Source organism: Pseudomonas sp. Root71 (assembly GCF_001429045.1).
GTDB lineage: Bacteria > Pseudomonadota > Gammaproteobacteria > Pseudomonadales > Pseudomonadaceae > Aquipseudomonas > Aquipseudomonas monachiensis.
The window spans coordinates 1-56,350 of sequence record NZ_LMHY01000007.1 but is presented as its reverse complement, the minus strand read 5'-3'; the positions used below and the strand labels follow the sequence as shown (position 1 = coordinate 56,350).

Genomic DNA, 56,350 nt, shown 5'->3' with positions numbered 1-56,350 from the left:
TGGACCGCAACAGCTACCTGGGCGACCCGGACTTCGTGAAGAACCCGATTGCCCACCTGCTGGATAAAAACTACGCGACCAAGCTGCGCGACGCGATCAAGCCACAAAAAGCCGCGATATCCAGCGAACTCAAGCCCGGTGTAGCGCCCCATGAAGGCAACAACACCACCCATTACTCCATCGTCGACAAGTGGGGCAACGCGGTGTCGGTGACCTACACCCTCAACGACTGGTTCGGTGCCGGCGTGATGGCGAGCAAGACCGGAGTCATCCTCAACGATGAAATGGACGACTTCACCTCGAAGATCGGCGTACCGAACATGTACGGCCTGGTGCAGGGCGAGGCCAACGCCATCGCGCCCGGCAAGGCGCCGCTGTCGTCCATGAGCCCGACCATCGTCACCAAGGACGGCAAAGTGGTGATGGTGGTCGGCACTCCGGGTGGCAGCCGCATCATTACCGCGACCTTGTTGACCATGCTCAATGTGATCGACTACGGCATGAACATCCAGGAAGCGGTGGATGCGCCGCGTTTCCACCAGCAGTGGCTGCCGGAGGAAACCAACCTGGAAGCCTTCACCACCAGCCCGGACACGGTGAAAATCCTCGAGAGCTGGGGCCACAAGTTCGCCGGTCCACAGGATGCCAACCACTTGGCGGCGATCCTGGTCGGCGCGCCGTCCCTGGGTGGCAAGCCGGTAGGCAAGAACCGTTTCTACGGGGCGAACGACCCACGGCGTAACACCGGGTTGTCGCTGGGTTATTGAGGGTTGTGTCCGGAGGGGGACGGGCTTATGTTCGTCCCCTGATCCATCGACAATTCAAGGAAGGAAATCATGACCACTGCGTTGTTAATCATCGACGTCCAACAGGCTTTGTGTTCCGGTGAATACGAGTGCTTCGAGATTGGACGGGTCATCAACACCATCAACGACCTTTCTGCCCGGGCGCGCAAGGCGGGCGTGCCCGTGGTGCTGATCCAGCACGAAGAAGCGGGCAGCCCGCTGGCGCATGAGGCTGCCGGCTGGCAACTGGCCGACGGGCTGGAAACCACGCCCAAGGACCACCGCGTACGCAAGACCACCGGGGATTCGTTCTACCAGACCAACCTGCAAAAACTGTTGCCGAAGGAGGACTTCGAGCGCCTGGTCATCTGTGGCCTGCAGACCGACTATTGCGTCAACGCCACCGTGCGCCAGGCCCTGAAACTGGGTTACGACGTGGTGCTGGCGGGCGACGCGCATTCCACCGTCGACAACGGCAACCTGACCGCCGAAGACATCATCGCCGAGCACAACAAGGACCTGGCGCACCTCACCGGTTCCGTGGCGCGGATCGATGTGGTCCCGGCCAAGGACATCCACTTCTGAACCCACCCTGTTTCCCTGTGGGAGCGAGCCTGCTCGCGATGATGCCAGCACATTCAACATTGATGCTGGCTGACTTACCGCTATCGCGAGCAAGCTCGCTCCCACAGTAATCCCGGTTGTTCGCAGATGTTGCGTTCACCCACTAACCCCTGTGGGAGCGAGCTTGCTCGCGATGACGTCATTACAGCCAGCATTGATATTGATTGACCCACCGCCATCGCGAGCAAGCTCNGCTCGCGATGACGTCATTACAGCCAGCATTGATATTGATTGACCCACCGCYATCGCGAGCAAGCTCGCTCCCACAGTAATTTCGGTCGCTGGCAGATTTCGYGTACACCCACTAACCCCTGTGGGAGCGAGCTTGCTCGCGATGACGTCATTACAGCCAGCATTGATATTGATTGACCCACCGCTATCGCGAGCAAGCTCGCTCCCACAGTAATTYCGGTCGCTGGCAGAATTTCGCGTACACCCACTAACCCCTGTGGGAGCGAGCTTGCTCGCGATGACGTCATTACAGCCAGCATTGATATTGATTGACCCACCGCCATCGCGAGCAARCTCGCTCCCAAAGGACTTACACCGCTCCGAAAATCTCGATCAGCTCATTCAGAAACGCGCTCACCAGATCCCGCTGCCGCGCCGAATGCCGCACCGCCGCATGAAAGCTGACCTCATAGCGCAACAGGTCCGGGTTCAGCGGGTGTAGCTGCCCCAGCTGTTCATGGCGGGTCGCGTAGTGCTGCGGCAGAAACCCCAGGTGCTGGCCGGACAGGATCAGCAGGGCTGCGCCGTCCATGCTGTCGGTGAGCACGGTCAGGCGTTCGATGGACGTGGGGGCCGGCATTTCCGGCAGGGGATGGCTCGGCCAGACCCAGTCGAACCCGCTGACATCGTCGCGGGTCAGCGCGCCGACTTGCCCGAACAGCGGGTGCGAGGGCGCGCAGTAGGCAATCTGGGTTTCCGGGAACAGCGGGAAATAATCGATGCTGGGCAAGCGATGCCAGAAGTAACCGATGGCCAGGTCGATATGGCCGTTGATGATTTTTTCTTCCAGCAGCGACGATGACAGCTCGGTGAAATGGAAGTACAAGCCCTCGTGCCGTGCCCGCAAACGGGCAATGGCCTGGCCGATTTTCCTGTTCGCCACCGGATCGATTTGCCCCAGCAGGCCGATGTTGATGCTGCCCGAGACTTTGCGGTTGATGTGCTGCACCTCGACCCGAAAGCCTTCGGCCGCCGCCAGCAAGCGCCGGGCCGCGTCGATGAACTGAGTGCCTTTGGGCGTTACCGAAAACCCGCCGCGCCCGCGTTCGCACAAGCGGAAACCAACCCGGGCTTCGAGCGTTGCCAGCTGCGCGCTGATCGTGGGTTGCGTGGTGTTGAGGGCGGTTTGCGCCGCCGAGATGCCGCCCGCTTCGACGACGGTCAGAAATACCCGGATCAGGCGCAGATCCAGCTCCGTTACAGTTCCCAGCATGGGGGGCTCCCGATTCTCGCTTACATAGATGCTGATCTATGTGAACAGTGTGCCTGCGATATTTTATTGCCCGGACTCACGCCCTACATTGCCGTGAAACCAGCGTCATCGTCAGCTTTTTCTGGAGTTTCACCTGAACTGGACGTCGTAGCGAGCGCTGTACCCACAAAAACAACAAACAACAGCATAGGAACAATCGTATGTCAGGTTCCCCAGTGTCTGCGCACGCCACCGAGGCGAGCGGCGGGTTGGCCATCGAAGGCCACTCCATCGACTACATCCCGGAAAACGAACGTCACGCCAAACTCAGCAGTCAGGGGCCTTTCTGGTTCCTGGGCAATTTCCACTTCTTCACCATCTCCATAGGTTTTGTCGGCCCGAGCCTCGGCTTGTCGGCACTGTGGACCATGCTGGCCGGTGCCCTGGGCATTATGTTCGGCACCATTTTCATGGCGTTCCACGGCTCCCAGGGCCCGGAAATGGGCCTGCCGCAGATGATCCAGTCCCGCGCCCAGTTCGGCTATCGCGGGGTGATCCTGGCGTTGATGGCGACGATGTTTGTGTTCGTCGGTTTCAACGTGGTGAACATCTCGCTGATCATGAATGGCCTGGAGCATGTGTTCGGCATTGACCCGACCCTCGTCGCCGTTGCTGTGGTGCTGATCGGCGCATTGTTGTCGATCTACGGCCACGACCTGATGCACAAGGCCTTCAAGTGGGCCTTGCTGGCGACCTTGCCGCTGTATGCACTGGTGACCATCGCCCTGATGTTCGGCGCGGGCCAGGAAGGCGTCACGCCGGCGACCGACCTGGGCTTCAACTGGGTGGCCTTCGCCACGCTGTTCGCCATCGGTGCCAGCTACAACATTTCCTATGCCCCCTACGTGTCTGACTATTCCCGCTACCTGCCGAAAAACACCAGCCGGGCAAAACTGATCGCGGCGGTGTTCATCGGTGCCTCGTTGTCCGGCAGCTGGATGATCGGCCTCGGCGCCTGGCTGGCCCAGGAGCTCAAAGCAGCGGATGCACTGGTGGCGTTGAACCAGGTCGGCTCCTCGATGGTGCCGGGGCTGGGCAATCTGCTGGTGATCGTCTCGGTGGCGGGCTTCCTGCCGATCATCGCCCTCAACACCTACAGCGCCATGCTGACGCTGCTGACCGGTGTCGACTCGATCAGGAAAATCACCCCGACACCCCGCGCCCGCGTGCTGTCGATCAGTGTGATCAGCGTGATTCTGTTGACCTGCGTGCTGTCGATCAAAGGTGACGGCATCGCGCTGTTGAACACCTTCCTGGTGTTGTTGCTGTACTTCCTCGTGCCGTGGACCGCCGTCAACCTGGTGGACTACTTCTTCGTGCGCAAGGGCCGTTATGCGATACCGCATTTCTTCACGCCAAACGGCATCTACGGCGCCTGGCAATTTCGCGGCATCGTCTCGTACCTGATCGGCTTCGCCGCCATGGTGCCGTTCTTCTACATCTACGATGCCGCCGCCGGCAAAGAGGTGTTCGTCGGCCCGCTGGCGCGAGTGCTGGAAGGCGTGGACATCGCCTGGCTGGTAGGCCTGGTGGTTTCGGGGCTGACCTACTACCTGCTCAGCCGCTCGATTGATCTGGCCGCCGAACGCCGGGTGATCGATGCGCTCAGCGAGAGCGACATTGTCGCCATGACCCATTCATCTGCGGAGGCAGGGCGTTGAACAGCGCAAAAAACACCGTGGTCGCCTGCTGCCAACTGGCACCGAAAATCGGCGACCTGGCCTATAACCGCACGCTCACCGAACGCGCGATTCGCCAGGCAGCCTTACAGGGCGCCCAGGTCGTGGTGCTGCCCGAGCTGGTGCAGAGCGGCTATCTGTTTGCCGACCGCTTTGAGGCGCTGTCGCTGGCGGAAACAACAGATGACCCGACCTTGCAACTGTGGCAGGCCCTGGCCCGTGAGCTGAACCTGGTGATCGTCGGCGGTTTTTGCGAGCGCCTGCCCGGCGACGAACTGGCCAACAGCGCGGCGATGATCGACGCCAATGGCCTGCGCGCGGTGTATCGCAAGGCCCATCTGTGGGATGCCGAGAAGGACATCTTCACGGCTGGCGATGCGCCACCGCCGGTGGTCGAAACGCTGCATGGACGGTTGGGCATGCTGATTTGCTACGACCTGGAATTCCCCGAGTGGGTGCGTCTACCGGCGCTGGCCGGGGCCGATCTGCTGTGTGCGCCGGTCAACTGGCCCGACGGTCCGCGGCCGCAGACCGAGCGCCCGGCCGAAGTGCTGCGGGTGCAGGCCAATGCCTCGGTCAACCGCATGTTCATCGCCGCCTGTGATCGCTATGGCCATGAGCGCGGGGTCGGCTGGGTCCAGGGTTCGGTCATCGTCGACGCCGACGGCTACCCGTTGGCCGGGCCCGCGGAGCAGGGCGGCGAGCAGATGTTGCTGGCCACGCTGAACCTTACCGAAGCGCGCAACAAGCGCATCAGCGCGCGCAATGATCTGCACAAGGACCGCCGGCCGCAGCTGTACGGGCTGCACAGCACCTTGTAAGCATTGATGTCATTGCGTGCTGGACGCCCATCACGGGCCATGGCATCGTCGAAACGAAAAGCCATGCAGTGAACGGGATCGCAATGATGGGGGAGGGAAATAAAGTCGACGGTGACGCGACGATGGTCACGCTCAAGGCGTTCAATCATTGCGTATTGCACCTTGGCCGGCTGGCGCGGGAGAGCGGGGCGTCGCGATTCATCGCCGATGGCCTGCAGGCATTCGCTCAACTGGTGCCCTTCGCGTCTGCCTGGTGGGGGGAGATGTCGACGCCAGGCCCTGATGTCCCCCCTCAGAGCTGGATGCACGGCAGCATCAATCTCCCCGAATCCTTTGCCGCCGAATGGCATCCGGTGGCGGCAAACGACCAGTTCTCCCACGCCACGCTCAATCGTCCCGGTGAGGTGGTGCGCGACAACGGTTTCAACGACCCGTGCGAAGCCGTCAACGATTTCGCCCGGCGCTACGATCTCTACCACTTGATGAGCATCACCTATGAGCTGCCCGAAAGCGGCTTGATGTTTTTCGTCTGCCTCTACCGTGGCCAGCATGAACAGGCATTCGAGGAGCATGAAGCCGAGCTGTTTTCGGCGTTCTGCGATCACCTGTTCCAGCTGTGGCGGTTCCAGGTGCAGGACATGATTCGCTTCGATAGCGAAAACGGCGCGAGTGATTTTGGCGTCGCGCGCATGGACGGCAGCCTGTTGTATGTGGGCGCCAGGTTGTGCGCCGCCATTCAACGGGAATTACCCGGCTGGAGCGGTTCAATGCTGCCGGGCGAGGTGATCGCGCAACTGGCGAAGGCGCCCTGCGTGATCCGCCTGGGCCGCTGCGCCCTGACCCTGAGCCCCAACGCCGGACACGTCATCCTGTCCCTTGAAGCACCGTCGGGTGGGGACGGTTTGGCGCCACGGGAGCGCACGGCAGCGATGCTGTTCGCCGCCGGGCACTCCTACAAGGAAATCGCCAAAATGCTCGCCCTGAGCCCCGCGACCGTGCGCACTTATTTGCGCAATTGCTACTTGCAACTGGGTGTGAAAAGCAAGGTGGAACTGGGCTCGGCGCTGCGTTCACCGGGTGCGCTGGCGGAGTCCGTGCGCCGGGATTAATCCCAGTCGTTTCAATTATTTGCCTTACCCCTCCTCATTTGCAGAGGTCCATTCGAACGCTGCGCCCTATAGGGTAGGCCCTGTCTATCAGGGGCCGGCGCAGTCGCTTCGGGCCGCTTCAAAACAATAAGAACAGGGGTGAGGCATTTGAGACTTTCCAGGCTTTTTGTCGCCGTTGCGGCGACGACGGCATTTTCCGGCATGGCGTTGGCGGCGACACCCGCCGACACGGTCATGCGCAATGGCTACGTCTACACCGTCGATGGCCAGAATTCGGTGCAGCAGGCCATTGCCATTTCGGGCGGCAAGATCGTCTATGTCGGCAGCGATGCCGGGGTCGACGCTTACATCGGCAAGCAGACACAACTGATCGACCTGGCCGGGCGCATGCTGATGCCGGGCTTCGTCGATGCGCACATGCACCCGGGAGATGGCGGTCGCGCCATGACCTTGTGCGACCTGAAATACCAGACCATGACCCGCGCGCAGTTTCAGGCGAGCATCCAGTCCTGCCTCGATGCCGACAAGGACAAGGGCCCGGATGTCTGGCTGGAAGTGGGCAGCTGGGATCGCATGGGCATGACCGGGCTCGACGGCGACGCCGACAAATCGACCCTGGACGCGCTCAAGACCAAGCGTCCGATCCAGGTGCGCTCCACCGACTTCCACACCGTGCTGACCAACTCTCGCGGCCTGGAGCTGGCCGGCATCAACAAGAACACCGCCGACCCCGAAGACGGCAAATACCGCCGCGACAGCGCCGGCAACCCGAACGGCATCTGTGAAGACGGCGCCGCCGAATCGCTGGCCGCCGTGGTGCCACCTGCGACCGACGCGGAAAAACTCAATCAGGTTCGCGCAGCCCTCGACGCCATGCGCCAGCAAGGCATCACCAGTTTCATGGATGCGCTGTCCGGCCCGGAAAACGGCAAAGCCTTCACCAGCCTGCAAAAGTCCGGCGAGCTGACCGCCCGGGCCTTGCTGGCGATCAAGCTGGACCCGGCCGCCGCTGCCGCCGACCCGGTGAAAACCATCGCCGAGGCCAAGGCCCTGGCCAGCACCTACGATCAGGGCGAAGTACATGTCGCGCCGGGCGTGAACATGCGCCACGTCAAACTGTTCATGGACGGCATCATCAATGCCCCGGCGGACACCGGCGCCATGTTGACCCCGTACCTGCACAATAGCGGCACCGACAAGGCGCCGAAGTGGACGCCGGGCAAGAACCTGGGCGAACTGTACTTCCCGCCGCAAGTGCTCAATCCGTTGTTGCTGCAAGCGGTCAAGGCCGGTTTCGATCCGCACCTGCATGCCACCGGCGAGCGCGCGGTGCGCGATGCACTGGACAGCGTGGCCTACGTGCGCAAGGAACTGCCAGTTACTGATTTCCGCCCGGCCATCGCACACGCCGAGTCGGTCGACCCTGCCGACTATTCACGCTTCAAGGCACTGGACGTCACGGCCACCATGTCGTTCCAGTGGGCACAGCAGGCACCGTCCACGGTCGACGGCACCAGTGACCACCTTGGCGCCGAGCGATTTGCGCGCATGGAGCCCTCGGGCAGCATCGCCCATGCCGGTGGTCGCGTGGCGTTTGGCAGCGATTGGCCGGTCGATCCCCTCGATGAGTTCCTGGCGCTGAAAGTCGGTGTCACCCGTTCCGGCGACCCGACCAATCCGCACAGCTATGGCCCCAAATATGCAGGGCGACTCAACACCGATCCGGCGCTGTCGCGAGCCGAGGCGCTGCGCAGCATCACCCTCAACTCCGCCGAACAGCTGAAGCTGGACGCGGTGCTGGGTTCGGTTGAAGTCGGCAAGTTCGCTGACCTGATCGTGCTCGACAAGAACTTCATGCAGGTGCCCGAGGAGGAACTGGGCCGCAATGACGTGCTGCTGACGCTGGTCGGCGGCAAGGTCGTGTGGGCCAAGGCGCCGTTCCTGGGGCTTGCGCCACACGTGGTTTCCCAAGCGGTCACTTCCCGATCCGCCCCATAAAAACTAGAGAGCGTTCCAATGCGATTGATTCCAAACCTGTTGGCCGCCGCGCTGGCCTTGTCGTCGGTGCAGGCCATGGCCGCCGCTGACCTGGTGTTGTTCAACGGCAAGGTCTTTACCGCCGAACCCGGCCAGGCACTGGTGCAGGCTGTTGCGGTGCAAGACGGCAAGATTCTGAAAGTGGGCAGCGATGCCGAAATCAATGCCCTGGCCGATGCCAAGACCCAGCGCATCGACCTGGCGGGCAAAGTGTTGATGCCGGGCATGATCGACACCCACAGCCACCCGGTCTCGGGCGCTTTCGACAGCATGAAGGCCAACCTGCTGGACGAGGTCAAACCCTTGCCGGAACTGGAGCAGTGGTTGATCGAAGAGGACAAGGCCGGACGTGCCCGTTCCGGTGATGTGATCAGCGTGGCCGGGGTCAGTTCGGCCTACTGGGAGAAGAGCCGTGAACTGGGCAAGGTGTTCAACCAGGGGCGTTGGGCTGATCAGCCCATCGTCTTCAGCGGCATCGACGGCCACACCGGTTGGGCTAACAATGCGATGCTCAAGCGCCTGAACATCGACGCGGCGCTGGTCAAGAGCCTGCCGGAGAAAGAACGCAGCTTCGTCGGCCATGAAGCGGACTTCACGCCGAACGGCTACTTCGCCGAATCCCGTTGGGATGTGGTGCGCAACGGGATTCCGGCGCCTACTCCGGAGGCGATGCTCAAGGCCGCTCGCGAGGCGGTGAAGATCAACAACCAATTCGGCGTCACTGCCTGGATGGACGCTGCGGCGAACGGCGGCGGCGAAGATTCGCTGTTCGATTTCCATGCCACCGCCGAAAGTGTCGGCGTGCTGCCGCTGTACAAGGAGCTGGCGCAGAACGGCGAACTCAGCGCCCACGTCGCCGCGTTGATGGTCACCAATCCGAAGAGCAAACCTGCCGACCTGGAAGTGATCGCCACGGTGATGAAGCAGTTCGAGGGCGTGCCTAACCTGACGTTCCCCGGCATCAAGGTGTTTGTCGACGGCATTCTTGAATTCCCGGGGCAAACCGCAGCGGTTATCGTGCCGTTCAAGAACAGCCATAAAAATGGTCAGTTGCTGACCGACCCGGCGCACTTTGGCGAGCTGGTGGTGGCGGCGGAAAAACGCGGCTGGATCGTGCACATGCACGCCGTCGGCGACCGGGCGGTGCGTGAAGCGCTCAATGGCGTGGCGTATGCGCGCAAGCTCAGCCCGACGCCTGTACCCCACAGCGTCGCGCACCTGCAACTGGTCAATCCCAAGGAGTTTCCACGCTTCAAGGAACTGGGCGTGATCGCTTCGATGCAACTGCTGTGGGCCACCGGAGAGTCCTACACCGTCGAACTGGTCAAGCCTTACATCAGCGCCTTTGCCTACGGTTACCAGTATCCCGCGCGGTCCCTGCATAACGCCGGCGCGACGATTGCCGGTGGTAGCGACTGGCCGGTGTCGAGCGCCAATCCGTTCAACGCCATTGCCCAGGCCAGCACACGCAAAGGTCCGTTGGGCGTACTCAATGCCAAGGAAAGCATCGACCGCCAGACCATGTTCTATGCCTACACCATCAACGCGGCGAAAACCCTGCGCCTGGAGCAGCAGATCGGTTCGCTGGCACCGGGCAAGCAGGCCGACCTGATCATCCTCGACCGCGACGTGTTCAAGGTCAGCGATGACGACCTGTTCGAAACCAAAGTCCTGAACACGTTCTTCGCCGGCAAGCAGGTCTACGCCCCCGCATCCTGACCTGCGTACACCCAACACCGCAAAAACTGCCAGCCCCTCGTAGAGCGAGGGGCCTGGCATCGCCATGCCTGAAATTCCCCGTACGCCATAACAACAAGAGAACTGTATGAACGCACTTTCAGCATTGACCCTCGCAGCACTCGCACTGGCCCCCCTGACCAGCCAGGCCCTGGCCCTCAACGATGATTTCAGCCTGGAGATGACCCTGGGCGTCGTCAGCGACTACCGCACCCGGGGGATCTCGCAGACCCTGGGCGATCCGGCGGTGCAGGGCGGAGCAACGCTGCTGCACAGCAGCGGCCTGTACATCGGCGCCTGGACCTCCAACGTCGATTTCGGCGGCGGCTTCGACACCCGCCAGGAGCGTGAGTACTACGCCGGTTACTACTGGCAGGCCACGGACGCCATCAGCCTGGACCTGGGCTACATCAAGTACGACTACCCGAAAAATTCCGAATTCAACCTCAGCGAGGCGTATGCCGTTCTCGATCTGTACGGTGTGAAGCTGGGTGCCTATTACTCCAAGGACACGCCGAACTTCTTCGGCGAGGACCAGGACACCCTTTACACCTACGTGGGTTACAAAATCGATTTGCCGGCCGAAGTCGGCCTGGATTTGCGCTTTGGGCGCAACGATGTGAACGACCCCGCGTTCTGGTCCGCCAATGGCGATAGCCGTGAGTCTTACTACGAGTGGGAAGCCAAGCTGACCCGCGACTTCGTCGGCGTCACCTGGGGGCTGAGCTACGTCGACACCGACCTGTCGAAAAGCGAGTGCAGCAGTTGGTACGGCTATGACGACCTCTGTTCGGCGACAGTTGTAGCCAGCGCAACCAAGACCTTTTAAATTCCGTCCCTGACAACAAAAACAGTTCCACAAAGGAAACACCGTCATGAGTGCGCAACGCAGTCCCCTGATCGAGACCCGCTCGATTGATTTCATTCCCGAGGCTGAGCGACACGGCAGTCTCTACAGCCAGTTCACCCTGTGGCTCGGCGCCAACCTGCAAATCACCGCCATCGTCACCGGCGCCCTGGCCGTGGTGCTGGGCGGCGATGTGTTCTGGTCGCTGATCGGCCTGCTGATCGGGCAAGTGCTCGGTGGTGCCGTGGTGGCGCTGCACGCGGCGCAAGGGCCGAAGCTCGGCTTACCGCAGATGATCTCCAGCCGCGTGCAGTTCGGGGTGTATGGCGCGGCGATCCCGATTGTTTTGGTGTGCCTGATGTACCTCGGGTTCAGCGCCACCGGCGCGGTGCTGTCGGGGCAGGCGATCGCGCAATTGATCAGTGTCAGCGACAGCACCGGCATCCTGATCTTCGCGGCGAGCATCGCGTTCCTGACGATCTTCGGCTATCGGGTGATTCACCTGGTCGGGCGAGTGGCCAGCGTGCTGGGCATCATCGCCTTCGCCTACCTGTTCACCCGGTTGATGACCCTCAACGACATCGGCCTGCTGCTCGACAATCGTCATTTCGGCTGGAGCACCTTCCTGCTGGCGGTTTCGCTCTCGGCGTCCTGGCAGATCGCCTTCGGCCCCTACGTGGCGGACTATTCGCGCTACCTGCCGAGCAAGACCTCATCCTGGAAAACCTTCACCGCCGTGGGCCTCGGCACAGTGCTGGGGGCCCAGACTTCGATGGTGCTGGGGGTGTTCGCCGCCGCACTGGCCGGGGCCAGTTTCCGCGGGCACGAAGTGGCGACCATTGTCGGCCTGGGCAGTAGCGGTGTGATCGCGTCCTTGTTGTACCTGAGCATTGTGTTCGGCAAGGTCACGGTGTCCACCCTCAACGCCTACGGCAGTTTCATGTGCATCGCCACCATCATCAGCGGCTTTCGTCGTCGCCTGGAAATCACCGCCCGCCAGCGCATGCTGTTTGTGCTGCTGATCGTCGCGGCGTCCACCGCGCTGGCATTGCTGGGGCAGTACTCGTTCCTCAACTCGTTCAAGTACTTCATCCTGTTTTTGCTGACGTTCTTCACCCCGTGGAGCGCGATCAACCTGGTGGATTACTACTTCATCAACAAGGAGCGTTACGACATCCCGGCGCTGTCCGATCCGAACGGGCGCTACGGTCGCTGGAACGTGCTGGGGATCAGCGTCTATGTGATCGGCGTGTTGATCCAGTTGCCCTTTGTCGACACCCATTTCTACTCCGGGCCAATGGTTGCGCAACTGGGCGGCGTGGATATTTCCTGGATCGTCGGGCTGCTGGTGCCGGGGGTGATCTATTACGCGCTGGCCAAGCCGTCGATGAGTGCGGTGGCGGTTGAGCGGGGTTAATCAGAGAGAACGATGAGCTCTTGTGGCGAGTTGACTAGCGCTTTGGTAGTTTCCAGTGCTCACGCAACTGTTCGTACTGCGCTTCGGGCAGTTGCACCAGCACCGGGGATTTGCCCGGGTCCAGCCAGTCGAACAGTTGCGCGATGTTCGCCGGATCCATGGCTGTACAACCACGGGTCGGTGCACTGGGGCCGCGCCAGATATGGAAGAAAATGCATGAGCCGGCAGCGGGCGTGGCCGGAGTGTTGTGCTGGATGACGATGCCTTGGCGGTACAACTCATCCGAGCGGCGCATCCGTTCGGAGCTGTTCCAGCCTTTATCGACCACTGCTCCGTCGACCAGTTCGTTGTAACGCGTGGACTGGCTGTCATCCACGCATTCGATGGTCGGCGTCAACGCTAGATAAGGCAGGCGGGTGTCGGCCGAAGGCGCGTAGCCGAACGCCGTGCCCAGCTTGAACATCCCAGCCGGCGTCTTGCCATCGCCTTCCTGTTTTACCGGTCCTTCAGGTTGCTCGATATCGAGCAGCCCCTTGCCCCAGCCCATGCCGTTCTTGCCGAGAACGACTGCAAAGGGCGCTTCGAATTTCCGGAAGGTTTGCCCGTGCCGCTCATAGCGCTGGGCAGTGCCCTGGATGTCATCCCAGCTTTTACTGGTGACCACGATCAGTTGGTCGCTGCCGTCGAGTCCCTGAGCCATTGCGGCCAGCGGAAACAGCGCCACCGACAGAGCCTTGAGCAGAATGTTCATGGTGCAAGCGGCGTGATGGGGAAGTCCATGACGTCCGGCTTCGGCGGATTCCCGCTGTACGTGAAGTGCCACCACTCGGCCGAATAACCCACAAAGCCTTCCTTGGCCATGGCACTGGTCAGGCGCTGGCGATTGGCTTTGGCCGTGGCGTTGATCAGCGCCGAGTCGGTGTGCGCCCGCTCATCGAAGCAATCGAAACCGGTGCCCATGTCGAGGGCGCCGTCGTGCCAGCGCTGGCCGTAAGGGGCGGTGCAATCCACCGGCGTGGCCGAAGGCGTCCAGGTGTCGGCGGGCAGGGCCTCGGGGCCGGTCAGGGTCAGGTCGACGGTGTTTCCCCGGGAATGATTGGACACCCGGGCCACATACCCCAGGCGCCAGAAGTCCTGCTTGTCGACCCGGGGGTAGAACTCGGTCTTGAGCGAGTCGCCAGGTTCGCTGGCGAAGCGGCCCATGTCCGCCACCGCGCGGGTCGGGCGATAACAATCGAATACCTTCAAGCCGTAGCCTTCGGCTTTCAGCGAGCTTTGCACTCTGGCTAACGCCTTCGCAGCATCCGCCGACAGCAGGCATTCCGCTGCCTGGTAACCGTCGAGCGGGTGCCCGGTGAAGTTGTGCGCGCTGGCGTAGCGGATGTCCTGCTCGATGCCCGGGTCGACACTGCGCACATACACCATGTGCCCGGGTTTCGATTCGTCGGCCATGCACGACGTGGCAAGGCTCAGGCACAGCAACAACAGACAGGGTGAACGAAACATCGGAAGCGGCTCCATGCATGACCAGTCATTGCATCATGGCTTGAAACCGTCCGTACCTCCATGAAGTTGTTGATCGGCGTGATAGGACGAACGCACCAGCGGCCCGGACGCCACGTTCTTGAAGCCCATGCGCGTGCCTTCCTCGGCGAACCAGGCAAAGGTGTCCGGGTGCACGAAGCGCTGCACCGGCAAGTGACTGCGCGAGGGTTGCAGGTATTGGCCGAGGGTCAGCATGTCGATCTCGTGCTCGCGCATGCGCTGCATGACCTCGATGACTTCTTCGTCGGTCTCGCCCAGACCCAGCATCAGGCCGGATTTGGTCGGCACATGGGGCACCGCTTGCTTGAATTTCTGCAGCAGGTCCAGCGACCACTCGAAGTCCGAACCCGGCCGCGCGGCCTTGTACAGGCGCGGTACGGTTTCCAGGTTGTGGTTGAATACGTCCGGGGGCTCACTGGCGGTGATCGCCAGGGCCACGTCCATGCGTCCGCGATAATCCGGCACCAGGGTTTCCAGTTGAATGCCGGGGGACAGCTTGCGGATTTCCCGCAGGCAATCGACAAAGTGTCGGGCACCACCGTCGCGCAAATCGTCGCGGTCCACCGAGGTGATCACCACGTACTTCAGGCGCAGCTCGGCGATGGCCACGGCCAGGTTCATCGGCTCGTTGACGTCCAGCGGCTTGGGCCGGCCATGGCCGACATCGCAGAACGGGCAGCGACGGGTGCAGATGTCGCCCATGATCATGAAGGTCGCCGTGCCACCGGAAAAACATTCACCGAGGTTCGGGCACGAGGCTTCTTCGCAGACGCTGTGCAGCTTGTGCTTGCGCAACAGCTGCTTGATCCGGTCGACCTCGGGAGAGATCGGCATGCGCACACGAATCCAGTCGGGCTTGCGCGGGAATTCATCCGTGGGAATGATCTTCACCGGAATCCGTGCGACCTTTTGCGCGCCGCGCAGCTTGGTGCCGATTTCCACTTTCGCCGGGCTCTTGCCGGTCGATTCGACAATGGCATTCATGATGCTTTCCTTGTGCAGCAGGGAGCAGAACCTGTGGGAGACCCTGTGGGAGCGAGCTTGCTCGCGATGAGGCCATTACATTCAGCATTGATGTTGAATGAAAGTCCGCCATCGCGAGCAAGCTCGCTCCCACAGAGTTTTTTCCCACAGGGTTTTTGTGTTGTGTGCTCAGTCGCGGTAGACCGGGAAGTCGGCACACAGGGCGGCCGCCTGCCGGGCGACATTGGCCTCGATATCGGCATCGCCAAGGTGATCGAGGATGTCGCAGATCCAGCCGGCCAACGCAATGCTCTGCGCTTCCTTGAAGCCACGGCTGGTGATTGCCGGCGTGCCGATGCGCAAGCCCGAGGTCACGAACGGCGATTGCGGATCGTTGGGCACGGCGTTCTTGTTCACAGTGATGCCGGCACGGCCGAGGGCGGCGTCGGCGTCTTTGCCGGTGAGGCCCTGACGGATCAGGCTGACCAGGAACAAGTGGTTATCCGTGCCGCCAGACACCACGTCATAACCGCGCTCGATAAACACCTGCGCCATCGCCTGGGCGTTACGGATCACTTGCGCCTGATAAGTCTTGAATGCCGGCTCCAACGCTTCCTTGAAGCACACGGCCTTGGCGGCGATCACGTGCATCAGCGGGCCGCCCTGGCCGCCGGGGAATACCGCGGCGTTGAATTTTTTCTCAAGCTCCGCATTGGCCTTGGCCAGAATCAGGCCGCCACGGGGGCCGCGCAGGGTCTTGTGGGTGGTCGTGGTGACCACGTCGGCGTAGGGCAGGGGATTGGGGTACAGACCGGTTGCCACCAGCCCGGCGACGTGGGCCATGTCGACGAAGAAGTACGCACCGACCTTATCGGCGATCTGGCGGAAACGCGGGAAGTCCAGGGTCTTCGAATAGGCCGAGAACCCGGCGATGATCATCTTCGGCTTGTGCTCGACCGCCAGGCGCTCGACTTCGTCGTAATCGATCAGGCCCGTGGTAGTGTCGATGCCGTACTGCACGGCGTTGTACAGCTTGCCGGAAAAACTCACCTTGGCGCCGTGGGTCAGGTGACCGCCGTGGGCCAGGCTCATGCCCAGCACGGTGTCGCCGGCTTGCAGCAATGCCAGATAAACTGCGGCGTTGGCCTGGCTGCCGGAGTGCGGCTGGACGTTGGCATAGTCGGCGCCGAACAGTTGTTTGGCGCGGTCGATGGCCAGTTGCTCGACCACATCGACGTGCTCGCAGCCGCCGTAGTAACGCTTGCCCGGATACCCTTCGGCGTACTTGTTGGTCAGGCCGCTGCCTTGTGCCTCCATCACCCGCTGGCTGGTGTAGTTTTCCGAGGCGATCAGTTCGATATGGTGTTCCTGCCGCGCATCCTCGGCGTTCATCGCCGCCAGCAGTTCGTCGTCATAGCCTTTGATCTGGTCGTGTTTGCTGAACATGGTGTGGTCCTTTTGCGGATTCGGGAAATGCCCGGGAGGGCTTCAAGTGTCGGCGTGTTCTGCGGTCAGTCGTTCATAGGCGTCTTGATCCAGCAGATCGCTCAGCGCCAGGGCATCGACCGGTTTGAAGCGAAAGAACCAGCCTTCGCCCAATGGATCTTCGTTGACCAGTTCCGGGGTGCTCTCCAGCGTCGCGTTAATCTCGACCACTTCGCCGTCCAGCGGCATGCCGATACTGCTGGCGGCTTTCACCGATTCCAGCACCGACACTTCAGCGCCTGCATCGAAGGCGCCCAGTTCAGGCACCTGAACGAACACCACATCCCCTAGCGCCTGCTGGGCAAACGCCGTGATGCCGACGGTGACCAGGCCATTGCTCTCAAGGCGCAACCATTCGTGATCGACGGTAAAACGCAATTGGCTCATATCAACTCCTTATTGTTTTAAGGCTCGTGGCGGGGTGACGAGCGGGTTGCAGGAGTGATAGCAAGGGTGGTGCCAAGGTTAATTAGTTGTTTTAAATCAATGGCTTGAGTTGTTTGTGTAGTGTTTGTGATATCTCACCCGTATTGAATTCAATACAAGCAAGTATGCCCTTGGAGGCAAGCGCCGTGATTGCTGGCGTGGAAGGGATTGTCTTGATTTCGCTACGCTGTATCGATTTGCAGACGAGGAATTCAGCAACAACACTGGTCCCCTGTGGGAGCGAGCTTGCTCCGGGCGGCGTTCCGACGATAGCGGTATGACAGTCACATTGATATCGACTGACACTCCCTCATCGCGAGCAAGCTCGCTCCCACAGGGGAATGTGTTGTCGGTGACAATGTGTTCCGACAGATCACTCAGGGCTTGGCGGGAATCCCGTATTTGCGCAAGCGAATCGCAATCGCGCTATGGGACGTCTGCAACCGCGCCGCCAGCAACCGGCTGGACGGATAGCTGCGATACAGCTGTTCCAGCAGGTTCTTCTCAAAGTCGCCAACCGCTTCTTCCAGGCTGCCGACTTCGCCGTCGTTTTGCCGCTCGACGGCCGTGCGGGCGATGTCCAGGTCGTCGATGTCCACCAGCGGGTTTTCGCAAATCGCCGCCGCGCGAAAGATCACGTTTTGCAGTTGCCGCACGTTGCCCGGCCAGCGGTTGCCGAGCAGGGCGCTGAAGGTGCTCGGCGCCAAACGGCACGCCGGTCGCTGGATCTGCGCGCAGGCCTGCTGCATGAAGTGATTGGCCATCAGCAGGATGTCGTGACCGCGTTCGCGCAGCGGCGGCACTTGCAGGTTGAGCACGTTGAGGCGGTAGAACAGGTCTTCGCGAAAACGCCCTTCGGCGACCATTTTTTCCAGGTCGCGGTGGGTCGCACTGAGCACCCGCACATTGACCCGGACCTCTTTGTCGCCACCGACCCGGCGGAAGCAACCATCGCTCAGGAAACGCAGCAACTTGGCTTGCAGATAGGGCGACATTTCCCCCACTTCATCGAGGAACACCGTGCCCTGGTCTGCCAGTTCCAGCAGGCCGAGCTTGCCGCCCCGTTGCGCGCCGGTGAAGGCGCCGGGGGCATAGCCGAACAGCTCGCTTTCGGCCAGGCTCTCTGGCAGTGCCGCGCAGTTCAGGGCCAGAAACGGCGCATCGTGCCGTGGGCTGATGGCATGGCAGGCACGGGCCACCAGTTCCTTGCCGGTGCCGGTTTCGCCCTGGATCAGCAGCGGTGCATCGAGGGCCGCCACTCGTTGGGCGCGGGCCTTGAGTGCACGGATCGGCGGCGATTCGCCGAGCAGCGCATCGAAGCCTTCGGCATGGTCATGGTGCAGTGCCGACAGGCGTTCACCGATGCGATTGGGTTGATACAGGGTGAGCAGGGCGCCGGCGTCGGTGATCGGCATCGCGTCGAGCAGCAGCGTCTGGCCGCCGAGGCTGACCTCGTGCATCGGCAGGCGGAAATGCTGAGCGATCAAGGTGCGTTGCAAATCGGCATCGTCGAACAGTGCGGTCAGGGATTCACCGGCCGGTTCGCGGCCGCAGAGGGCGATCAGCGCCGGGTTGGCCAGCAGCACATGGCCTCGATCATCCACCGCCAGCACCGGGTCGGAACTGGCGGCCAGCAACGCGTCCAGTTGCAGGCGCCGGCGTTGCCCCGGAAGGATGTCGACCATGGTCACCGCTTGCACGCCGCGCACGTCGAAAAGCGCCTCGCGCAGTTCTTCGAGCACTTCGGCGCCGAGGGTCGGGGCGTCGATGTAGACGTTCGGCGGCACCATCTCCACGGCGTCGAGGTTGAAACTGCGACCACCGAGCAGGGCCAGCACTTCCTGGGTGATGCCGACGCGGTCGATGAAGGTGACGTGGATGCGCATGACGGGCCTGCAAGGTTGACGAACCGAATCAGTATGCCCGGCAAAATTTGAATTTGGCGAGCGTCACATCACGGCTGGCCGGTTTTACGGGCGCTGGCGGCCAGGTCCTCGAGGAACGCTTGCAGGATCGGTGGCGGTGCCGTGCCGCGACGGGTGATCACGTCGAACGGCGACTTCAAACGCAAACTCCCCGGGGCCAACTGGTGCATCTCGCCGCTCTTGACCCATTGGGCGGCGAAGTGCTCAGGCAGGAAGCCCAGGTAGGCGCCGGAAATGATCAGGATCGCCGTGGCTTCGATGTTGTCCACGGTGGCGGCCGCCTTGCTGACGCCCAGGTGTTCGAGGTCGTATTGCTGCATGTAGCCGCGCACGACGATGCGCCCCGCAGCGACTTCTTCGAGTAGCTCCTCACCTTCGGCGTGGCTGCCGTACAAAGGGTGGCGCCGGCCGCAATACAAACCCAGGGCTTCCTGGTACAGCGGTGATTGCAGCAGGCCCGGCACATGGATCGGGAAGTGCCCGATGGCCAGGTGCAGGCGGCCGTCGAGCACCCGTTCTTCGAGTTCCGCCGGGGTGCCGACGTACACGTTCAGGTGTACGTCATGACCCCGTGAAACGAAGCGCTGGGTGGTGCGCGGAATCGGCGAATCCGGGTCGGTGATCGTGGTGTCGATGATCCCCAGGTTGAGCTTGCCGCTGATGTGCTGCTTGAGCACGTCGGCGTCCATGCAGAAGTTCTCCACCGCCGACAACAGGCGCTGGGTGGCTTCATGGATCGCCACCCCTTGTTCGGTCAGGCGGAAGCCGCTGCGCCCACGCTGGCAGAGCTTGACCCCGAGGCGGGTTTCCAGATGGGTCATTTGTTCGCTGATGGTCGACTGCCCGGCATTGAGCGCCGCCTGCGCTGCCGAGAAGCCACCGCAGCGGACAATCGTGGCAAACACCCTGAGCAGTTTCAGGTCGACATCGTGCAGCTGGATCATCTTGGGCCTCCGGCATGGGGATGCATCGGGAATACCGATATGAGTATCTGATGTTTAGCATTTTTTCCACGAAAACCTGCGCCCATAGTCTTTCCAACGGCGGTCGCCTTGCAGTCCGCCAAGCCGATAACAAGAAGTGGAGAGGCTAGAAATGTCGAACAACGGTTATGAATCCGGTCGCCTGAACCTGCCATTCGTGGGTCATTGCACCTTTGGCAAATCCCCGGTGTGCACCGATTGGGATGCACTGGATGCCGACGTCGCGGTGCTCGGCGTGCCCAACGACATGGGCACCCAGTGGCGCTCCGGCGCACGCTTCGGACCACGCGGGATTCGCGAAGCATCGACGCTGTTTTCCTTCGGCCACGCCGGCGCCTACGACCACGAAGATGACGTGATGTACCTCACCGCATCGGACGTGCGCATGGTCGACGTCGGTGATGCCGACATCGTTCACACCGACATGGTCACCAGCAACAAGAACACCGAATACGCCGTGCGCAAGATCCTCGATGCTGGCGTGATGCCGGTGGTGCTCGGCGGCGACCACTCGGTGCACGCGCCAGTGATCAAGGCCTTCGAAGGCCGCGGCCCGATCCACATCATCCACTTCGATGCGCACCTGGACTTCGTCGACGAACGCCACGGTGTTCGCTACGGCCATGGCAACCCGCTGCGCCGCGCCTCGGAAATGAACCACATTGTCGGCATGACCCAGATGGGTATCCGCAACGTCTCGTCGTCCAACCGCGACGACTACGAAGCAGCCCATGAAGCCGGCTCGAAAATCCTCTCGGTGCGTGATGTGCGTCGCCTTGGCGTCGAGGGTGTGCTGGCGCTGATCCCGCAGGACATCAACTACTACATCACCATCGACATCGACGGTTTTGACCCGTCCATCGCCCCCGGCACCGGCACCCCGAGCCACGGCGGCTTCCTCTACTACGAAGTGCTGGAAATCATCCAGGCCCTGGCCAAGCGCAGCAAAGGCAACATCGTCGGCATGGATCTGGTGGAAGTGGCACCGGTCTACGACCCGACCGGCATGACCTCGATCCTGGCCGCGCAACTGCTGCTCAACAGCATCGGTTTCATCTTCCACGAGCGTGGCAAGGTGCGGGCAGCCGCCGAGAGCGAAGCCGCATCAGCCTGATCATCGAAACCAGTGACCCGGCAGGCTCTGACTGCCGGGCAGAGAGAACAAAAATGGACACGATCGTCAAAAGTTACCTGCAAAAATTCGGCGTCAGCGAAGCCACCCAGACCTTCCTCAGCAAGGTCCAGAAAATGTTCATCGGCGGCGCCTGGGTCGAAGCCAGCGACGGCCAGACTTCCGATGTGATCGAACCCTCGACCGAAGGCCTGATCACCCGCATTCCCATGGGCACCACCGATGACCTGGACCGCGCCGTGCAAGCCGCCCGCGCGCAGTTCGACGGCGGCGCCTGGCGTCAGGCCAAACCGGCCGAACGCGAGCGCATGATGCAGCGCCTGGCCGACCTGATCGAACAGAACGCCGCGGAGCTGGCGCAAATCGAATCCATCGACATGGGCAAATCGGTAGCCTTCGCCAAGGACGTGGACATCCAGGGCACCGTGGATACCCTGCGTTACTTCGCCGGTTGGGCCACCAAGCTCCACGGCCGTACCGTCGAACCTTCACTGCCGGGCAATTACCTGGCCTATACCCGCAAGGAAGCGGTAGGCGTAGTCGGCGCCATCGTGCCGTGGAACTTCCCGCTGCAAACAATGGCCTGGAAGCTCGGCGCGGCGCTGGCGACCGGTTGCACCGTGGTGGTCAAGCCCGCCGAACTGACTTCGCTGTCGGCCCTGCGTTTCGCTGAACTGGTGCAGGAAGCGGGCATTCCGGATGGCGTGATCAACATCGTCACCGGGCGCGGCAGTGTGGTCGGTGCGGCCATGGCCACCCACCCCGGCATCGACAAACTGACCTTCACCGGTTCGACCCCGGTCGGCCAGACTGTCGGCCGCGCAGCGCTGGATGACATGAAGCGCCTGACCCTCGAACTCGGTGGAAAATCACCGGTCATCGTCTGCGCCGACGCCGACATCCCGGCCGCCGCCCAAGCGGTCGCCAACGGGGTGTTTTTCAACTCCGGGCAGGTATGCGACGCCGGTACACGGGCCTATATTCATAGCAGTGTCTACGACGAATTCCTGCGTGAGCTGATCGCCTACACACGCACCCTGAAAATGGCCCCGGGCCTGGATCCGGACTGCTTCATCGGCCCACTGGTTTCGGCCCTGCAAAAGCAGCGCGTGACCGAGTACATCGAAACCGGCAAGGCCGAAGGCGCCGAACTGGTCTACGGCGGCCAACCGATCGATGGCCCTGGCTTCTTCGTTGAGCCGACCATCTTCGCCAACTGCCGCAATGACATGCGCATCGTCCAGGAAGAAATCTTCGGCCCGGTGCTGGTCACCGCACCGTTCGATGACGAGGAAGACGCACTGGCCCTGGCCAACGACTCGCCTTACGGCCTGGCTGCGGCACTGTATTCCAACGACCTGGGCAAGGTGCACAGCCTGATCCCACGCTTGAAGGCAGGCTCGGTCTACGTCAACGCCCACGGCACCCTCGATCCGTCGATGCCGTTCGGTGGCTACAAACAGTCCGGATTCGGCAAGGACCTGGGCGCCGAGCAGCTCGATTACCTGCTCGAAACCAAGGCGGTGTGGATCACGCTGCCAAGCTGATGCTGATCAGATAAAACAAGGAACAATGCAATCCCTGTGGGAGCGAGCTTGCTCGCGATAGCGGACTGTCAGCCAACATCAATGTTGCATGTCACGCCCCCATCGCGAGCAAGCTCGCTCCCACAGGTTTTCGATTCCAGCAACAACGCCAGGTAGGCACGGGCAACTGACTCAATCCCTGTGGGAGTCGTTCACCCGAAAGAACGCGGTTATCTCGTCATGATCTTCCAACAATAAGAGTCCATCATGAACACTAACGCCAAGTCCGCCCCGAGCGTGTCGAGCCTCGACGAAAAATCCGTCGTCGAGGGGCATTCGATTGACTTCATCCCCGAGAACGAGCGCACCGACAAGCTGGCCAGTCAGGGCCCGTTCTGGTTCCTCGGCAACTTCACCTTCTTCACCATGACCATCGGCTTCGTTGGCCCAAGCGTCGGCCTGACCGCGCTCTGGACCACGCTGGCCGGCACGCTGGGCATCATGTTCGGCACATTGTTCATGGCCTTTCACGGCTCCCAGGGCCCGCACCTTGGCCTGCCGCAGATGATCCAGTCCCGCGCGCAGTTCGGTTATCGCGGGGTAATCCTGGTGTTGCTGGCGACGCTGTTCGTGTTCGCCGGCTTCAACATCGTCAACCTGGTGTTGATGATGCAGGGGCTGCACACGCTGTTCGGGTTCAGCCCCGCAGTGATCGCGGTGGCGGTGACCATACCGGCGGCGGTGCTGGCGATTCTCGGCCATGACTGGATGCACCGCAGCTTCAAATGGGCGCTGTACCTGTCGTTGCCGCTGTATGGCCTGGTGACCATGGCGGTGGTGATGGGCTGGGTGCCGGATGCGGTGCTGCCGGCACTCGCGGAGGGCGAAGTGGCCCGTGAGCCGCTGGGTTTCAACTGGACCGGTTTCATCGCGCAGTTTGCGGCGGCCGCGAGCTACAACATCGCCTATGCGCCTTATGTGTCGGACTACTCGCGCTACCTGCCGAAAAACACCTCCAGCGGCAAGCTGATCGCCGTGGTGTTCCTCGGAGCTTCTCTGTCCGGTGCATGGATGATTTCCGTCGGTGGCTGGCTGGCCGATCACCTGCACACCACTGACGTGCTGGTGGCCCTCGGGCAAGTCGGCAACACCGTGTCGCCACTGGTGGGCACGGCGGTGGTGGTGGTCACCATCCTGGCGTTCCTGCCGGTGATCGCGATGAACATCTACAGCGCCAAGCTGACCACGTTGACCTGTGTCGACTCGATCAAGCACATCGAACCCACCCGCAAGGCACGCATCCTGGCCATCGGCTTCGTGATCCTGCTGCAACTGGGCGTGGCCCTGAGCATCCAGAGTTCCGGCAAAGGCTTGTCGGTGCTGGGGATCTACCTGGTGGTGATGCTGTACTTCCTGGTGCCCTGGACCTCGGTCAACCTCACCGACTACTTCTTCGTGCGCAAAGGCCGCTACGCCATCCCGCACTTCTTCATGCCCCACGGCAACATCTACGGCAGCTGGGGACTGCGCGGTATCGCCGCCTATGCCATCGGCTTTATCTCGATGATCCCGTTCTTCTACATCTTCGACGGCGTTGAACAGCGCGAGGTGTATGTCGGCCCGCTCGCCAAGGCACTGGGCAGCATCGACATCGCCTGGCTGGTCGGGCTGATCGTGTCGGGCGTGGCGTACTACTGGCTGAGCCGCTCGATCGATCTGAAACGCGAAGAGGCGGTGATCCAGCAGATCGAAAAAAACTCCCCGCAATACACCACCGGCGACACGCTGACCCACAAACAGCAGCCACCGCGGGTATTCACTGAATCGACGGTCGGGAGATAACTATGACCACACAAAGAATGACCACGCAAAAAATGGCTACACAAAAATACGACTACATCATCATTGGCGCAGGCTCGGCGGGTTGTGTGTTGGCCAACCGCCTGAGCGAAGACCCGGCCACCTCGGTGCTGGTCCTGGAATTCGGCGGCAGTGACAAGAGCGTAGTGATTCAGATGCCGAGCGCATTCTCGATCCCGATGAACACCAAGAAGTACAACTGGCGCTACGAAACCGAGCCGGAGACCCACCTTAACGGCCGACGCATTCACTGCCCACGGGGCAAGGTGCTGGGCGGCTCCTCGTCGATCAACGGCCTGGTGTACATTCGTGGCCATGCGCTGGACTTTGACGAGTGGGAATCCCTGGGTGCCGAAGGTTGGGGCTATCGCAACTGCCTGCCGTACTTCAAGCGCGCCGAGAGCTACGAGTCGGGTGGCGACAGCTATCGCGGGCAGACCGGGCCGCTGCACACCACCAACGGCAACCACATGAAAAACCCGCTGTACGGTGCCTGGGTCGAAGCCGGCGCGGAAGCGGGCTACATCAAGACCGAAGACTGCAACGGCTACATGCAGGAAGGTTTCGGCGCGATGCACATGACCGTGAAGAACGGTGTGCGCTGCTCCACGGCCAACGCCTATCTGCGCCCGGCCATGGGTCGTCCGAACCTGACGGTGATTACCCATGCGATGACCCGCCAGATCATTCTTGAAGGCAAGCGGGCGGTGGGGGTCATGTATGACCACGGTGGCCAGACCCACCAGGTGTATTGCAACCGCGAAGTGCTGATCTCGTCGGGGCCAATCGGCTCGCCGCACCTGCTGCAACGCTCGGGCATCGGCCCGGCGGACGTCCTGCGCAAGGCCGGGATCGGCGTACGCCATGACCTGCCGGGAGTAGGGGAGAACCTGCAGGATCACGCCGAGGTGTACATACAGTTCGGCTGCAAGGAACCGGTGACCCTCAACAACAAGATGGACCCGCTGAGCAAGCTGATGATCGGTCTGCGCTGGCTGCTGTTCAAGGACGGCCTGGGCGCCACCAACCACTTCGAGGCCGGTGGCTTCATCCGCTCCGAGAAGGGCCTGCGCTGGCCGGACATCCAGTTCCACTTCCTGCCGGCGGCGATGCGCTACGACGGCAACAAACCGATCAAGGGCCATGGCTTTATGGTGCTGACCGGGCCGAACAAGCCGAAAAGTCGTGGTTATGTGCGGGTTCGCTCAGCCGATCCGTACGAGCATCCGGAAATCCGCTTCAACTATCTGGAGCGGGAAGAGGACCGTGAGGGCTTCCGTCGCTGCATTCGCCTGACCCGCGAGATCATCGGCCAGAAAGCCATGGACCGCTTCCGCGACGGCGAAATCGCCCCGGGTGCCCAGGTGACCAGCGATGAAGACCTCGACGCCTTCGTGCGCGACAACCTGGAAAGCACCTACCACCCGTGCGGTTCGTGCCGCATGGGCGAGGACGACATGGCGGTGGTCGATTCCGAATTGCGCGTGCGCGGCATCGCCGGTCTGCGAGTGATCGATTCGTCGGTGTTCCCGACCGAGCCGAACGGCAACCTCAATGCGCCGACCATCATGCTCGCCGAGCGGGCGTCGGATCTGGTGCGTGGCGCGCAGATGCTGCCGTCAGCGGATGTGCCGGTGGGGCTGGTCGAAGGCTGGGAAAGCAGCCAGCGTACTTCGTTGCCGGGGCGTAACGTGCGGGTCTGATCCAAAAGCAAAGATCGCAGCCTGCGGCAGCTCCTACGGGAAACTCATTCCAATGTAGGAGCTGCCGCAGGCTGCGATCTTTTGATCTTGCTTTGAAACTTACTTTGAAAAAAGTCCCTCTCGGCTTCACCTCCATTGCTAGTCTGTAATTCCTTGAGACCGCAATGGAGCACCCTCATGGCTATTCAGGCCCTGCGCGCCGACGCCTCGCACATCGATCAGATCGCCCCTTTGTTTGACGCCTACCGGATGTTCTACAAGCAGCCGTCAAACCTTGCGCAATCACGCGCCTTCATCGCCGAGCGACTCGCCCGGGATGAATCGGTGATATTTCTGGCCCAGGACAGCGACGGTGAAAACCTCGGCTTCGTCCAGCTGTTCCCGACCTTTTCCTCGATCGACGCCCATCGTACCTGGCTGCTCGGTGATCTGTTCACCACGCCCGCCGCCCGGGGCAAAGGTGCCGGTACCTTGCTGATGAACACCGCCCGGGATTTTGCGAAGCTGGCCGGCGGCAAAGGCATGACCCTGGAAACCGCCACCGACAACCTCACCGCCCAGCGCCTGTATGAATCCCTGGGCTGGGTGCGCGACCCCGGTTACTACACCTATTGCCTGGATCTGAAAAAAGACTGACTCAGCGATCCAGTCAGCCAAACACCGGCCGCATGAACGAACGTTCGTAGCTGAGGATGAATTTCTTCTCTTCGGCATACTTGAACGCCGCGATGCACTCTGGATCGTTCATCGACTGCTGCCGGTAATGCTCGTACGCCGCCAGGCTGGGGAAGGTGAACAACGCCAGGGCGATGTTGTTGGCACCCTCCGACGGCAAAAAGTAGCCGTGGTGCTGGCCGCCGAACTTTTCCACCAGGGGAATCCACAGCTTGCCGTAGTGCTCGAACGCTTCGAGCTGGTAGGGATCGAGCACGTATTTGAGGTAGCAGGTCACCATTGTTTCGTTCCTTGATCAGGTTTTGAGGGCAGTCGCCACTGTAATCAACCCTGGGCGCCCGGCACAGCCGCTTGTTCGACATAGACCGGTAATTTTGCGCCAGAGAGTAGGCGGCGTCGCCGCACTATTGGTTCAGTCAATAGTCACCATCAAGAATCGCAAGTTCTGTTTTTTGCGCAAAGGCGGAAAATTGCCGGCATTGAACACGCTGCTCAAGGAACCTGCGCGATGAAAATCTTGACCCGACTGGCTGTGATTGCCCTGTTGCTGGGCAGTGTCGTATCCACCGCATCGGCCTTTGCCGAAGACGCACGCACCTGCCATCTGCCGCCCATCACCGCTGGCCAGGGCGGCTTGCAATACGGGCAAACGGTCGGGGTGCTCTACAGCGAAAACACCGTGGAAAACCTGCAATACCTTGAGCAATACCACTCGGTGGCCGTCAACGGTGCGAAAAACGCACTGGATGCGCGGATTCGCCAGGCGTTCGTCAACAGCTCCGATCCGGACCTGGCCATTGACTGGCTGATGAGTTCGCTGCACCACACCTTTGTGTCGGTGACTGTCTACGACAACCTTGATGCCCTGGTGCAAGCCCATCCCGATGTGGTGGTGATGCTCGATACCCATAACCAGTTGCTGACCCAGCGTAACGACCGGGTCGAGGCGCGTTTCGCCGCGCGGTTCTACGACGCCAACCTGCAGTACATCGGCAAGGCCGAAGGCACGGTGGAAAAACAACTGCCGTCGGTGTGGGTGCATGACAAGACAGCGCCCGAAATCGCCGCGCAAATCGAACAGCAACGCGACCTGCAACTGACCGCGCTGAAACAGTTCGATGCGTCGTTGAAGGCGCTGGTGACTGCCGGATTAACCGCAACAACCAATTAATCAGCCCGACGCCCATTGAGCGGCGGGCAAGCCGATCCACCGTGGATTTCTATTCAGGACCTGATACATGCGCACTGTTTTTTCGAGCGTGCGGCGCAGGAGTGTCTGTAAGCAGAATTTCAGGCAAAAAAAAGCTACCGGGACTGGCAGCAGAAAGATAAAGCACGCATTGGATGACCTGAGTATGGCGTCCGGTTCATGACGATTCGATGACAGCTTGATGGACATTCATCAGGATGCTGAAAATCCATGTTCCAATAGCGAGCACTCGCAGACTGGAAACGCAGCATGAACAAAATCGCCGCCCCGACCCTCGCCCTGGCGCTCACCGCAGTCCTGCTCAGCACTCCCACCCTTGCCGCGGGCGATGTCCAGGCCGGGGAGAAAGTGTACAAGCGCCTCTGCAGCGGCTGCCATCAGATCGGTGAATCGGCTCGCGCCTTCTTCGGCCCGCAACTCAATGGCGTGATCGGTCGCCACTCCGCCGTCACCACGGACTACGTGTATTCCGACGCGATGAAATCCGCCAACCTTGTCTGGGACCGCGAAACCCTGATCGCCTACCTCGAAGCGCCGAAGAAAGTCGTCCCCGGCACCCGCATGATTTTCTGGGGCCTGAGTGATCCGGAAAAAATCGAAGACCTGCTGGCCTACCTGCAAACCTTCCCGGCGCAATGATCAGGCCGTGGGCTGCTGCTCGGCCGCCAGGTTGTCTACCAGCCACTGGGTGAAGGTCCGCGCCATCGTGATGTTTTCGCTGTCACGGTGGGTCAGCAGCGCCCAGTTCGGGCCGCGGATGGTTTGCTCCACCATCGGCTGCAACAGCCCGGTGGCCCGCGCCTGCCGACTCAGCAACTGACTCACCAGCGCAATGCCCAGCCCTGTGCAGGCCGCGTCCAGCAGCAAACCCGGATCGGAAAAATTCAGCCCCTGATCCATCTGCCCCACATCAATGCCCGATTCCACCGCCCAGTGGCTCCAATCCATTTCCCGCTCGCCATGCAGGGTAGTGCGCTGCTCCACCGGCACGGCCAACAGGCTCGGGTGACACGCCGGGTAGAGGCGGTCGGCGTGCAGCACCCTGAAACTGCATTCGGCCTGGGAACCGATGTCGTCGCGCACCGCCAGGTCGATGGTCTGGCTGGCCATGTCTGGCACCTCATCGGTGCTGAAAATCCACAGATCGACCTGCGGATGCTGGCGACGAAAATCCCCCAGACGCGGCAACAACCAGTGCCGGGCAAACGCCGGGGTGGTGTTGAGCACCAGTTGATTGGGTTTCTGGTATTGCCCCAACCGGCGAATGCCCACCGCCAGTTGCTGCAACAACGCCTGGGTGGTGCTGAGCAAGTCGTGCCCGGCATCGGTCAGGCTGACGCTGCGCCCGCTGCGATGGAACAGCGGTTGTTCCAGGTAGGCCTCAAGGCTGCGGATCTGCTGGCTGATCGCCGATTGGGTGAGGTGCAACTCATCGGCGGCCTTGTGAAAACTGCCCAGCCGGGCGGCGGCTTCGAAGCCGCGCAAGGTGCTCAGGGGCGGCCAGTGTTTGAGCATATCGATAAGTTTCTCTAATCAGTTGTCTGCAAAATCCATCGTTTGTTTGCCCGTTTTTCCAGCCGTAGCATGCATGCCAAGACCGCCAAGGCCGTTTTCATTGAACACAATGACTTAACTCAGAGGTGCTTGTCATGCAGCAGAACGTAATTCAAAACAGCGGTTGGACGATGCCGGCCGAGTGGGTCGCCCACGCCGCCACCTGGATGGTCTGGCCGCACAACAAGACCCTGTGGGAGTCAGGCTGGCGGGTGACACTGCCACAGGTTCAAGAAGACTTCGCCCGGGTGGCCAACGCCATCGCCCGCTTCGAGCCGGTGAAGCTGGTGGTCGATCCGTCAGCCGTCGCCAGCGCCAAGGCCTTGTGCGGGCCGAATATCGAATTGATCGAACTGGCGGTCAACGACAGCTGGTGCCGCGATTCCGGCCCGAGCTTCGTTTGCCACCCGCAGCAAGGCCTGGCCGGTGTGAGCTGGCGCTTCAATGCGTGGGGCGGCAAGTCGGCCCACGATCTGGACGAAAGCCTGGCCCGCCGCGCGGTCAATCGTTTGGGGCTGGAGTGTTTCGGCACGGCGCTGAGCAACGAGGGTGGCGCCATTCACGTGGACGGCGAGGGCACGCTTATCACCACCGAATCGGTGTTGCTCAACCCCAACCGCAACCCGGGCGTGAGCAAGGCCGAGATCGAAGAGATCTTCAGCCGCCTGCTGGGCGTGAAGAAAACCATCTGGCTGCCGGGCGATCCGGACTACGTGACCGGCGACATGACCGATGGCCACGTCGACGGTGTGTGCGCCTTTGCCCGCCCCGGCGTGTTGCTGGTGGACGCCACCCACGACCAGAGCTCTGTGTACGCCGCAGTCGCACGGGAAAACCGTCGCGCCCTTGAGTTGGCCACCGATGCCCAGGGCCGCAAGTTCGAGCTGATCGAACTCTATGAAGCCTCCGATGCGGTGGACACTGAGGCCGAAGTGTTCTGCGCCTCCTACACCAATTTCTACATCGCCAACGGTGCGATCATCATGCCGGCCTATGGTATCGATGCCGACAAGGTCGCGGCCGAAGTTCTGGCGCAGGCGTTCCCCGGACGCGAAGTGGTGCCGGTGCGGATCAACCATCTAGCCCATGGCGGCGGCGGTGTGCATTGCATCACCCAGCAACAGCCGGTCTGGCCGGTGCGGGGTTGATGCCATGACTCTGCTGACCATCGCCACCACCCAGATGCCCTGCACCTGGGACCTGAAACACAACCTCGACCAGGCCGAGCAACTGGTCCGCGAGGCCGCGGCCAAGGGCGCGCAGGTCATCCTGTTGCAGGAGCTTTTTGCCACGCCGTACTTCTGCATCGAGCAACACCACAAACACCTGGCGCTGGCCGAGGAGTATCGCGACAGCCATGTGCTCCAGCGCTTTGCTGCATTGGCCAAAGAGTTGGGCGTGGTGCTGCCGCTGAGTTGGTACGAGAAGGCCGGCAACGCCTACTTCAATTCATTGAGCGTGGCCGACGCCGACGGGCGCCTGTTGGGCGTGTACCGCAAGACCCACATCCCCAACGCCATCGGCTATCAGGAGAAGGAATACTTCAGCCCCGGCGACAGCGGTTTCCGGGTCTGGGACACCGCGTTCGGGCGCATCGGCCTGGGCATCTGCTGGGACCAGTGGTTCCCGGAAACCGCGCGCTGCCTGGCCTTGATGGACGCTGAAGTGCTGCTGTTCCCGACCGCCATCGGCTCCGAACCGGGCTGCGCCACTCTCGATTCCCGGGATCACTGGCAGATGACCATGCGCGGTCACGCTGCCGCCAACCTGCTGCCGGTGGTGGCGGCCAACCGTGTCGGCCGGGAAGCGGCGACCACCGACCCGACCCTGCAAATGAACTTCTACGGCTCGTCGTTCATCTGCAACCACAAGGGCAAGTTGCTCGCCGAAGCCGACCGCGACAGCACCGGCGTGCTGGTTCACAGCCTGGACCTGGCGGCCATGCGCGAAGACCGCCTGACCTGGGGCATCTACCGCGATCGCCGTCCGGACATGTACGGCGCCTTGTTGACCCAGGACGGTCGTCAGATCCATTCACGCTGGGCAACCCAAGGGGTGTGACATGAACACTATCAACAAGCTGAGCCTGGCCATGGGGCTGGCGCTGAGCTGTGCGGTGCCTGCTCTGCACGCCGAGGAGAAAACCCTGCGGCTGTACAACTGGGCCGATTATTTCGCCGAGGACACCCTGAGCAAGTTCACCGCCGAAACCGGGATCAAGGTGATCTACGACGTCATGGAAGGCAGTGAAACCCTTGAGGCCAAGATGCTGGCTGGCGGCAGCGGTTACGACCTGATCTTCCCCGGAGACACCGTGGCTGAACGCTTGATGCGTGCCGGCAGCCTGCAACCGCTGGATCAGTCAAAAATTGCTGCGATGGCTGATATTGAGCCCGGGTTGCAGAAACTGCGCTCGCGTTATGAATATTCGAGCAAAGCGACGGTGCCGTACACCTGGGGCACCATCGGTCTTACCTACAACGCCGAGCAGATCACCCAGCGTGCGCCGGACGCGCCGGTCAATAGCCTGGACATGCTGTTCAAACCGGAGCTGGCGGCGAAATTCGCCGACTGCGGCATCTCGATGATCGACTCACCGGACGAAGTACTGGCGGTGGTGCTCAACTACCTCGGTCGCGACCCGCGCAGCGCCAAACCGGCGGACCTGGCGGCGGCCAGTGACTTGCTGATGAAGTTGCGGCCGCACATTCGCAAGTTCCAGTCGCAACCGGTGACCGACCTGGTCAACGGCAACCTGTGCATGTCCCTGGGCTACAGCGGCGACATGACCCAGGCGCAGCGCGCGTCGGACAGCGCCGGCAAGAAAACCACCTTCCACTACCGCATCCCCCGCGAAGGCACCACGGTGTGGATGGACACCATGGCCATTCCCGTCGACGCCCGGCACCCGGAATACGCCTACGCGTTCATCAACTTCGTGATGCGCCCGCAGAACATGGCGGCCATCAGCAACTTCACCGGCTACCCGACCTCCAACGCCAAGGCACGCCCGGACGTCGATGCCGCGATGCGCAACAACCCGGACATCTACCTTGATGAAGCCACTTACGCACGGCTGATTCCCGGCAAGGACATTCCCCAGGCCGACATGCGGGCACGCATGCGCACCTGGACCAAATTCAAGACCGCTACCGTTAACTGATCACCGGCCGGCCCGAAGGCCGGCCAAACCTCGATTTCAGGAAAACATATGCCGACACGTCGAACATTCATCAAGCAGGTATCGGTCGCCGCCGGGCTGGGCGCGGTGGCGTCCATGGGATTGGGCTTTGCCGGCCTGCCGGTGCGAGCGGCCGACAAAGGCAATGGGTACATGCCCGATGAAGGGGACAAACACCAGCGGGCTTTCATCGCCTTCGGTGCACAGGCCGCGATCTGGGAGGACTTCACGCCCCACGTGCAAGACGCCCTTGGCCGGATCGCCCGCAGCATTGCCGAATACGAGCCAGTCACGGTGTTCTGTCGCCAGAGCGAACGGCGCCTGGCCGAAGCCAAATGCGGCAGCCACAACACCACCTTCGTGATCACCGAACTGGATGACATCTGGATGCGCGACATCGGCGCCAATTTTGTCGTCGATGGCAACGGCGGCCTTGGTGCGGTGGACTTCAACTTCAACGGCTGGGGCAACAAACAGCAGCATGCGGACGATGCGCAACTGGCCGCCCAGGTCGCGGAAAACGCCAAGGCGGATTACCTGCGCAGCGAACTGGTGGGCGAGGGCGGAGGCATCGAAGTGGATGGCCACGGCACCGGGATCATGACCGAAAGCAGCTGGATCAACCGCAATCGCAATCCCGACTGGACCAAGGCCGAGGTCGAGGCAGAACTGAAAGAACGCCTGGGGCTGCGCAAAATCATCTGGCTGCCGGGCATCAAGGGCAAGGACATCACAGACGCCCACGTCGACTTCTATGCGCGCTTCGTCAAGCCCGGCGTGGTCATCGCCAACCTCGACAACGACCCCGAGTCCTACGACTACAAGGTCGCTCGCGCCCACCTGCAGATCCTCGAAAACGCCACCGATGCCGATGGCCGCAAGTTGCAGGTGCATACCGTGTCGCCGCCGCTCAACCCGCGCAACAGCCGGTTCAGCAAAGACAATAAGGACTTCGCCGCGGGCTACATCAACTACTTCGTGATCAACGGCGCGATCATCGCTGCGCAATTCGGTGACGAAGAAGCCGATGCCAAAGCCTTCGACCTGCTGTCTGAACTCTACCCGGACCGCAAGGTGGTGCAACTCGACATCGATGCGATCTCCGCCGGTGGTGGCGGGATTCATTGCGTGACCAGTCATCAGCCGATGGTCTAACGGATTGCCCCTGATTTCAGGCTAAACACAAAACCTGTGGGAGCGAGCTTGTTCGCGATGGCGGAGTGTCAGTCAATATATTGTTCACTGACCCACCGCTATCGCGAGCAAGCTCGCTCCCACAGGGGTTGTTGGTGAATCAGGAAATCAGGCCTTGCTGGCCTTCAGATAAGCCCCCAACCGCCGCCCCATTTCTTCACCCAACGCCTGCAAGCCACTGAGCGGCCGTACCATCACTTCAAACTCGACAATCTTGCCCTGTTCGTTGAAGCGGATCATGTCGATGCCCTTGAGCTCTTTCCCGCCGACCCTGGCGCTGAATTCGAGAATCACGTTCAAGCCATCCGCCGACGCCAGTTCGCGGTGATAGGCAAAGTCCTCGAACACGTTCATGACCGTATTGAGGATCATCGACACCACTGGCGCCCCCGGATATGGCGTGTGCGCCATCGGTGAACGGAACACCGCCTGTGGATCGAGCAGTTCCGGCAAGCCGCTCAAATCGCGGTTGCCGATCATTGCGTGCCACTGCTTCAGGGATGCTGCGACGTTGTGGTTCAGGTTCAGCTCGGACATCTTCAACTCCTGTTTTTTATTGTTGTGCTGCGAAAGCGTTGGTCGATGAGCCAGGCGGCATCGTCGGCCCATTGACGGTAGAGCATCGGCCCCGGATGAAAACCATCACTGGCCATCAAGCCCGGTTCGGGCGCCAGCGGGGTCGTCAGCATCGTACATTGATCCAGGTGTGCGGCCAGATCCGCCAAATGTGCATTGAAACGACGCGCCCTGAACCCCAGAAACCAGCGCAGCGGCTGCGGCAAGGCGGGGAACAAGTGCATCGGTGGAAGCGGCGACACCACAATCTGCCTCACCGCGAACTTGTCGCACAACAGCGCCATCAAACTCCGTTGCCGAACGAGCCACTGATCCAGGGTGAGTGAGCTGGTGACATCGTTGACGCCAATCGACAACAGCGCCACATCGAACGGCTCGGGTGCATGCTGTTCGAGCAGCTCCAGCAACCCTTGGGAATCCAGACCTGTGCGCGCCCAGAGTTTCCAGGCCACCTGGTAACCATCGGCCAGGCGCTCCACCAGCCGCCCGCTGAGAGCTTCACCTTGAGTCGCCGCACCGACGCCTGCAGCGGCGCTGTCGCCGACAATCAACAAGCGCAGAACATCGCCGCTGCCGGATTCGCCGTGGCGTTCACCTTCGGCCTCCGGCAACTTGGGCGTCACGCGCCGCGTGTATAGACCCTGCGCCAGCAACAACGGGCCGAGGAGGACTTTGGCGAGGGTTTCAGTGTGGCTCATTTGGCGTTATCGCCCCGCAACACATAGCTCTCCGGTCGCACGAATCATCGCCTGGCCATGCAGGTAATCCTTGATCAGCGCGGAGCGTTCGGTGGCCAGCCATTGCGGGCAGTTCGGGTCTTTGCGGTAGGGCAGGAATGCGGCGTACTGCGTGAGCAGCTGGCTTTGCAGGGTGTCGAGTTGAGGACGGATATCGTTGCCCAGGTCCGGCCGTGGCGTGTCCGGTGCCTTGTGCGCCGCTTGCCATTGCGCAATTCGACCGTATTGCACCAGTTTGCTGGCTTCGATCTGGGCGGCGATCAGGTCGGCGACATCGTCGGGGTCGAGCTGGCGCTGGGCCGCCTGCTTCCTGGCGTTGGCGATGACTTGCGCTTCCCGGGCGTTGTCCTGGACGGGTTTGCCGCTGTCCCACTTGGTCAGCGCCACCAGTTCGCTGATGTACAACCGCTCATTCATCGTCGCCAGCAAGGGTTGCAAGGCGTCGGGCGGCGGGGGCGTCGTGCCGGCCTGGACGCCGCCAGCGAACAAACCGAGCAGGGCGCAGGCCAGCCAGTGCGGCAGGCGTGGGGAACGGGGCATGGGCAGAACCTCCTTGGACGCGAAAAACACTCCGGCTTGTTTATCACAAGTGCGGCCAGGGAACGACAGGTTGCAAAGGATTCAGGCCAGCAACCGTTCAATCTGCGCCAACTCCCAGGTGCTGAGCAGACTCACCGGGTCGGTGCCGAAGCGCTGGCCGTTGTCGAACACATATTCACGGCCATCGGGGCTTTGGCCATGCAGGCAGTGGCGCAAGTGGCCGGCGTCGACCTCCAGTGTCAGTTGCCAGCCGTCGATGTCGACCCGTACATGGCCAGACTCGCAGACGTCGTCGATTCGCTGGAAGGTACAAATGCCCTGGGCGGCATCGCGCAACGGCTGGTAAACCTCGCGGGCGGTGAGGGCGGGCACAGGTGTCTCCGGGGTGAAATTGGGGAGGCGCAGGATAAATCATCGCCATACAAAAAAGCCCGGTAGATCGGGCTAATGCCAATCAGTTAAGGGTTTGAACACTGAAATCCTTGTGGGAGCGGGCTTGCCCGCGAAGGGGCCGGCACGTTCAGCATCAATGTCGCCTGACACGCCGCTTTCGCGGGCAAGCCCGCTCCCACAGGTTACTTATTGCTTGCTCTATTTGCGGTTCAACGCCGCTTCCGCCGCAGCAATTTCAGCCTGGCGCTTGACGATCATGTCGCCCACGGGCGGCCCCTGGAAGCGCCGGGCTTCAAAGCCGAACCAGACGATGGCCGTCAGCACCAGGAAGCCGATGGTGATGTACAGCGCCCAATCGTTCGGTGGCTGGATGCCGATGACGAAAATGATGATCATCGACAGGATCGAGAGAATGGCGAACACCGAGTACCAGAAACGCCCCATGTTCCACGGCCCCATGGTCGGCCACTTCGAGGTCCCATAGGTAAACAGGCCGAGCACGATGGGAATGGCGAAGGAGAAGAACAGGAAGATCACCGTGCACGACACCACGATCGTATAGACCGGCGTTGCCCCGATCGAGATCACCGACGATCCCCAGTCGAACAACACCGCGAGGGTGGCACCTGTCCAGATGGCCGCGACCGGGCTGCGATGGGTCGATGAGACCGACGACAGCGCTTTTGAGCAGGGCAGGCCGCCGTCCCGGGAGAACGCGAAGATCATCCGTGAAACCGAAGTGACGGTGGCCAGCCCGCAGAGCACCTGCGAGACGAAGATCGCCACGTAAAGCACCAGTTTCAAGGTCGGGTTGACCTGGGTGTTCATGGCCCAGAAAAACACGTTCCAGCCTTGCTTGGCCGCCTCCTCCATGTTCGGCAGCATCAGCACGAACGCGCTGAGCATCAGCCAGCCGAACAGCAACGACCAGACCACCGACATGACCATGCCGCGCGGCACCGACATGGCCGCGTTGCGGGTTTCCTCGGAAGTGTGCGCGGAGGCGTCATAGCCGGTGATGGTGTAGATCGGCAACAGCAGGCCGAGCATGAACACCCAGCCGTTGGAGACCTGCGGCCAGACGCCGCCCCCCGCCTCGCCGGAGTAGTTGCCGAAGGTCCACAGCCGGGCGAATTCATAGCTGGGTGCCGACATCAGGCAGACGATGGTCAGGGCCAGCGCCGTGCCGAAGATCAGGTAGCCGGAAAAGTCGGTGAGCCTGGCCGTCAGGCCGATGCCCAAGTGGTTGCACAAGGCCTGCAGGCCGGTGAGGATCGCCAGGAAAATCACCCGGACCGTGGTCGTGTCCTCCATGCCCAGTGCCGGTCCGAAGGCACCGAAAAAGAAATAATAGGTGCCGACGTTGATCGCGCCCAGCACCGTGACCAGCCCCAGCAGGTTGAACCACGCGGTCAGCCAGCCAGTGAAGCGATTACCGAGGATCGAGCCCCAGTGGTACAGGCCGCCAGCGGTGGGGTAGGCCGAGGAGATCTGTGCCATGGCCATGGCGAATACCCCGGAGATCAGGCAGCCGATCGGCCAGCCGATGCCGATGGATATTCCCCCCGCGCCCGAGGTGCCCTGGGCCAGGGAGTTGATGCCACCCGAGAGGATGCAGATGATCGAAAAGGAGATGGCGAAGTTGGAGAAAACCCCCATTCGTCGTGAGAGTTGCTGGGCATAGCCCATGCTGTGCAGCACCTTGACGTCATCGTCGTGTGTTTCGGTGCCCGGCTGGCTTGCTGGGTTCATGATGTGTGCCCCTTCAGGTGTTCATACGCAACCATCCGGCGGGCCGGATGGGCTGGCTTCAACCCCTTGTCGTACTGCTCCTGTCGCTATCGGATCACACCTGTCCATGCGCAGTGCCGGCCAGGCGACTGCTCTACAGACGGCCGTGAAACGCCGCGTCGAAAATCTTTGCCACGCCGTCCCGGGTCAACGGCAGCGGGTTGCCACCGGCGGAAGGGTCGACAATCGCCATGTCGGCGATCAGGTCGGCCTGCCGGTCATCCACGCCCAGTTCAAACAGGGTATGGGGCACGCCGATGTCCTTGCGCAGTTTGAGGACGAAGGCCAGGAAACTGTCGAACCCCGGGGAGGGCAGGCGCAGGTACGCCGCCAGGCGGGTGATGCGCTCCTCGATGGCCGAGCGATTGAACTGCAGCACATAGGGCATGAAGGTGGCATTGGTCATGCCGTGATGGGTGTCGTACAGCGCACCCACCGGATGGGAGAGTGCATGCATCCCGCCCAGGCCTTTCTGGAATGCCGTGGCGCCCATGGCCGCCGCCGCGAGCATTTGCGCGCGGGCTTCAAGGTCCGATGGCGTGTGTACCGCCTTCACCAGTGAGTTGGCCACCAGGCGCATGCCTTCCACGGCAATGCCATCGGCCAGGGGGTGAAAGCCGGGGGCGCAGTACGCTTCCAGGCAATGGGACAACGCGTCCATGCCGGTGCCAGCAGTGATCTTGGCCGGCATGCCGACGGTGAGGGCCGGGTCGCTGATCACCACCCGCGGCATCATTTTCGGGTGGAAGATGATGCGTTTGGTGTGGGTGCGCTCGTCGATGATCACCGCCGCACGACCGACTTCGGAACCGGTTCCCGCCGTGGTCGGCACGGCAATGACCGGGGCGATGCGGCTGTCGTCGGCGCGGGTCCAGTAGTCGCCGATGTCTTCGAAGTCCCAGACCGGGCGGGTCTGGCCGCTCATGAAGGCAATGAGCTTGCCCATGTCCAGGCCACTGCCGCCGCCGAAAGCGATCGCGCCATCGTGCTGGCCGGCACGCCAGGCGTCGAGCCCGCCGGCCAGGTTGGCTTCCACCGGGTTGGGCTTGAGGTCGCAAAACAGCGCCACGCCAAGACCGGCGGCGCGCAATGCGTCCAGCGCCGCCGTGGTGATCGGCGCGCGCGCCAGGCCGCTGTCGGTCACCAGCAAGGGGCGCTGGATACCCTGGCTGCGACAGACCTCGGCCAGTTCGGCGATGCGCCCCACACCGAAACGAACGCTTGTGGGGTAGTTCCAGTTTCCTGACAGGTTCATGGTCTACACCTCGTGACGCAGATGAAAGGATTTGGCCCGGGTCAGGTGCTCGTAGCCCAATGGCGACAGGGTGACGCCGCGCCCGCTGTTCTTCACGCCGGTCCAGGCCAGTGCCGGGTCCAGGTAATCGCAGCGGTTCATGAACACCGTGCCGGTGGCGATCTCGTTGCCCAGGCGTTCGGCCGCGGCGAGGTCCCGGGTCCAGATGGAAGCGCTGAGCCCGAACTCACTGTCGTTCATCAAGGCGATGGCTTCTTCATCGCTGGCCACCGGCATGATGCCGACCACCGGGCCAAAGCTTTCGTCGCGCATGACCGACATTTGATGGTTCACGTCCACCAGCACTTGCGGTGCGAGATAGGCGCTGCCCGGTACGTCGGCGGGAAAGGACTTCGGATCAATCAGCGCTTTGGCGCCCTGGGCCAGCGCTTCGGCGATCTGGCCACGCACGAAGAAGGCGGCGCCCGGCGTCACCAGCGGACCGAGGGTGGTGGCTTCGTCCAGCGGGTTGCCCAGCACGTACTGGCGGGTCAGTTCGGCGAAGCGCTCGACAAACACCGGGTAGATTTTCTGGTCGACGTAGATGCGCTCCACGGCGCAGCAACTTTGCCCGGAATTGAAGAAACTGCCGTCCACCAGATTTTCCACCGCATACTCAAGGTTGGCGTCTGCCCGGACATAGGCCGGGTCTTTTCCGCCGAGCTCCAGGCCCATGCCGAGAAACTGTCCGCTGGCGGCGCTTTCCATGACCTTGCCAGCCTCTACGGAACCAGTGAAGTTCACTTGCTGCACGCGCCCGCAAGCAAGGATCGCCCCGGTCGACACATGGTTGAGCAGCAGATTCTGGAACAACCCCTCGGGCAGTTTTGCGCGACGCATGGCCTCGGCGAAACGCTCGCCCACCAGCAGGGTTTGCGACGCGTGCTTGAGGATTACACTGTTGCCGGCCATCAGTGCCGGGATGATCGTGTTCACCGCCGTCAGATAAGGGTAATTCCATGGGGCGACCACCAGCACCGTACCCAGCGGCTCGCGTTTGATATAGCGCTGGAAACCCGCCTTGGGTTCCGGCTCTATTGCGGCCAGGGCCTGTGGTGCGATGGCGATCATGTGCCGGGCGCGTTCGGCAAAACCGCGCAGTTCGCCGGCGCCGTAACGCACCGGGCGGCCCATCTGCCAGGCCAGTTCCGGGACGATGTCGGCCTCCATCGATAGCATCGCGTCCACCGCGGCGCTGCAATAAACCGCGCGTTCGCTCAGTGATCGGCGTTGCCATGAGACTTGTGCGCTGGCAGCCGCCGTCAGCGCCTGCTCAATCTGCGCCGCATCGGCAAGATCGCGTTCAACGTACACCCGGCCATCGACCGGTGAGATCAGTTGCACCTTCTCAGTCATGATGTTCTCAGTAGCGCTCGAAACCGCGCTGCAATTCCCAGTCGGTAATTCGCCGGTCGTACTCCTTCTGCTCCCACTCGGCGGTGTGCACGTAATGGTCGACAACCTCATCACCGAATGCCTCGCGCAACATGCTTGAGGCCTTGAGGGCGGCGCTCGCCTCGCGCAGGGTCTTGGACACCTCCGGCAAATGCTCGTCGAGGTAGGCGTCGCCTTCGAACGGCGGCGCAAGATCGAGCTTCTCGTCGATACCCTTCAAGCCCGCCGCGATCAGCGCGGCGAAGGCCAGATAGGGGTTGAGGTCGGCACCGCCGATGCGGCATTCGATGCGGATGGCCTTGCTGCCTTCGGCACACAGGCGAAAGCCGGCGGTGCGATTGTCGCGGCTCCAGACCGCCCGTGTCGGTGCAAACGTGCCAGCCTGGAAGCGCTTGTAGGAGTTGATGTAGGGCGCAAGAAAACAGGTGATGTCGTTGGCGTACTTGAGCTGCCCGGCGACCCAGGCCCGCATCAGTTTCGACATGCCGAACTCGGCTTTCGCGTCGAAGAACAGCGGCTTTTTGGCGTTCTTGTCCCACAGCGAATTATGGATGTGACTGCTGGAACCGGCGGCGTCGTAGCGCCACTTGGCCATGAAGGTGATCGCCTTGCCCTGCAACTGCGCGATCTCTTTGCAGGCGTGCTTGATGATGACGTGGTGGTCGGCCATGGTCATGGCGTCGGCGTAGCGAATGTTGATCTCTTCCTGCCCCGGGCCCCATTCCCCCTTGGAGTTTTCCACGGGAATGCCCGAGGCCTGCAAGTGCTTGCGGATCGCCCGCAGCACCGGCTCCTCGCGGGTGGTCTGCAGGATGTTGTAGTCCTCGATGTAATGGCCGGCGGTTTTCGGCTTGTGATAGTTACGCTTGTGGATCGCCTCGTAGCTCTCATCGAACAGATAGAACTCGAGTTCCGAGGCAAACATGCCGGTATAGCCGCGCTCGCGCAGGCGCTCGACCTGCTTTTTCAGAATCGCCCGAGGGCTGTGGGGCAGGTCCTGGCGATGGTGATGATCGAGCACGTCGCACAGCACCAGCGCCGTGCATTCAAGCCAGGGTACGCGCCGCAGGGTGGACATGTCGGGCTTGAGCACGAAGTCGCCGTAGCCCTTGCTCCAACTGGCTGCGGCGTAACCCGGCACCGGTTCCATGTCGATGTCGTCGGCCAGCAGGTAGTTGCAGCAGTGGGTTTCTTCGTGGCCGCTGTCGATGAAAAACTCGACCTGGAAGCGCTTGCCGACCAGGCGTCCCTGCATGTCGACCATGCAAACCAGCACGGTATCGATTTCGCCGGCGGCAGCGGCGCGCTTGAGTGCATCAAAGCTGAGGAGGGGCTCTGTCATCACGGCAATCCTGCGTGAAAGGTTGGGGCCAGTCTGGGATAGCTGTTGCAGACGCTCTCCAGAAAAACCCAAAACCTGCAGAACCGAGCATCGTGAGCAACGAGTTGTTCAAAGCTTAGCCTACCCTTGCAAAGTGCAAGTTTTGCCGGGTGAAAGTCGTGTTCAGCGCCCCATCATTCCGGCAACCCGGCCAGCCGCAGTCCATCGACGAAACGGGCGAAATCCTCAGGCCGTTGAATGGGCAGCCAGCCCTTGAGGGTGCACAGACGCAAAGAAGGATCCAGCTTTTGCAGACGCTGCATCGCCAGATTGGCTTTTTCCGTTCGACCGCCGAGCGCATGACTGGCCGCCACCAGCGCTGCCGCGATCAGCAGACCGGGCAGGTTGCCCAGCGCTTTTTCCGCCCAGTCCGCAGCGGCATCGAAGTGCCCGGCGAAGAAATGCGCGAGCGCCATCCCGACCTGCATCCTGAACATTTCCGGGTCCAGCGGGCTCAAGCGAACGGCATGGTTCAAATTTTCGATGGCGGTGTCTGTTTCGCCGTGCAGCGCCCGCAGGATACCGCCCAGGAACCAGGCGGGGGCGAGGTTGGGGTTGAGCAGGCGTGCCCGATCGAGCAGTGCAATGCCGGCGTCGACTTCGCCGGCGAGATGAGCAAGCGCATGTCCGCCCCGGGTCAACGCAACGGCATCGTCGCGGCCGAGGGTCACCGCCAGACGCGCCAGCCGTATGCCCTCGGCGATTTCTGCAGGCCGATCGGCCATCCAGCCATTGAGCTTGCGCCAGAAGTGGCACCAGGCGGCCATGCCATAGGCCGAAGCAAACTCCGTATCGAGTTCGATGGCCTGGTAGAACATCGGCAGCGCTTGCTCGATGGCTTCCCGACTGCCGCTGTGCAGTTTTGCCATCCCGCGCAGGTAGTAGTCGTAGGCGTCCAGGCTTTCTGTCGGCTTGCGTTTGGCGCGTTCGATTTCTGCCCGTTCCAGTTGCGGCGCGATGGCTCCGACGACGCTTTCGGTGATTTGGTCCTGCAGCTCGAAGATGTCGTCGAGCAGGCCTTCGAAGCGCTCCGCCCAGATGTGCGTCCCGCTTGTCGCATCGATCAGTTGCCCGGTAATGCGTAGCCTGTTCCCGCACTTGCGCACGCTGCCTTCGAGCACGTAGCGCACGCCCAACGCCTGGCCGACGCCCCGGGCGTCCACGGTCTGGCCCTTGTAGGTGAAGCTCGAATTGCGCGCGATGACGAACAGCCAGCGGATCCGCGACAGGGCGGCGATGATGTCCTCCACCACGCCATCGGCGAAATACTCCTGCTCCGGATCGCCGCTCAGGTTCTGGAAGGGCAGGACGGTGATCGAGGGTTTGTCCGGCAGGACGAGCGCGGGGGAGGGGATTTGCTTCGGGGTAGCGGTCGAGCGTTCATCGATGTCAGGCTGTCGCGCTTCCCCGGTCAAGTCGCCGTTGATCCGGCCAACGAAGCGGTAGCCTTTGCGGGGGACGGTGCGTACCAGGCGCTGCTCCTCGCCGGTATCACCAATGGCCTTGCGCACCGCATTGATGTGGCTGGTGATCGTCGATTCCGAAACGATCCGGTCGCCCCACACTGCCTTGAGCAATTCGTCTTTGCTGACGACGCGATCGGGATTGTTGACGAACAGCAGCAACAGATCGAAGACCTGCGGTCCGACGGCCACGACCTGCCCGCGCAGGGTCAGCTCCCGGCGCTCCTGATCGAGCAAGTAGTCTTCAAACGTGAATGGCAAGTCGAGCATCCCCTGGCGAATCGCCCTCAACTCCTTGTCCCAGGCGGCTGGCGGTTGGTAACAGAGGCAGATGATACGGCAGCTCGGCACCCGCTGCACCGTCTGCGGCAAGGGCGGCTGGATGAACACCATCGGCTTTGGACATAAATTCAAGCACACGCCAAGGCAAACCCAAGCCTGGCGCAAGGACTTGCCTGGTGCGCGCAGGCAATCTCTCTACACCGACGCAATGGTTGCAGTCGACAAGTGGAGAACAGTCATGAAGATCGTCGTCATCGGAGGCTCCGGCCTCATCGGATCGAAACTTGTGAACACCCTGCGCGAGCGCGGCCATGACGCGCTCGCCGCGAGCCCAAGCACGGGCGTGAACAGCATCACCCGCGAAGGCCTGGCCGCAGCGATGGACGGTGCCGATGTGGTGGTCGACGTGGCGAACGCGCCGTCGTGGGAGGACCAGGCTGTTCTCGATTTCTTTGAAACGTCGAGCCGGAACCTGCTGGCCGCCGAAGCCGCCGCCGGGGTTCGTCATCATGTTGCCCTGTCGATTGTCGGGAGTGAGCGGCTTCCCGATACCGGTTATTTCCGGGCCAAGGTCGCGCAGGAAGCCCTTATCAAGGCGTCCGGCATGCCTTACACCATTGTGCGTGCCACGCAGTTCTCCGAGTTTGCCGGCGGCATTGTCCAGTCGTTCGCCGTTGGCGAGGAAATTCATGCTTCGCCGGCTCTGATCCAGCCGATAGCGTCCGACGACGTGGTAGCGGCGCTGGCCGATGTCGTGCTGGCTGCACCGCTCAATGGCACCGTTGAAGTCGGCGGCCCGGAAACCATGCCGATCGACGAACTGGCCCGGCGCTTTCTGCGGGCGACCCGGGACAACCGCAAGGTCGTGCCGGACGTGCATGCACGTTACTTCGGCGCCGTGCTCGACGATCAATCGCTGGTCACCGGCAAGAACGCACGCCTGGGGGCGATCCGCTTCGACGACTGGCTGGCCCGGTCGACGGCGCAGTAACGGATCGCCCCCTTACATTTCCCTACCAATCCAGGAGAAGTCCCATGGTTACCCGATTGCTGATGGCCGCTGCATTCGCTGCGCTCTCGATCAGCGCCGCATCGGCCGCCGAACCGCCCCCCGGTAAGGTGACGGTGGTGTTCGACCGTCCCATTCCCAACATCCCCGGCAAGAGTATGAGGGGCGTGGTCGTCGAGTATGGGCCGGGTGCCGCGTCGCCAGCCCACACCCATCCGAAAACGGCCTTCATTTATGCAACGGTGCTGGAGGGCTCGTTTCGCATCGAGGTCAAAGGCGAACCGGAAAAGATCTACAAGGTCGGCGAAAATTTTGTAGAGGAACCGGGTTCCGTGCACCTGGTCAGCGCCAACGCCAGCGACACCCAACCTGCACGCCTGTTGGCGGTGTTCGTCCTCGACACTGAGGAAAAGGTGCTCGTAACACCGATCAAACAGTGAACCACGAAAAAGCCCGGCTGTTGAGGCCGGGCTTTTCGTTGAGTCCTGCGGTCAAGCACTGCATTCAGACAGCGCGGCTTTCGATCAGACGATCCGAACCGCCTTCGGCGACGCGGTTCTGCAGCAGTTTGTCGGAACCGCCTTCGGCAACGCGGTTTTCCAGCAGTTTGTCGGAACCGCCTTCAGCGACGCGTTTTTCCAGCAGACGATCCGAACCACCTTCAGCCACGCGATTCTCGATCAGGCGATCGGAACCACCCTCGGCCACACGGCTTTCAATCAGACGATCCGAGCCGCCTTCAGCNACCTTCAGCGACGCGGTTTTCCAGCAGRCGATCCGAACCACCTTCAGCCACGCGATTCTCGATCAGGCGATCGGAACCACCCTCGGCCACACGGCTTTCAATCAGACGATCCGAGCCGCCTTCAGCGACCACAGGTTGAGCGGAGTTTGCGGCGAAAGCGTTAACTGCGAAAACCGAGAAAGCGATGCTGAGGAGGGTCTGGCGTTTCATGATGGTGTGCTCCGGGGTGCTTATGGGTTGGTATGGAGCAGATGTTACGCCGGGNCTGCGAAAACCGAGAAAGCGATGCTGAGGAGGGTCTGGCGTTTCATGATGGTGTGCTCCGGGGTGCTTATGGGTTGGTATGGAGCAGATGTTACGCCGGAGATTTTTTAAGAGAACTTCATTGAAATGATGGTGACTATCGATGCGGTCAATGGATCGAACACCGCCTGTTTAAGCAACTCTTTTTGTGGCGAGGCAATCAAGCTTCGCTGATCTGGCTCACGCTGGTGATCTGCCCATTCCAGACCATCTCGTAATGCGCCGCCTGCACAATCGACGAAACCGGCCTGGGCGTCATCAGCGCCCAGCAATGACTGCCCGGCATCCGCACCGAGTGATAACGCAACCCGGGACAACCGGCGTCCCGCACCGCGCGCCCCAGCACACGGGAATGGCTGTAGTCGTCCGGCGCATACACCGGATCGTTCACCGGCAGGCTCGCGGCGTCCTTCATCCCGGCATCGCCAAAAGCACAAGCCAACCCACGAAACACAAAGCGCTCATAGTTCAGGCTCTGCACCCTCGACCAATACAGCGCCTGGTGATGCCGCACCTCGGCCAGCGCCGCTTCCATCGAATCCGCCAGGTACAACACCCCAAAGTGGCCGTCACTGAAACGCGAACCCGCCGGGTTGACATGGGTAAAGGGCGCGATGGCGTAGGAGCAGCCGGGAATGCCGAACGGAATCTCGCTGCGTGCAATCAACTCCAGCTGACCCACTTCATTCTTCAACCGCGGATTGGTCAACGCCTGAATTTCGAACAACAGCTCAAATTCATCCGCGTCCGCCACATCATCAAACAACGCAATGGGCGGAAACTTCGAATTGACCAGGCGATAAGCCTGCAACGACTGACCGGCAAACACCGCCAGCTCGCTCGCCATCACCATTGCGCACCCCGCAGCATGTCGATGCGGCGGAAGGTTTCATACAGCGAAATCATGTCGCCCTGGGCCATGATCTCCAGCGGCGAACGCCCGTTGAAAAACTCGTTGTCATTGGCCATCGAAGCAAAGCCGTACACGTTGTTCGGGTTATCGAATACCAGCCGCAACGTCGCGTGCATGTTCAGCACGAAGCTGATGCGCTGCATCTGGTCCGCATCCAGCGCCACCGCCCAATCCGGGTCACGCTGCCGGGCGCGGGTATAGGTACTGCGGGAAATACGCAGGATGCGACAGGCCTGGTCGCTGGTGGCTTTCCACTTTTCCAGAATGCTCACGGCGGCACGCAGGCCGGTGACGCATTGGTTTTTTGTGAAGGATTGGGCTTGGATGGGTATGGCCATGTTCGCGTCCTTTTTTGTATCTATAGATTCAAATGTAGATATATTGAGTCTGTAGAGCAATATTGGTGCGACGGATGGGCTTGTCGTGCCAATACAATAGGGCAGCGATCTGGCTGAGGCTTTGTTTTACTGAAATCGTCGATGCAGGTCTGGAAAGATATCCTGGGCAAACCAGGCGGGCAGGCCGGGGGGCACGATTCTGGATTTTGGAGTTCGGCTTTCTACCAGGCCGACTTTTATAAGCCTGGATAATTCGTCGATTGCCGGTCGCGGCGTCAGGCCGGTGAACGTCTTGATTTCATTTCGTGGCAAGCTGCCCTGGGTGATTAGCGCAATGATCGCGGGTGCACTTTCCGGACGGATACCTTGCTGTAGTCCCGCCGTTTTCCCATTGGAAACAAACGCCGCGCCCACGGCCGCATCACTGATGAAACGTGCGCCCCAACGCATCCAGCCGAGTCGCAATCGGCGGCAAGCGCCGACTACTCAGCGCCAGTGTCCTTGCTCGCCGGCACGCGCCGCTTCAATCGCCGCGTTGAGCGCCAGCAAGTTGGTCTGCTCGGCAATGCTGCTGATCACCTCCAGCACCGTACCGATCTGCTGCGCCTGCCCGGCCAGCACCTTGTCACCCTGGCCGGCACCAGCGGTGAACTGGGACGTGGTGGCGAGCATCTTGTCCAGCATGTCCTGGCTCTCCACCGCATCGGCCTGGCTGTGCAGCGCCAGATAGAGCAGCGCGACCGTCTCCATCACCATCACCCCAACGCCCAGCAAACAACGCATCAACCGCGTTCCGCCGATGGCGCGATACAACAGCGTCAACAACACACTGGTGCCACCCCCCCACCAGCAGCGCCTGCTTGAAGGTGTCGTGCCAGAACGCCAGGCCGATAGCGAAAGCGAACATCAGCCAGATCAGGCCCAGCATGATGCGGTCGGCTTTGCGGTAGGGGTCGAGGAAACGAGTGGGGAAGGGCATGTACGCTTACTCCATGTAAATGAGCCAGAAAAAAGCAGGGTTCATGGCAACACGGGACTTCGCGAAAGCTTGGGTGCGTTAAAGGAGCAGACATTTTCAGAGTCAGGGATGGAATCGGTTGGTGGCATGGTCGAGAAACCGTGGAGAGCGTAGCCCTTGGCCGTCACTCTTGGCCGGGACGACGTCGCTTGCACAAAACAATGTCCGATATAGAGGCAAGTAATGCTGAAGTGACGGGGAGTACGACAGACTCTATTGCAAAGCCTGTCGTACACCAGAGGCCATTACGACTTCTTCGGCGGATAGTTACCGCGCAAGCCGCCGGACTTGTTGCCGGTTTTGCTCGGCAGGTTCGGCACCAACGGACGGGATCTGGGCTGGGGGTTGGAGCGGCTTTGGGGTTGAGGTTGCTTGCTCATGTTCGCCTCCTGACGTTCAGGGTTGCGCGAAGTGGTTTACTCATGAAGTTTAGCCAATCGACTGTGGGCAGGGTCGTTTGGCACTTGGGGAAGGTGTTGCGAACGACCGGCTTTTCTTTTTCGGCCCCGTTGATAGACCCCTTACGCGATTCTCGGATTCTGCCTACAACTTTGGCAGGAGTGACCCGCTATTCCAACTCGCCACGGCAGACACGACTCGTGACCCGCACAGGAAGTAGCAGCATGCCCACACAACATACGAATCAATCCAGCATTGAACAACTGCACCGCGACGTTGCAGCTTTTGCCGAAGAGATGCGTAGCCCCGCTCCGAACGCGATCCGCTCTGCTGTGGTTGCCGTTCGGCATCGGTGCCGCCCTAACACTGGCAATCTTTGTCGCCGCCATAGTCGTCCGACTGTTCTAGTCTCTTGTCCTTGCGCCGATGGCCGGGGTCGTCCTGTTGTTTCATACGAATCGAGTAGACAAAAAAAAGCCCGCGATGGGGAGTGCGGGCTGGAAAACACAAAAGGAGCTGGATCCACCGTATTCCAATGGATGTGAAAATACTGTGATGGATGGCTGATGACTTGCTCACAGTCAAATCGCCAGGCGTTGGAAGGTTCGGTGTTGCTGGCCAATCTGGTGCGAGCTTGAGTTTTCGTCGTGTCACTGGGCGCAGCAGTGAACTGCGCCGACCCGCCTGGTGCCTTAGAAGCGATACTTCGCTGAAGCTGTGATACTGCGCGGTGCACCGTACGTCAGGGCACCATAGGCATCGAAGATGTCGAAGTACTTCTCGTCGGTGACGTTGTCAGCATTCACCTGCGCCGAAAGGTTTTCGGTGATCTCGTAGCGAGCCATCAGGTTGACCAGGGCATAGGCATCCTGCTGGATCTTCTCGGAGTTGCCTGCCGGGTTGGTGGCGTAGGTGTAGATCGAGTCCTGCCAGTTGACCCCGCCGCCGATGGTCAGCCTGTTGAAAACACCGGGCAGGCGGTAGGTGGTAAAGGTACGCAGCAGCTTGGTCGGGTACAGGGTGTTTACGTCGTTGCCCTTGGCATCTTCGGCGGTGAACTGGGTGTAACCCACTGTTGCATTCCAGTCGGTCGCGAGTTCGCCGGACACTTCCAGCTCGAAGCCCTTGCTGGTTGCGCCTTCACTGGCCTCGTAGGCATAACCGCCGGCGGGGTTCGAAGGATCGATCAGCACGCCGGTGCTTTGGCCCAGGTTATCCTGCTTGATCTGGAAAATCGCAGCGCAGGCGTTCAGGCGGCCACCGAAGTACTCACCCTTCAAACCGATTTCACTGCTCTCGCCAACGATGGGCTCCAATTGCTGGCCACTACTGTCGCGTACCGACTGCGGCAGGAAGATTTCCGTGTAGCTGGCATAGGCCGAAAGGTTGTCGGTGAGGTCGTAGACGATGCCCGCATAAGGGGTCAGTTCGTGATCGACGTCGATCTTGCTCACCTCCGAGTAGATGTCATCGCTGGTCTTTTCGTACCAGCTCTCACGCGCGCCAAGAATCACTTTCAGGTCGTCGGTCACGTTCAAACGGGTCGCTGCGTAGAGCCCTTTCTGCCGGGTCTCGCTGTAGCCGTAGTCTGTCCGCGGGCCCCAGACCGGTTCCGGGAAATCGCCGTTGTAGGCATCGAAGTTGGCAACACCGTCAAAGCCGGTTTGCGCGTTGAGTGCATCGGCATCGAATTTCTGCTTGCTGTCCACATAACCAAAGGCCGCTTCATGCTCGCGGCCCAGCAGCGAGAACGGGCCATTGAAGCGGATGCCGTAGTCGTCCTGGGTGGTCTTGGTCTTGTAGGTCGCCGGGAACGAAGACATACCGGCACTACCGTTCTGGCCTGGATTGCCAGAGAGGTACAGCAGGGAAGAGTCGCCGGTTCGCTCGCCACGGTTGTAGCTGAGGTTGACTTGCCAGTCGTTGGCGAAGGTGTGATCGAGATTGACGAAATAGGTGTCGTAGGTGGTGTCCCACTTGCTCCATTTGGCGGAGGTTGTCTTCGAACGGCTCCAGTTTGTCCGGCTGCCGTCTGCGTACCAGACCGGCAGGCCGCCCCACATCGGCGAATCGGCGTTGTTTTCCTGGTGGCTCAAGCCGAACCACAGCGTGGTGTCGGGCGTCAGGTCGATGTCCATCGTGCCGTAGAGGGTCTGGCGCTTGTTGGCGTTCATGTCGATCCAGGTATCGCCCTCGTTGGTCTCCCCGACCAGCCGCGCACGAATGGTGCCTTCCTCGTTCAACGCCGTGGACACATCGGCCTCGACGCCATAGGTGTCCCATGTGCCGGCGCTCAGTTCTACCGAACCCTTGAGGTCAGTGCTGTAGGCGCGCTTGCGTACCATGTTGAGGGACGCGGAAGGGTCGCCCGCACCGGTCATCAATCCGTTGGCGCCACGGACCACTTCAACACGGTCGTACATGGCCAGGCTGCTGAAAATCTCCCCCGAACTCCACGGCTGCTCGAAGATGGTCGGTACACCGTCGATCATCAGCGAGTTGAGCTCAAAACCGCGGGCGTTGAACTGTGCCCGGCTGGTCTCGTAGCGGTTGACCGACACACCCGTGGCATTGTTGACCACGTCGAGGATCGTACGCAGATCCTGGTCCTGAATGCGTTGCTGGGTGACGACACTGACCGACTGCGGGGTTTCGCGCAGCGACATGCTCAACGGTGTGGCCGTGCGCGCTGCATCAGTGGTGTAGGAGTGGGTATCTTCAGTGACGCCGATTCGCTCTTGAGTGGCTGTCTCCGTGATAGCGATGGGCGCCAAGGTCAAAGAGCTTCCAGCCTCGGCCTGATCAGTCTGTTGCGCCGCCTGTAGAGATGGAGCAGCGACAGTGATACCGACTGCAAGCATGTGCACGGCGAGGGCCAGAGGCCGGAGTGCCAGGGGCGAGCGCGGGGTAACGGAGTTTTGTGCACACAGGAGAGCTAGGGCGGACATGCGGACTCACATATGATCTGGTTTTATTGAGAATAACTATCATACGCAAGTGTCAACAAGTGTGAAATGGGATTTATACGCATTTGAGATTACATATCAAGTGTGATAGCGTCCGGCACATCCCCTGACAAGATCGCTTCCCGCTGATGGCCTCCTGTAAATCTCCAACACTGACCCGGCTGGTAGAGATCCACTATGAGGAGCTCAAGGCCTATATCCAGCGCAGAGCGGGTTCATCGTTCATTGCGTCGGACATCGTTCAAGAGACTTGGCTGCGCGCTGCCAGGCACTCGACAAAGCAGCCGGACAACCCGCTGGCCTACCTCTATCGCACGGCAACCAATCTGTTGCTGGACAAGCAACGACAGGACACGACCCATGGTCGTTACTTCGGCGAAAGCGAGTTGGCGGAGGCGATCGAGTGCCCGTTGTCATCCCCGGACAAGGCTGCCGGTATTCGTCAGGAGCTGGAAATACTGTCCAATGCACTAGACGATCTGCCGGAGAAATACCGCGCAGTGTTTCTGCTCTCCCGTTGCGAGGGATTCACCATGCGTGAGATCGCCATGCAACTGGATATCAAGGAAGGCACCATCGAAAAGCAGATCGCCAAAGGCATGCGACACTGTCGCAGGCGACTGGAGCGCACATTCTCGACGCGCTCAGAATAGACCCGGCGCCACTTGCGCCCGCAACCGCCGCCCGATCACATCAATCGTTGCCCGTGCTATTCGTCCACGCTGACGCCCGATCCCCCTAATTCGCTGGGGACATCCTTCAGCTTGGGCAACCCGTCTTTGATGCGCAGCCTGGCCTCCTGATAGTGGACGTGAACGCCTGGCGAATACGCGAGATCCGGGATGACAGCGGCATACACGTCGATGAGCCCCATCCCTGGGTGTTCGGTGAAGATGTGCCCGCCGCAAGTCTTGCACCATTTGCGATAACTCTGCGGTGTCTTGTTGTAGGTGCCAATGTTGTCCGCCCCCCGAGTCACTTGCACCGCCTCGGGTTTCCACAGCGTGAAGGCATTGACCGGCGCTGCCGACCAATGTCGACACGACTCGCAATGGCAATAGCCCATTGCGGCCGGCTCACCGCTGACGGTGAACTCGACTGCGCCGCAAAAACAACTGCCTTTGTAAGACTTTTGAATGCTCATGGAATGACTCCTTCATCAGTTGTTACCCATACCGCCGAAGTTGGGATGGATCGCCTGAGCGTTGGTTCGCTTCACTCGTCGATGTAGCGCACCGCTGTCGCCGGCGTGCGTCGTACCTGCAGCTCGAAAATGTCAGGGCGCGCATAGTGCCCGGTGACGTCGAGCGCCCGCCGCGCTGGCGCCACGAGTGAGACGTCGATGTCCGCATACAGAATGCCTGCCTCTCGGTGCAGTGGACCGGCTGTGATCCGGCCTTGAGGGTTGACCACCACCGAGTCGCCGTCGTTGATCCACTCTTGCGGATCGGGAAACAGTTGCAGGCGAGCCGGAAAGTCATCGGGAATGTCGCTGCCGCGCAGCGAGGTGCCACTGCCGAGCACCCAGCATCGACCTTCGAGTGCAATGTGACGCATCGTGCTGATCCAGCCTTCGCCGGTGTCGTACGTGGGCGCGACGTAGATTTCCACCCCTTGGGCATACAATGAATAGCGCGCCAGAGGCATGTAGTTTTCCCAGCAGATGAGCGTACCAATGCGGCCGACGGGTGTATCGACCGTACGCAACCCTGACGCATCACCGAAACCATGGACCATGCGCTCGGGGTTCGTTGGCATCAGCTTGCGATGCCGGTTGAGCACTTCGCCGTTGGTACCGATAACGACTACGCTGTTGTAGAGCGTGCCACCTCCATTACGCCGCTCGCATTCATTGATGCCGCATACGATTGTCACGGCGTTGGCGCAGGCGACCTCGCACAAATCGTTCAGGTCACCGTTCGCGATATCGACGGCGTTGGCCAGTAGGCGCGTGTGCAACTGGCCCATGACAGCCCCGTCTTTTCCCGCCGCCAGCCGCCAGATCCACGACGGGTAACCTGGAATGAACGATTCGGGTAAAACAATCAACGAGGCTCCCGCCGCCGCGGCCTCAGCGACCGATTGCACGGCTCGGGCGATCGTCGCGCTGCGATCGAGCAGCACTGGCGGCCGCTGAATGATGGCTATCTTGGTCATGGCGTTCTCCTGAGGCGGTGGCTTTCGGAGGTTTGAGCGTGCACGTGGCGAAGTCGCAAGACTAGTTCAGAATCTGAAGCGTTGTAGTTGCGGAGTACAGGCGATGGATGAAAGCTACGGTCAGTTCTGCACTGTTGCGCGCGGTGCGCAAGCACTGTGCGAGCGCTGGACGCCTTTGGTCGTGCGCGAGCTGCTATGCGGCAGTAAGCGCTTCAACGAACTGCACCGTGGCGTACCACGGATGTCCACCAGCTTGCTGACACAGCGGTTGCGCCACCTGGAAGATATCGGTGTCATACATCGCACGGCCGCAGGCAAAGTCTGGGAGTACAGCCTGACCGAGGCAGGCGAGGAATTGCGCCCCATCATCATGGCGCTAGGGCATTGGGGCGCGCGCTGGATCGGCAGTCGCCTTCGCGATAACGAACTCGACGCGGGCCTGCTCATGTGGGACGTGCGCCGGTTCGCGCGCATCGAGATGTTCCCGTCCCGGTCGGTGGTCATCCACTTCAAGTTCCGCGACGCGCGGTCCGGCGAGCAAGAGTGGTGGCTTGTGGTCGAACATGGTGTGGCAGATTTGTGCCGCGACGACCCCGGACGCGAACTCACGCTCGTCGTGGACTCTAGCGTGCGCGCGCTGACCGAGGTGTGGACCGGCGACCGCACACCAAGGGAGGTTCTTCAGTCGCGAGAGCTGCGTGTAGACGGGGCTGTGCGGGATGCGAAAACTTGTGGCGCTGGCTTGGCACGAGTGCGTTCGCCGGTACCCGGAGCGCTGCAGTCCAGCCTTTGTAGCCTTCGAGAAAAGTAAGCGTTTGACCGTCCGTATCTGGGCGATTGTTGCCTGTCGCGGAGGGCGTGAAGCTGCCAGTGGGGCCGATAGAAATCGGCCAGAAACTGGCATCGAGTGTCTTTAACCCAGGGCTATTCACTTGGCCGGTGCTTATGTGCAGCGCGATGAAGATCATGCTTCAGTACCAGAGCCTGTTGTTTGGCTCGCAAGCAGCACACAAAGCTGGCTGTTGCTGGTGCAGATGAATGCTGCACTCCGGGCCTTGACATCACAACCCTAAAGATTCAAGTGAATCTAACCGCCCTGCGGTAGGACTCGGGCATCATTGCCTGAGCCTTGGATATACACCTTCATGCCTTTATTCAGTGATGGATTGATCGGCTGGGTAATTGATACCAGCACGCCACTGTTTACCCGCACGATGATCTGTTGCGCCTCTATCGGTTGGTCATATTTTTTCTTCTCTGCGTAATTACCGCCAACCGCACCGGCGAGAGCCCCGGCAACCATGGCGACATCACGTCCGGTGCCATGACCGATCAGGCTGCCGATTCCCAGGCCGCCGAGGCCACCGAGTACAGCGCCGACACCGGAGTCGTGATTGGTCTGCATCTGCGTTAGCGAGATCTGCTCGATCTTCCCTGAGCGAATCTCGATTTCACCGGCGCCGCCATCGGTCGATCCTACGGCGGAACAAGCACTGATCAGCACAGTCACCAACGTAACCGTCAGCCAGGACAAAATAGCTTTCATTGCTGTGCACCTCGTTGTTATTGGTATTTGATGGCAATGCCTTTCAGCTTACGTCCCTGGATCGTTTCAATATCACGGTTCCAAAGTGGGCCTGTCACATAGGCGGCGACCGGCTGAATGTGATCGTAGACGACGACTACCGCGTCTGCGCCAAGTTTGGCGGCTTCTTCACGTAACTTTTGTTCGACCTCAGTAATGGGCGGTGCGGGGTCGACTGTGGCATCGATCAGGATTTCTCCCAGCCGCACATTGGGACGCGTCGGTTCTGTACGTAACACCTGTACTTCACTGGGCAAGGTCGGTGCGGGATGCTCGACTCCGACGTAAGCAGTCGTCTGCGCGTCCACGGATGCACAAGCGCTTAATGCAAGCGCAATGGCGATGAGCGCTGCGAAAAGTAACGGTCTTTGCAATCTTGAAAATTGCAGCGATGAATAGAGATGCATGTCAGCGTTCCTTTGCGTGAGGATTATCGAACCGCCAACGTCTGCCGGCGGTAACTCCAAGGCTCAACTGCGAATGAATGCCCAGAGATCGGCGTTCAGTTTGTCGATCGCCGCCTTGAAGTCCTTGGCGGTAATCTGCTGGCTTTCGTTTTTCAGTTCGGTGCCGAACACCTTGCGCACCACTTTGGCCACGGTCTGGTTGCTCCTGGCGTCGACGAACTCGGCTTCGATGAACAGGTTGGTGTCCTGGTCACGGTGGCCGGTGGCGGCCTGGGTTGCGCCGACGACGGCCGCGATGGGAACCACTTCATACCACTTCATGCCTTCGTTGGAGGCACTTACTCCGGTAATTGCCGCACGCATGATCAGGGGGCGCGAACCCGCCGGTGCGGATGAGGTGTTGGTCACTACGCGATACTTCTGACCCAGGGTGGCCTTGGCCTTGTTGGTCATGTAGTTCTGAATATCCGTCAGCGTTTGCTGGTTGACCCGCTCATCGGGTTTTGGCGCAGGGTAGAGCTCCAGTTTATTAAACACCACGGTGTCATAGGCATTCGGGTTCCACGAAGGGCTGACCCAGCGCATCGTGGTACCGCCGCTCGGCGTTTCGACTTCCTGCAGGTTGTTGTAGTTGGACAGGAAGCCTGAGTATTGCTCCTTCTCAGTCACTTTCGAGGTGCAACCGCCTAGCAGCAGACTGGCCAGCGTGGCGCCGACGAGCAGTTTTCGGGACAGATTCATAGTGGTGTTTACTCCT

The 56,350-nt window shown here is 61.2% G+C and carries 52 protein-coding genes and 4 pseudogenes (1 of these 56 cut by a window edge); 24 read left to right on the top strand and 32 right to left on the bottom strand.

What is annotated here, in order from left to right; translation table 11 throughout:
* Together ggt and ASD95_RS08125 are read left to right on the top strand one after the other, a co-directional pair.
* On the top strand, positions 1 to 767 hold the 3' end of the coding sequence (ggt, locus tag ASD95_RS08130; RefSeq protein WP_056723779.1) for a gamma-glutamyltransferase. The gene continues 961 nt to the left of window position 1, outside the view; only the last 767 of its 1,728 coding nucleotides appear in the window; the start codon falls outside the window, past its left edge; it ends in the stop codon at positions 765 to 767.
* A 69-nt stretch (positions 768 to 836) separates the two neighbouring features.
* Complete coding sequence (locus ASD95_RS08125) at positions 837 to 1,370, top strand: cysteine hydrolase family protein (protein ID WP_056723777.1); 534 nt, start codon at positions 837 to 839, stop codon at positions 1,368 to 1,370.
* A gap of 580 nt (positions 1,371 to 1,950) precedes the next feature.
* Here the strand turns inward: ASD95_RS08125 and ASD95_RS08120 are convergent.
* Positions 1,951 to 2,853 carry a LysR family transcriptional regulator gene (locus ASD95_RS08120; RefSeq protein ID WP_056723776.1) on the bottom strand — a complete coding sequence of 301 codons (903 nt, stop codon included), beginning with the start codon at positions 2,851 to 2,853 and terminating at the stop codon, positions 1,951 to 1,953.
* Between the two features lie 200 nt (positions 2,854 to 3,053).
* Between ASD95_RS08120 and ASD95_RS08115 the strand changes: the two genes are divergently transcribed.
* The 7 genes from ASD95_RS08115 to ASD95_RS08085 all read left to right on the top strand — a co-directional run bounded on the left by ASD95_RS08115 (position 3,054) and on the right by ASD95_RS08085 (position 12,539).
* Positions 3,054 to 4,553, top strand: a complete 1,500-nt coding sequence (locus tag ASD95_RS08115; RefSeq protein ID WP_056723774.1) for a purine-cytosine permease family protein — start codon at positions 3,054 to 3,056, stop codon at positions 4,551 to 4,553.
* Positions 4,550 to 5,392, top strand: coding sequence for a nitrilase family protein (locus ASD95_RS08110; protein WP_056723772.1), 843 nt, complete (start codon positions 4,550 to 4,552; stop codon positions 5,390 to 5,392). The genes ASD95_RS08115 and ASD95_RS08110 overlap by 4 nt, the downstream gene beginning before the upstream one ends.
* An 86-nt stretch (positions 5,393 to 5,478) precedes the next feature.
* Positions 5,479 to 6,501, top strand: a complete 1,023-nt coding sequence (locus ASD95_RS08105) for a helix-turn-helix transcriptional regulator (protein WP_056723771.1) — start codon at positions 5,479 to 5,481, stop codon at positions 6,499 to 6,501.
* A gap of 201 nt (positions 6,502 to 6,702) precedes the next feature.
* Positions 6,703 to 8,499 (top strand): amidohydrolase, encoded by a 1,797-nt coding sequence (locus ASD95_RS08100; RefSeq protein ID WP_056723769.1) that lies wholly within the window; start codon positions 6,703 to 6,705, stop codon positions 8,497 to 8,499.
* A gap of 18 nt (positions 8,500 to 8,517) precedes the next feature.
* The gene (locus ASD95_RS08095; protein ID WP_056723766.1) at positions 8,518 to 10,257 is read left to right on the top strand and encodes an amidohydrolase; all 1,740 of its coding nucleotides are present in this window, start codon (positions 8,518 to 8,520) and stop codon (positions 10,255 to 10,257) included.
* A 106-nt stretch (positions 10,258 to 10,363) separates the two neighbouring features.
* Complete coding sequence (locus tag ASD95_RS08090) at positions 10,364 to 11,104, top strand: TorF family putative porin (protein ID WP_056723764.1); 741 nt, start codon at positions 10,364 to 10,366, stop codon at positions 11,102 to 11,104.
* 46 nt (positions 11,105 to 11,150) lie between these two features.
* Positions 11,151 to 12,539 (top strand): purine-cytosine permease family protein, encoded by a 1,389-nt coding sequence (locus ASD95_RS08085; RefSeq protein ID WP_056723762.1) that lies wholly within the window; start codon positions 11,151 to 11,153, stop codon positions 12,537 to 12,539.
* A gap of 34 nt (positions 12,540 to 12,573) precedes the next feature.
* Here ASD95_RS08085 and ASD95_RS08080 read toward each other — a convergent pair whose 3' ends face one another.
* The 7 genes from ASD95_RS08080 to ASD95_RS08050 all read right to left on the bottom strand — a co-directional run bounded on the left by ASD95_RS08080 (position 12,574) and on the right by ASD95_RS08050 (position 19,827).
* Entirely contained in the window at positions 12,574 to 13,290 is a 717-nt protein-coding gene (locus ASD95_RS08080) for a L,D-transpeptidase family protein (RefSeq protein WP_056723759.1), read from the bottom strand.
* A complete protein-coding gene (locus tag ASD95_RS08075; protein ID WP_056723757.1) occupies positions 13,287 to 14,045 on the bottom strand; it encodes a M15 family metallopeptidase in 759 nt (252 codons plus the stop codon). The genes ASD95_RS08080 and ASD95_RS08075 overlap by 4 nt, the downstream gene beginning before the upstream one ends.
* A gap of 33 nt (positions 14,046 to 14,078) precedes the next feature.
* The gene (lipA, locus tag ASD95_RS08070; protein ID WP_056723755.1) at positions 14,079 to 15,068 is read right to left on the bottom strand and encodes a lipoyl synthase; all 990 of its coding nucleotides are present in this window, start codon (positions 15,066 to 15,068) and stop codon (positions 14,079 to 14,081) included.
* 168 nt (positions 15,069 to 15,236) lie between these two features.
* Positions 15,237 to 16,493, bottom strand: a complete 1,257-nt coding sequence (glyA, locus tag ASD95_RS08065) for a serine hydroxymethyltransferase (protein WP_056723752.1) — start codon at positions 16,491 to 16,493, stop codon at positions 15,237 to 15,239.
* Positions 16,494 to 16,535: 42 nt separating this feature from the next.
* Positions 16,536 to 16,919 carry a glycine cleavage system protein GcvH gene (gene gcvH / locus ASD95_RS08060; RefSeq protein ID WP_056723751.1) on the bottom strand — a complete coding sequence of 128 codons (384 nt, stop codon included), beginning with the start codon at positions 16,917 to 16,919 and terminating at the stop codon, positions 16,536 to 16,538.
* A 416-nt stretch (positions 16,920 to 17,335) separates the two neighbouring features.
* A complete protein-coding gene (locus ASD95_RS08055; RefSeq protein ID WP_056723748.1) occupies positions 17,336 to 18,844 on the bottom strand; it encodes a sigma-54-dependent transcriptional regulator in 1,509 nt (502 codons plus the stop codon).
* 68 nt (positions 18,845 to 18,912) lie between these two features.
* Positions 18,913 to 19,827 carry a LysR family transcriptional regulator gene (locus ASD95_RS08050; RefSeq protein ID WP_056723746.1) on the bottom strand — a complete coding sequence of 305 codons (915 nt, stop codon included), beginning with the start codon at positions 19,825 to 19,827 and terminating at the stop codon, positions 18,913 to 18,915.
* A gap of 151 nt (positions 19,828 to 19,978) precedes the next feature.
* On the opposite strand from ASD95_RS08050, the gene speB reads away from it, so the two are divergent.
* From speB to ASD95_RS08025, 5 genes are all read left to right on the top strand, one after another.
* A complete protein-coding gene (gene speB, locus ASD95_RS08045; protein WP_046037917.1) occupies positions 19,979 to 20,980 on the top strand; it encodes an agmatinase in 1,002 nt (333 codons plus the stop codon).
* Between the two features lie 53 nt (positions 20,981 to 21,033).
* Positions 21,034 to 22,545, top strand: coding sequence for an aldehyde dehydrogenase family protein (locus ASD95_RS08040; RefSeq protein ID WP_056723744.1), 1,512 nt, complete (start codon positions 21,034 to 21,036; stop codon positions 22,543 to 22,545).
* A 246-nt stretch (positions 22,546 to 22,791) separates the two neighbouring features.
* Complete coding sequence (locus ASD95_RS08035) at positions 22,792 to 24,366, top strand: purine-cytosine permease family protein (RefSeq protein WP_056723743.1); 1,575 nt, start codon at positions 22,792 to 22,794, stop codon at positions 24,364 to 24,366.
* 32 nt (positions 24,367 to 24,398) lie between these two features.
* Positions 24,399 to 26,087, top strand: a complete 1,689-nt coding sequence (gene betA / locus ASD95_RS08030) for a choline dehydrogenase (RefSeq protein ID WP_056723862.1) — start codon at positions 24,399 to 24,401, stop codon at positions 26,085 to 26,087.
* A gap of 177 nt (positions 26,088 to 26,264) precedes the next feature.
* Positions 26,265 to 26,723 carry a GNAT family N-acetyltransferase gene (locus ASD95_RS08025; protein WP_056723741.1) on the top strand — a complete coding sequence of 153 codons (459 nt, stop codon included), beginning with the start codon at positions 26,265 to 26,267 and terminating at the stop codon, positions 26,721 to 26,723.
* A 13-nt stretch (positions 26,724 to 26,736) separates the two neighbouring features.
* On the opposite strand, the gene ASD95_RS08020 is transcribed toward ASD95_RS08025, so the two are convergent.
* Positions 26,737 to 27,042 carry an NIPSNAP family protein gene (locus tag ASD95_RS08020; RefSeq protein WP_056723739.1) on the bottom strand — a complete coding sequence of 102 codons (306 nt, stop codon included), beginning with the start codon at positions 27,040 to 27,042 and terminating at the stop codon, positions 26,737 to 26,739.
* Between the two features lie 228 nt (positions 27,043 to 27,270).
* Between ASD95_RS08020 and ASD95_RS08015 the strand changes: the two genes are divergently transcribed.
* Together ASD95_RS08015 and ASD95_RS08010 are read left to right on the top strand one after the other, a co-directional pair.
* Entirely contained in the window at positions 27,271 to 27,933 is a 663-nt protein-coding gene (locus ASD95_RS08015) for a hypothetical protein (protein WP_056723737.1), read from the top strand.
* A 288-nt stretch (positions 27,934 to 28,221) separates the two neighbouring features.
* Positions 28,222 to 28,611, top strand: coding sequence for a c-type cytochrome (locus ASD95_RS08010; RefSeq protein ID WP_056723736.1), 390 nt, complete (start codon positions 28,222 to 28,224; stop codon positions 28,609 to 28,611).
* Here the strand turns inward: ASD95_RS08010 and ASD95_RS08005 are convergent, their stop codons facing one another.
* Entirely contained in the window at positions 28,612 to 29,487 is an 876-nt protein-coding gene (locus tag ASD95_RS08005) for a LysR substrate-binding domain-containing protein (protein WP_056723734.1), read from the bottom strand.
* A 134-nt stretch (positions 29,488 to 29,621) separates the two neighbouring features.
* Here ASD95_RS08005 and ASD95_RS08000 point away from each other — a divergent pair, with 134 nt between their 5' ends.
* The 4 genes from ASD95_RS08000 to ASD95_RS07985 are packed head-to-tail and all read left to right on the top strand — an operon-like array spanning position 29,622 to position 33,862.
* Complete coding sequence (locus ASD95_RS08000; protein ID WP_056723732.1) at positions 29,622 to 30,674, top strand: agmatine deiminase family protein; 1,053 nt, start codon at positions 29,622 to 29,624, stop codon at positions 30,672 to 30,674.
* A 4-nt stretch (positions 30,675 to 30,678) separates the two neighbouring features.
* The gene (aguB, locus tag ASD95_RS07995) at positions 30,679 to 31,587 is read left to right on the top strand and encodes an N-carbamoylputrescine amidase (protein WP_056723730.1); all 909 of its coding nucleotides are present in this window, start codon (positions 30,679 to 30,681) and stop codon (positions 31,585 to 31,587) included.
* A gap of 1 nt (position 31,588) precedes the next feature.
* Positions 31,589 to 32,689, top strand: coding sequence for an extracellular solute-binding protein (locus tag ASD95_RS07990; protein ID WP_056723729.1), 1,101 nt, complete (start codon positions 31,589 to 31,591; stop codon positions 32,687 to 32,689).
* A 48-nt stretch (positions 32,690 to 32,737) separates the two neighbouring features.
* Complete coding sequence (locus tag ASD95_RS07985) at positions 32,738 to 33,862, top strand: agmatine deiminase family protein (protein WP_056723727.1); 1,125 nt, start codon at positions 32,738 to 32,740, stop codon at positions 33,860 to 33,862.
* Between the two features lie 147 nt (positions 33,863 to 34,009).
* Here ASD95_RS07985 and ASD95_RS07980 read toward each other — a convergent pair whose 3' ends face one another.
* The 9 genes from ASD95_RS07980 to ASD95_RS07940 form a co-directional block, all read right to left on the bottom strand.
* Positions 34,010 to 34,438 (bottom strand): nuclear transport factor 2 family protein, encoded by a 429-nt coding sequence (locus tag ASD95_RS07980; protein WP_056723726.1) that lies wholly within the window; start codon positions 34,436 to 34,438, stop codon positions 34,010 to 34,012.
* Between the two features lie 2 nt (positions 34,439 to 34,440).
* Positions 34,441 to 35,175, bottom strand: a complete 735-nt coding sequence (locus ASD95_RS07975) for an SGNH/GDSL hydrolase family protein (RefSeq protein ID WP_056723724.1) — start codon at positions 35,173 to 35,175, stop codon at positions 34,441 to 34,443.
* Between the two features lie 6 nt (positions 35,176 to 35,181).
* Positions 35,182 to 35,754 (bottom strand): chorismate mutase, encoded by a 573-nt coding sequence (locus tag ASD95_RS07970; RefSeq protein ID WP_056723722.1) that lies wholly within the window; start codon positions 35,752 to 35,754, stop codon positions 35,182 to 35,184.
* An 81-nt stretch (positions 35,755 to 35,835) separates the two neighbouring features.
* Entirely contained in the window at positions 35,836 to 36,126 is a 291-nt protein-coding gene (locus ASD95_RS07965) for a DUF7693 family protein (RefSeq protein ID WP_056723720.1), read from the bottom strand.
* A gap of 219 nt (positions 36,127 to 36,345) precedes the next feature.
* Positions 36,346 to 37,899, bottom strand: a complete 1,554-nt coding sequence (locus tag ASD95_RS07960; protein ID WP_056723718.1) for an amino acid permease — start codon at positions 37,897 to 37,899, stop codon at positions 36,346 to 36,348.
* 133 nt (positions 37,900 to 38,032) lie between these two features.
* Positions 38,033 to 39,193: an iron-containing alcohol dehydrogenase gene (locus tag ASD95_RS07955; RefSeq protein WP_056723717.1), complete on the bottom strand. Its 1,161-nt coding sequence runs from the start codon at positions 39,191 to 39,193 to the stop codon at positions 38,033 to 38,035.
* 3 nt (positions 39,194 to 39,196) lie between these two features.
* On the bottom strand, positions 39,197 to 40,588 hold the full coding sequence (locus ASD95_RS07950; RefSeq protein WP_056723716.1) for an aldehyde dehydrogenase family protein: 1,392 nt from the start codon (positions 40,586 to 40,588) through the stop codon (positions 39,197 to 39,199).
* A 7-nt stretch (positions 40,589 to 40,595) separates the two neighbouring features.
* Positions 40,596 to 41,969 (bottom strand): glutamine synthetase family protein, encoded by a 1,374-nt coding sequence (locus ASD95_RS07945; protein ID WP_056723714.1) that lies wholly within the window; start codon positions 41,967 to 41,969, stop codon positions 40,596 to 40,598.
* A gap of 173 nt (positions 41,970 to 42,142) precedes the next feature.
* Positions 42,143 to 43,732, bottom strand: coding sequence for a winged helix-turn-helix domain-containing tetratricopeptide repeat protein (locus ASD95_RS07940; protein WP_056723860.1), 1,590 nt, complete (start codon positions 43,730 to 43,732; stop codon positions 42,143 to 42,145).
* A 259-nt stretch (positions 43,733 to 43,991) separates the two neighbouring features.
* On the opposite strand from ASD95_RS07940, the gene ASD95_RS07935 reads away from it, so the two are divergent.
* Positions 43,992 to 44,744 (top strand): SDR family oxidoreductase, encoded by a 753-nt coding sequence (locus ASD95_RS07935; protein ID WP_056723712.1) that lies wholly within the window; start codon positions 43,992 to 43,994, stop codon positions 44,742 to 44,744.
* Positions 44,745 to 44,788: 44 nt separating this feature from the next.
* Complete coding sequence (locus ASD95_RS07930) at positions 44,789 to 45,202, top strand: cupin domain-containing protein (RefSeq protein ID WP_056723710.1); 414 nt, start codon at positions 44,789 to 44,791, stop codon at positions 45,200 to 45,202.
* Between the two features lie 64 nt (positions 45,203 to 45,266).
* Here ASD95_RS07930 and ASD95_RS29665 read toward each other — a convergent pair.
* From ASD95_RS29665 to ASD95_RS07905, 8 genes and pseudogenes are all read right to left on the bottom strand, one after another.
* Positions 45,267 to 45,506, bottom strand: a pseudogene (locus ASD95_RS29665) (hypothetical protein); the annotation flags it as partial.
* Between the two features lies 1 nt (position 45,507).
* Positions 45,508 to 45,717, bottom strand: a pseudogene (locus ASD95_RS29660) (hypothetical protein); the annotation flags it as partial.
* A 253-nt stretch (positions 45,718 to 45,970) separates the two neighbouring features.
* Positions 45,971 to 46,663: an RES family NAD+ phosphorylase gene (locus ASD95_RS07920; protein WP_056723708.1), complete on the bottom strand. Its 693-nt coding sequence runs from the start codon at positions 46,661 to 46,663 to the stop codon at positions 45,971 to 45,973.
* On the bottom strand, positions 46,657 to 47,061 hold the full coding sequence (locus ASD95_RS07915; protein WP_056723706.1) for an antitoxin Xre-like helix-turn-helix domain-containing protein: 405 nt from the start codon (positions 47,059 to 47,061) through the stop codon (positions 46,657 to 46,659). The genes ASD95_RS07920 and ASD95_RS07915 overlap by 7 nt, the downstream gene beginning before the upstream one ends.
* 126 nt (positions 47,062 to 47,187) lie before the next feature.
* Positions 47,188 to 47,511, bottom strand: coding sequence for a hypothetical protein (locus ASD95_RS28475; RefSeq protein WP_236709727.1), 324 nt, complete (start codon positions 47,509 to 47,511; stop codon positions 47,188 to 47,190).
* 48 nt (positions 47,512 to 47,559) lie between these two features.
* A pseudogene (locus tag ASD95_RS29655) lies at positions 47,560 to 47,760 on the bottom strand (methyl-accepting chemotaxis protein); the annotation flags it as partial.
* Positions 47,761 to 48,324: 564 nt separating this feature from the next.
* Entirely contained in the window at positions 48,325 to 48,459 is a 135-nt protein-coding gene (locus tag ASD95_RS30085) for a hypothetical protein (RefSeq protein WP_256355847.1), read from the bottom strand.
* A gap of 711 nt (positions 48,460 to 49,170) precedes the next feature.
* Positions 49,171 to 51,252 (bottom strand): TonB-dependent siderophore receptor, encoded by a 2,082-nt coding sequence (locus ASD95_RS07905; RefSeq protein WP_236709726.1) that lies wholly within the window; start codon positions 51,250 to 51,252, stop codon positions 49,171 to 49,173.
* 320 nt (positions 51,253 to 51,572) lie between these two features.
* Between ASD95_RS07905 and ASD95_RS07900 the strand changes: the two genes are divergently transcribed.
* Positions 51,573 to 52,097 carry an RNA polymerase sigma factor gene (locus tag ASD95_RS07900; protein WP_056723700.1) on the top strand — a complete coding sequence of 175 codons (525 nt, stop codon included), beginning with the start codon at positions 51,573 to 51,575 and terminating at the stop codon, positions 52,095 to 52,097.
* 56 nt (positions 52,098 to 52,153) lie between these two features.
* Here ASD95_RS07900 and ASD95_RS07895 read toward each other — a convergent pair whose 3' ends face one another.
* A complete protein-coding gene (locus ASD95_RS07895) occupies positions 52,154 to 52,588 on the bottom strand; it encodes a GFA family protein (RefSeq protein WP_056723698.1) in 435 nt (144 codons plus the stop codon).
* 71 nt (positions 52,589 to 52,659) lie between these two features.
* Positions 52,660 to 53,601, bottom strand: a complete 942-nt coding sequence (locus tag ASD95_RS07890) for a carbon-nitrogen hydrolase family protein (protein ID WP_056723695.1) — start codon at positions 53,599 to 53,601, stop codon at positions 52,660 to 52,662.
* A gap of 103 nt (positions 53,602 to 53,704) precedes the next feature.
* Between ASD95_RS07890 and ASD95_RS07885 the strand changes: the two are divergent.
* Positions 53,705 to 54,396 (top strand): annotated as a pseudogene (locus tag ASD95_RS07885) (winged helix-turn-helix transcriptional regulator).
* Positions 54,397 to 54,688: 292 nt separating this feature from the next.
* On the opposite strand, the gene ASD95_RS07880 reads toward ASD95_RS07885, so the two are convergent.
* The 3 genes from ASD95_RS07880 to ASD95_RS07870 all read right to left on the bottom strand — a co-directional run bounded on the left by ASD95_RS07880 (position 54,689) and on the right by ASD95_RS07870 (position 56,334).
* The gene (locus tag ASD95_RS07880; protein ID WP_056723693.1) at positions 54,689 to 55,147 is read right to left on the bottom strand and encodes a glycine zipper 2TM domain-containing protein; all 459 of its coding nucleotides are present in this window, start codon (positions 55,145 to 55,147) and stop codon (positions 54,689 to 54,691) included.
* Between the two features lie 17 nt (positions 55,148 to 55,164).
* Positions 55,165 to 55,593, bottom strand: coding sequence for a hypothetical protein (locus ASD95_RS07875; protein WP_056723691.1), 429 nt, complete (start codon positions 55,591 to 55,593; stop codon positions 55,165 to 55,167).
* Positions 55,594 to 55,656: 63 nt separating this feature from the next.
* Positions 55,657 to 56,334, bottom strand: coding sequence for a DUF3313 domain-containing protein (locus tag ASD95_RS07870; protein WP_056723688.1), 678 nt, complete (start codon positions 56,332 to 56,334; stop codon positions 55,657 to 55,659).
* Positions 56,335 to 56,350: the final 16 nt, after the last annotated feature.

Excerpts from the sequence above, each read along its gene's own strand:
- ASD95_RS08125 (WP_056723777.1), top strand. The coding sequence starts at position 837 with ATGACCACTGCGTTGTTAATCATCGACGTCCAACAGGCTTTGTGTTCC.
- ASD95_RS08120 (WP_056723776.1), bottom strand. The coding sequence starts at position 2,853 with ATGCTGGGAACTGTAACGGAGCTGGATCTGCGCCTGATCCGGGTATTT.
- ASD95_RS08115 (WP_056723774.1), top strand. The coding sequence starts at position 3,054 with ATGTCAGGTTCCCCAGTGTCTGCGCACGCCACCGAGGCGAGCGGCGGG.
- ASD95_RS08105 (WP_056723771.1), top strand. The coding sequence starts at position 5,479 with ATGGGGGAGGGAAATAAAGTCGACGGTGACGCGACGATGGTCACGCTC.
- ASD95_RS08100 (WP_056723769.1), top strand. The coding sequence starts at position 6,703 with ATGGCGTTGGCGGCGACACCCGCCGACACGGTCATGCGCAATGGCTAC.
- ASD95_RS08095 (WP_056723766.1), top strand. The coding sequence starts at position 8,518 with ATGCGATTGATTCCAAACCTGTTGGCCGCCGCGCTGGCCTTGTCGTCG.
- ASD95_RS08090 (WP_056723764.1), top strand. The coding sequence starts at position 10,364 with ATGAACGCACTTTCAGCATTGACCCTCGCAGCACTCGCACTGGCCCCC.
- ASD95_RS08085 (WP_056723762.1), top strand. The coding sequence starts at position 11,151 with ATGAGTGCGCAACGCAGTCCCCTGATCGAGACCCGCTCGATTGATTTC.
- ASD95_RS08080 (WP_056723759.1), bottom strand. The coding sequence starts at position 13,290 with ATGAACATTCTGCTCAAGGCTCTGTCGGTGGCGCTGTTTCCGCTGGCC.
- ASD95_RS08075 (WP_056723757.1), bottom strand. The coding sequence starts at position 14,045 with ATGTTTCGTTCACCCTGTCTGTTGTTGCTGTGCCTGAGCCTTGCCACG.
- lipA (WP_056723755.1), bottom strand. The coding sequence starts at position 15,068 with ATGAATGCCATTGTCGAATCGACCGGCAAGAGCCCGGCGAAAGTGGAA.
- glyA (WP_056723752.1), bottom strand. The coding sequence starts at position 16,493 with ATGTTCAGCAAACACGACCAGATCAAAGGCTATGACGACGAACTGCTG.
- gcvH (WP_056723751.1), bottom strand. The coding sequence starts at position 16,919 with ATGAGCCAATTGCGTTTTACCGTCGATCACGAATGGTTGCGCCTTGAG.
- ASD95_RS08055 (WP_056723748.1), bottom strand. The coding sequence starts at position 18,844 with ATGCGCATCCACGTCACCTTCATCGACCGCGTCGGCATCACCCAGGAA.
- ASD95_RS08050 (WP_056723746.1), bottom strand. The coding sequence starts at position 19,827 with ATGATCCAGCTGCACGATGTCGACCTGAAACTGCTCAGGGTGTTTGCC.
- speB (WP_046037917.1), top strand. The coding sequence starts at position 19,979 with ATGTCGAACAACGGTTATGAATCCGGTCGCCTGAACCTGCCATTCGTG.
- ASD95_RS08040 (WP_056723744.1), top strand. The coding sequence starts at position 21,034 with ATGGACACGATCGTCAAAAGTTACCTGCAAAAATTCGGCGTCAGCGAA.
- ASD95_RS08035 (WP_056723743.1), top strand. The coding sequence starts at position 22,792 with ATGAACACTAACGCCAAGTCCGCCCCGAGCGTGTCGAGCCTCGACGAA.
- betA (WP_056723862.1), top strand. The coding sequence starts at position 24,399 with ATGGCTACACAAAAATACGACTACATCATCATTGGCGCAGGCTCGGCG.
- ASD95_RS08025 (WP_056723741.1), top strand. The coding sequence starts at position 26,265 with ATGGCTATTCAGGCCCTGCGCGCCGACGCCTCGCACATCGATCAGATC.
- ASD95_RS08020 (WP_056723739.1), bottom strand. The coding sequence starts at position 27,042 with ATGGTGACCTGCTACCTCAAATACGTGCTCGATCCCTACCAGCTCGAA.
- ASD95_RS08015 (WP_056723737.1), top strand. The coding sequence starts at position 27,271 with ATGAAAATCTTGACCCGACTGGCTGTGATTGCCCTGTTGCTGGGCAGT.
- ASD95_RS08010 (WP_056723736.1), top strand. The coding sequence starts at position 28,222 with ATGAACAAAATCGCCGCCCCGACCCTCGCCCTGGCGCTCACCGCAGTC.
- ASD95_RS08005 (WP_056723734.1), bottom strand. The coding sequence starts at position 29,487 with ATGCTCAAACACTGGCCGCCCCTGAGCACCTTGCGCGGCTTCGAAGCC.
- ASD95_RS08000 (WP_056723732.1), top strand. The coding sequence starts at position 29,622 with ATGCAGCAGAACGTAATTCAAAACAGCGGTTGGACGATGCCGGCCGAG.
- aguB (WP_056723730.1), top strand. The coding sequence starts at position 30,679 with ATGACTCTGCTGACCATCGCCACCACCCAGATGCCCTGCACCTGGGAC.
- ASD95_RS07990 (WP_056723729.1), top strand. The coding sequence starts at position 31,589 with ATGAACACTATCAACAAGCTGAGCCTGGCCATGGGGCTGGCGCTGAGC.
- ASD95_RS07985 (WP_056723727.1), top strand. The coding sequence starts at position 32,738 with ATGCCGACACGTCGAACATTCATCAAGCAGGTATCGGTCGCCGCCGGG.
- ASD95_RS07980 (WP_056723726.1), bottom strand. The coding sequence starts at position 34,438 with ATGTCCGAGCTGAACCTGAACCACAACGTCGCAGCATCCCTGAAGCAG.
- ASD95_RS07975 (WP_056723724.1), bottom strand. The coding sequence starts at position 35,175 with ATGAGCCACACTGAAACCCTCGCCAAAGTCCTCCTCGGCCCGTTGTTG.
- ASD95_RS07970 (WP_056723722.1), bottom strand. The coding sequence starts at position 35,754 with ATGCCCCGTTCCCCACGCCTGCCGCACTGGCTGGCCTGCGCCCTGCTC.
- ASD95_RS07960 (WP_056723718.1), bottom strand. The coding sequence starts at position 37,899 with ATGAACCCAGCAAGCCAGCCGGGCACCGAAACACACGACGATGACGTC.
- ASD95_RS07955 (WP_056723717.1), bottom strand. The coding sequence starts at position 39,193 with ATGAACCTGTCAGGAAACTGGAACTACCCCACAAGCGTTCGTTTCGGT.
- ASD95_RS07950 (WP_056723716.1), bottom strand. The coding sequence starts at position 40,588 with ATGACTGAGAAGGTGCAACTGATCTCACCGGTCGATGGCCGGGTGTAC.
- ASD95_RS07945 (WP_056723714.1), bottom strand. The coding sequence starts at position 41,969 with ATGACAGAGCCCCTCCTCAGCTTTGATGCACTCAAGCGCGCCGCTGCC.
- ASD95_RS07935 (WP_056723712.1), top strand. The coding sequence starts at position 43,992 with ATGAAGATCGTCGTCATCGGAGGCTCCGGCCTCATCGGATCGAAACTT.
- ASD95_RS07930 (WP_056723710.1), top strand. The coding sequence starts at position 44,789 with ATGGTTACCCGATTGCTGATGGCCGCTGCATTCGCTGCGCTCTCGATC.
- ASD95_RS07920 (WP_056723708.1), bottom strand. The coding sequence starts at position 46,663 with ATGGTGATGGCGAGCGAGCTGGCGGTGTTTGCCGGTCAGTCGTTGCAG.
- ASD95_RS07915 (WP_056723706.1), bottom strand. The coding sequence starts at position 47,061 with ATGGCCATACCCATCCAAGCCCAATCCTTCACAAAAAACCAATGCGTC.
- ASD95_RS28475 (WP_236709727.1), bottom strand. The coding sequence starts at position 47,511 with ATGCGTTGGGGCGCACGTTTCATCAGTGATGCGGCCGTGGGCGCGGCG.
- ASD95_RS30085 (WP_256355847.1), bottom strand. The coding sequence starts at position 48,459 with ATGAGCAAGCAACCTCAACCCCAAAGCCGCTCCAACCCCCAGCCCAGA.
- ASD95_RS07900 (WP_056723700.1), top strand. The coding sequence starts at position 51,573 with ATGGCCTCCTGTAAATCTCCAACACTGACCCGGCTGGTAGAGATCCAC.
- ASD95_RS07895 (WP_056723698.1), bottom strand. The coding sequence starts at position 52,588 with ATGAGCATTCAAAAGTCTTACAAAGGCAGTTGTTTTTGCGGCGCAGTC.
- ASD95_RS07890 (WP_056723695.1), bottom strand. The coding sequence starts at position 53,601 with ATGACCAAGATAGCCATCATTCAGCGGCCGCCAGTGCTGCTCGATCGC.
- ASD95_RS07880 (WP_056723693.1), bottom strand. The coding sequence starts at position 55,147 with ATGAAAGCTATTTTGTCCTGGCTGACGGTTACGTTGGTGACTGTGCTG.
- ASD95_RS07875 (WP_056723691.1), bottom strand. The coding sequence starts at position 55,593 with ATGCATCTCTATTCATCGCTGCAATTTTCAAGATTGCAAAGACCGTTA.
- ASD95_RS07870 (WP_056723688.1), bottom strand. The coding sequence starts at position 56,334 with ATGAATCTGTCCCGAAAACTGCTCGTCGGCGCCACGCTGGCCAGTCTG.